The organism is Bradyrhizobium sp. IAR9, from assembly GCF_013408065.1.
Lineage (GTDB): Bacteria > Pseudomonadota > Alphaproteobacteria > Rhizobiales > Xanthobacteraceae > Bradyrhizobium.
The window spans coordinates 403303-460973 of record NZ_JACBZW010000004.1 but is presented as its reverse complement, the minus strand read 5'-3'; the positions used below and the strand labels follow the sequence as shown (position 1 = coordinate 460973).

50 protein-coding genes and 3 pseudogenes (1 of these 53 running past the window's edge) are annotated in these 57671 nt (G+C 57.9%); 25 read left to right on the top strand and 28 right to left on the bottom strand.

Annotation, left to right across the window (positions count from 1 at the left end; all coding sequences use genetic code 11):
• Positions 1–242: 242 nt before the first annotated feature.
• From GGD67_RS14310 to GGD67_RS40160, 4 genes are all read right to left on the bottom strand, one after another.
• Positions 243–452 carry a response regulator transcription factor gene (locus tag GGD67_RS14310; protein ID WP_179733629.1) on the bottom strand — a complete coding sequence of 70 codons (210 nt, stop codon included), beginning with the start codon at positions 450–452 and terminating at the stop codon, positions 243–245.
• A 1127-nt stretch (positions 453–1579) separates the two neighbouring features.
• Complete coding sequence (locus GGD67_RS14305; protein ID WP_179733627.1) at positions 1580–3667, bottom strand: prolyl oligopeptidase family protein; 2088 nt, start codon at positions 3665–3667, stop codon at positions 1580–1582.
• Positions 3668–4301: 634 nt separating this feature from the next.
• The gene (locus GGD67_RS14300; protein WP_179733624.1) at positions 4302–4835 is read right to left on the bottom strand and encodes a DUF2285 domain-containing protein; all 534 of its coding nucleotides are present in this window, start codon (positions 4833–4835) and stop codon (positions 4302–4304) included.
• A gap of 58 nt (positions 4836–4893) precedes the next feature.
• Complete coding sequence (locus tag GGD67_RS40160) at positions 4894–5085, bottom strand: transcriptional regulator domain-containing protein (RefSeq protein ID WP_409411356.1); 192 nt, start codon at positions 5083–5085, stop codon at positions 4894–4896.
• A gap of 26 nt (positions 5086–5111) precedes the next feature.
• On the opposite strand from GGD67_RS40160, the gene GGD67_RS14295 reads away from it, so the two are divergent.
• Positions 5112–5432, top strand: a complete 321-nt coding sequence (locus tag GGD67_RS14295; RefSeq protein WP_179733622.1) for a hypothetical protein — start codon at positions 5112–5114, stop codon at positions 5430–5432.
• Positions 5433–5553: 121 nt separating this feature from the next.
• Here GGD67_RS14295 and GGD67_RS14290 read toward each other — a convergent pair whose 3' ends face one another.
• A complete protein-coding gene (locus GGD67_RS14290) occupies positions 5554–6186 on the bottom strand; it encodes a type VI secretion system ImpA family N-terminal domain-containing protein (protein WP_179733620.1) in 633 nt (210 codons plus the stop codon).
• A gap of 613 nt (positions 6187–6799) precedes the next feature.
• Here GGD67_RS14290 and aepX point away from each other — a divergent pair.
• The 11 genes from aepX to GGD67_RS14230 all read left to right on the top strand — a co-directional run bounded on the left by aepX (position 6800) and on the right by GGD67_RS14230 (position 19508).
• Entirely contained in the window at positions 6800–7669 is an 870-nt protein-coding gene (aepX, locus tag GGD67_RS14285; RefSeq protein ID WP_246790813.1) for a phosphoenolpyruvate mutase, read from the top strand.
• A gap of 664 nt (positions 7670–8333) precedes the next feature.
• Positions 8334–9110 carry a phosphocholine cytidylyltransferase family protein gene (locus GGD67_RS14280; RefSeq protein WP_179733615.1) on the top strand — a complete coding sequence of 259 codons (777 nt, stop codon included), beginning with the start codon at positions 8334–8336 and terminating at the stop codon, positions 9108–9110.
• Positions 9111–9723: 613 nt separating this feature from the next.
• On the top strand, positions 9724–10581 hold the full coding sequence (locus GGD67_RS14275; protein ID WP_179733614.1) for a DMT family transporter: 858 nt from the start codon (positions 9724–9726) through the stop codon (positions 10579–10581).
• 1484 nt (positions 10582–12065) lie between these two features.
• Positions 12066–13274 (top strand): pyridoxal phosphate-dependent aminotransferase, encoded by a 1209-nt coding sequence (locus GGD67_RS14265; protein ID WP_179733610.1) that lies wholly within the window; start codon positions 12066–12068, stop codon positions 13272–13274.
• A 25-nt stretch (positions 13275–13299) separates the two neighbouring features.
• Positions 13300–14052 (top strand): phosphocholine cytidylyltransferase family protein, encoded by a 753-nt coding sequence (locus tag GGD67_RS14260; protein ID WP_179733608.1) that lies wholly within the window; start codon positions 13300–13302, stop codon positions 14050–14052.
• Positions 14053–14068: 16 nt separating this feature from the next.
• Complete coding sequence (locus GGD67_RS14255) at positions 14069–14701, top strand: CDP-alcohol phosphatidyltransferase family protein (protein ID WP_179733605.1); 633 nt, start codon at positions 14069–14071, stop codon at positions 14699–14701.
• A gap of 40 nt (positions 14702–14741) precedes the next feature.
• A complete protein-coding gene (locus GGD67_RS14250; protein ID WP_179733604.1) occupies positions 14742–15890 on the top strand; it encodes a PLP-dependent aminotransferase family protein in 1149 nt (382 codons plus the stop codon).
• A gap of 33 nt (positions 15891–15923) precedes the next feature.
• On the top strand, positions 15924–16460 hold the full coding sequence (locus GGD67_RS14245; protein WP_179733602.1) for a GNAT family N-acetyltransferase: 537 nt from the start codon (positions 15924–15926) through the stop codon (positions 16458–16460).
• A 78-nt stretch (positions 16461–16538) separates the two neighbouring features.
• A complete protein-coding gene (locus GGD67_RS14240) occupies positions 16539–17378 on the top strand; it encodes a class I SAM-dependent methyltransferase (RefSeq protein ID WP_179733600.1) in 840 nt (279 codons plus the stop codon).
• A gap of 107 nt (positions 17379–17485) precedes the next feature.
• Positions 17486–18502 carry a succinylglutamate desuccinylase/aspartoacylase family protein gene (locus tag GGD67_RS14235; RefSeq protein WP_179733597.1) on the top strand — a complete coding sequence of 339 codons (1017 nt, stop codon included), beginning with the start codon at positions 17486–17488 and terminating at the stop codon, positions 18500–18502.
• 184 nt (positions 18503–18686) lie between these two features.
• Positions 18687–19508: a class I SAM-dependent methyltransferase gene (locus GGD67_RS14230; RefSeq protein ID WP_179733595.1), complete on the top strand. Its 822-nt coding sequence runs from the start codon at positions 18687–18689 to the stop codon at positions 19506–19508.
• A gap of 117 nt (positions 19509–19625) precedes the next feature.
• Here the strand turns inward: GGD67_RS14230 and GGD67_RS14225 are convergent, their stop codons facing one another.
• The 10 genes from GGD67_RS14225 to GGD67_RS14180 form a co-directional block, all read right to left on the bottom strand.
• Positions 19626–20696 carry a hypothetical protein gene (locus GGD67_RS14225; protein WP_179733593.1) on the bottom strand — a complete coding sequence of 357 codons (1071 nt, stop codon included), beginning with the start codon at positions 20694–20696 and terminating at the stop codon, positions 19626–19628.
• A gap of 575 nt (positions 20697–21271) precedes the next feature.
• Positions 21272–22558 (bottom strand): extracellular solute-binding protein, encoded by a 1287-nt coding sequence (locus GGD67_RS14220; RefSeq protein WP_179733591.1) that lies wholly within the window; start codon positions 22556–22558, stop codon positions 21272–21274.
• A gap of 301 nt (positions 22559–22859) precedes the next feature.
• On the bottom strand, positions 22860–24038 hold the full coding sequence (locus GGD67_RS14215; RefSeq protein WP_179733589.1) for an ABC transporter ATP-binding protein: 1179 nt from the start codon (positions 24036–24038) through the stop codon (positions 22860–22862).
• A gap of 760 nt (positions 24039–24798) precedes the next feature.
• Positions 24799–25254, bottom strand: coding sequence for a Rid family hydrolase (locus tag GGD67_RS14210; protein WP_179733587.1), 456 nt, complete (start codon positions 25252–25254; stop codon positions 24799–24801).
• Between the two features lie 50 nt (positions 25255–25304).
• A complete protein-coding gene (locus GGD67_RS14205; protein WP_179733585.1) occupies positions 25305–26780 on the bottom strand; it encodes an alkaline phosphatase family protein in 1476 nt (491 codons plus the stop codon).
• A 37-nt stretch (positions 26781–26817) separates the two neighbouring features.
• Positions 26818–28140, bottom strand: coding sequence for an NAD(P)/FAD-dependent oxidoreductase (locus GGD67_RS14200; RefSeq protein ID WP_246790787.1), 1323 nt, complete (start codon positions 28138–28140; stop codon positions 26818–26820).
• Positions 28141–28203: 63 nt separating this feature from the next.
• The gene (eda, locus tag GGD67_RS14195) at positions 28204–28839 is read right to left on the bottom strand and encodes a bifunctional 4-hydroxy-2-oxoglutarate aldolase/2-dehydro-3-deoxy-phosphogluconate aldolase (RefSeq protein WP_179733582.1); all 636 of its coding nucleotides are present in this window, start codon (positions 28837–28839) and stop codon (positions 28204–28206) included.
• Complete coding sequence (locus GGD67_RS14190) at positions 28815–28982, bottom strand: hypothetical protein (protein WP_179733580.1); 168 nt, start codon at positions 28980–28982, stop codon at positions 28815–28817. Before GGD67_RS14190 ends, eda begins: the two co-directional genes overlap by 25 nt.
• Before the next feature lie 34 nt (positions 28983–29016).
• Positions 29017–29865 (bottom strand): carbohydrate ABC transporter permease, encoded by an 849-nt coding sequence (locus GGD67_RS14185; protein ID WP_179733579.1) that lies wholly within the window; start codon positions 29863–29865, stop codon positions 29017–29019.
• Complete coding sequence (locus tag GGD67_RS14180; protein WP_179733577.1) at positions 29862–30824, bottom strand: carbohydrate ABC transporter permease; 963 nt, start codon at positions 30822–30824, stop codon at positions 29862–29864. Before GGD67_RS14180 ends, GGD67_RS14185 begins: the two co-directional genes overlap by 4 nt.
• Before the next feature lie 769 nt (positions 30825–31593).
• Between GGD67_RS14180 and GGD67_RS14175 the strand changes: the two genes are divergently transcribed.
• Together GGD67_RS14175 and GGD67_RS14170 are read left to right on the top strand one after the other, a co-directional pair.
• Positions 31594–32739, top strand: a complete 1146-nt coding sequence (locus tag GGD67_RS14175; protein ID WP_179733575.1) for a pyridoxal phosphate-dependent aminotransferase — start codon at positions 31594–31596, stop codon at positions 32737–32739.
• A gap of 11 nt (positions 32740–32750) precedes the next feature.
• The gene (locus tag GGD67_RS14170) at positions 32751–33623 is read left to right on the top strand and encodes an isocitrate lyase/phosphoenolpyruvate mutase family protein (RefSeq protein WP_179733573.1); all 873 of its coding nucleotides are present in this window, start codon (positions 32751–32753) and stop codon (positions 33621–33623) included.
• A 104-nt stretch (positions 33624–33727) separates the two neighbouring features.
• Here the strand turns inward: GGD67_RS14170 and GGD67_RS40155 are convergent.
• Positions 33728–33913, bottom strand: a pseudogene (locus tag GGD67_RS40155) (hypothetical protein); the annotation flags it as partial.
• 621 nt (positions 33914–34534) lie between these two features.
• Complete coding sequence (locus GGD67_RS14160; RefSeq protein WP_179733571.1) at positions 34535–36064, bottom strand: porin; 1530 nt, start codon at positions 36062–36064, stop codon at positions 34535–34537.
• Between the two features lie 1025 nt (positions 36065–37089).
• Here GGD67_RS14160 and GGD67_RS14155 point away from each other — a divergent pair.
• The 3 genes and pseudogenes from GGD67_RS14155 to GGD67_RS14145 form a co-directional block, all read left to right on the top strand.
• Positions 37090–37488, top strand: a pseudogene (locus GGD67_RS14155) (transposase); the annotation flags it as partial.
• 274 nt (positions 37489–37762) lie between these two features.
• The gene (locus GGD67_RS14150; protein ID WP_179733569.1) at positions 37763–38140 is read left to right on the top strand and encodes a hypothetical protein; all 378 of its coding nucleotides are present in this window, start codon (positions 37763–37765) and stop codon (positions 38138–38140) included.
• Between the two features lie 363 nt (positions 38141–38503).
• Positions 38504–40015: a hypothetical protein gene (locus GGD67_RS14145; RefSeq protein WP_179733567.1), complete on the top strand. Its 1512-nt coding sequence runs from the start codon at positions 38504–38506 to the stop codon at positions 40013–40015.
• Positions 40016–40570: 555 nt separating this feature from the next.
• On the opposite strand, the gene GGD67_RS14140 is transcribed toward GGD67_RS14145, so the two are convergent.
• The 5 genes and pseudogenes from GGD67_RS14140 to GGD67_RS40150 form a co-directional block, all read right to left on the bottom strand.
• On the bottom strand, positions 40571–40708 hold the full coding sequence (locus GGD67_RS14140; RefSeq protein ID WP_179733565.1) for a hypothetical protein: 138 nt from the start codon (positions 40706–40708) through the stop codon (positions 40571–40573).
• Positions 40709–40752: 44 nt separating this feature from the next.
• Positions 40753–42278, bottom strand: a pseudogene (gene tnpC / locus GGD67_RS14135) (IS66 family transposase).
• Positions 42279–42347: 69 nt separating this feature from the next.
• A complete protein-coding gene (gene tnpB / locus GGD67_RS14130) occupies positions 42348–42704 on the bottom strand; it encodes an IS66 family insertion sequence element accessory protein TnpB (protein WP_007606730.1) in 357 nt (118 codons plus the stop codon).
• Positions 42701–43135, bottom strand: a complete 435-nt coding sequence (gene tnpA, locus GGD67_RS14125) for an IS66-like element accessory protein TnpA (protein ID WP_210286466.1) — start codon at positions 43133–43135, stop codon at positions 42701–42703. The genes tnpB and tnpA overlap by 4 nt, the downstream gene beginning before the upstream one ends.
• A 91-nt stretch (positions 43136–43226) precedes the next feature.
• A complete protein-coding gene (locus GGD67_RS40150) occupies positions 43227–43508 on the bottom strand; it encodes an IS3 family transposase (RefSeq protein WP_179733561.1) in 282 nt (93 codons plus the stop codon).
• Between the two features lie 959 nt (positions 43509–44467).
• On the opposite strand from GGD67_RS40150, the gene GGD67_RS14115 reads away from it, so the two are divergent.
• Together GGD67_RS14115 and GGD67_RS14110 are read left to right on the top strand one after the other, a co-directional pair.
• Entirely contained in the window at positions 44468–44647 is a 180-nt protein-coding gene (locus tag GGD67_RS14115) for a hypothetical protein (protein ID WP_179733559.1), read from the top strand.
• Positions 44648–45093: 446 nt separating this feature from the next.
• Positions 45094–46002, top strand: a complete 909-nt coding sequence (locus tag GGD67_RS14110; RefSeq protein WP_179733557.1) for a LysR family transcriptional regulator — start codon at positions 45094–45096, stop codon at positions 46000–46002.
• Between the two features lie 260 nt (positions 46003–46262).
• Here GGD67_RS14110 and GGD67_RS14105 read toward each other — a convergent pair whose 3' ends face one another.
• From GGD67_RS14105 to GGD67_RS14095, 4 genes are all read right to left on the bottom strand, one after another.
• A complete protein-coding gene (locus GGD67_RS14105; RefSeq protein ID WP_312013684.1) occupies positions 46263–46796 on the bottom strand; it encodes a DUF2285 domain-containing protein in 534 nt (177 codons plus the stop codon).
• A 58-nt stretch (positions 46797–46854) separates the two neighbouring features.
• Positions 46855–47046 (bottom strand): transcriptional regulator domain-containing protein, encoded by a 192-nt coding sequence (locus GGD67_RS40145; protein WP_409411355.1) that lies wholly within the window; start codon positions 47044–47046, stop codon positions 46855–46857.
• Between the two features lie 168 nt (positions 47047–47214).
• Complete coding sequence (locus GGD67_RS14100) at positions 47215–47493, bottom strand: DNA -binding domain-containing protein (protein WP_179733555.1); 279 nt, start codon at positions 47491–47493, stop codon at positions 47215–47217.
• A gap of 235 nt (positions 47494–47728) precedes the next feature.
• Positions 47729–48097: a hypothetical protein gene (locus tag GGD67_RS14095; protein ID WP_179733553.1), complete on the bottom strand. Its 369-nt coding sequence runs from the start codon at positions 48095–48097 to the stop codon at positions 47729–47731.
• Positions 48098–48271: 174 nt separating this feature from the next.
• On the opposite strand from GGD67_RS14095, the gene GGD67_RS14090 reads away from it, so the two are divergent.
• Positions 48272–48496, top strand: a complete 225-nt coding sequence (locus GGD67_RS14090; protein ID WP_179733551.1) for a helix-turn-helix domain-containing protein — start codon at positions 48272–48274, stop codon at positions 48494–48496.
• 207 nt (positions 48497–48703) lie between these two features.
• A complete protein-coding gene (locus tag GGD67_RS14085; protein ID WP_179733549.1) occupies positions 48704–48931 on the top strand; it encodes a helix-turn-helix domain-containing protein in 228 nt (75 codons plus the stop codon).
• A 242-nt stretch (positions 48932–49173) separates the two neighbouring features.
• On the opposite strand, the gene GGD67_RS14080 is transcribed toward GGD67_RS14085, so the two are convergent.
• Entirely contained in the window at positions 49174–49314 is a 141-nt protein-coding gene (locus GGD67_RS14080; protein WP_179733547.1) for a hypothetical protein, read from the bottom strand.
• A 770-nt stretch (positions 49315–50084) separates the two neighbouring features.
• On the opposite strand from GGD67_RS14080, the gene GGD67_RS14075 reads away from it, so the two are divergent.
• From GGD67_RS14075 to GGD67_RS39740, 4 genes are all read left to right on the top strand, one after another.
• Entirely contained in the window at positions 50085–51431 is a 1347-nt protein-coding gene (locus tag GGD67_RS14075) for an IS5 family transposase (protein WP_179733545.1), read from the top strand.
• 818 nt (positions 51432–52249) lie between these two features.
• Positions 52250–52549: a hypothetical protein gene (locus tag GGD67_RS14070; protein ID WP_246790786.1), complete on the top strand. Its 300-nt coding sequence runs from the start codon at positions 52250–52252 to the stop codon at positions 52547–52549.
• Positions 52546–54999 (top strand): AAA family ATPase, encoded by a 2454-nt coding sequence (locus tag GGD67_RS14065; RefSeq protein ID WP_179733543.1) that lies wholly within the window; start codon positions 52546–52548, stop codon positions 54997–54999. Before GGD67_RS14070 ends, GGD67_RS14065 begins: the two co-directional genes overlap by 4 nt.
• 2206 nt (positions 55000–57205) lie before the next feature.
• Positions 57206–57331: a hypothetical protein gene (locus tag GGD67_RS39740; RefSeq protein ID WP_283814115.1), complete on the top strand. Its 126-nt coding sequence runs from the start codon at positions 57206–57208 to the stop codon at positions 57329–57331.
• A gap of 89 nt (positions 57332–57420) precedes the next feature.
• On the opposite strand, the gene proB is transcribed toward GGD67_RS39740, so the two are convergent.
• A protein-coding gene (gene proB, locus GGD67_RS14060) for a glutamate 5-kinase (protein WP_409411366.1) crosses the window boundary here: on the bottom strand, positions 57421–57671 show its 3' end. 871 nt of this gene lie beyond the right edge of the window; only the last 251 of its 1122 coding nucleotides appear in the window; its start codon lies beyond the right edge, outside the window; its stop codon occupies positions 57421–57423.

Here is a 57671-nt window from a genome sequence, read left to right as displayed (position 1 = left end):
ACCTTACGTCGAGCTTTCAAGAGCGTTATGCACCCAGATCTAACCTCGCGTGGTGGTCCAGGGCGCCCCGTGACGATGGGCGACGAAAATAGAAGCGCGCCCTGTCCAAAGTAACAGAGCCTGCATTATGGTTCTACAGCCGCGGGCGCGTCATTCGCTTCGCATTCCGCCGGGCAACCCACAGCTAGCCCCTTACATTTCGCTAGATGTGCATTAGTGGCAACGAAACCGCCGTCGATACTTTAAATAAGACCCAAGCGCCGCGCCTTGACGACGCACTGCGTCCGGCTGGTCGTTTCCGACTTTCGCATCGCGTTCTTGACATGGAAGTTGACGGTGTTCTCGCTCACGTTCAGGATGACTCCGATTTCCCATGATGACTTCCCCTGCTCGATCCATCGCAAACACTGTCTTTCCCGTTCCGACAGCACAACCTCTTGCACATCCGCCATGATTTTCTCCTGGATTCGACAGAACAGGAGAGGCACCAGCAAATGCGATGCCACTCAGTGGCGCCAGCAAACATCGGCGAGGCAAGACACATTCTTCGGCGATTGCCGCGACATTCGCGCGAGGCCGCCATCCCACTGCAGTCCTGTTGATGGGCTTGCGACATGTGTCGCAAACACGACATCAGCATTACGACAATCGTGGCGTCGGTATTGTATCCAACTCTATGTAAGCCGGATTTCACCCTTTCACTAAGCACTCCTCCCCCCAAGGAGTGGGGAATTCTCCCTGGGGCCGTAGGACCAGGCTCGCGAACCCAGGTCATCCATTTGCAAGCAAGGCCCTTCTTTCCAGCCTTTAGGGACCCCAATCAACCCCATAGCGAAAGCTTTGCGTTCGGCGCCACTCCTACGCAATTATGCAAATCTGCGCGCCTCAAAAACACTACCAATGCTAGTCATTGATCGGCATTCCCCCCAAAAAATATGAACGGTGACGTTGGTGCCAATCGAGGATCGGCTTGCAGGGTTTAGGCATGCAGCACCAACCACAAGCCGTTCGGCTTGTTGGCAGGTCGCTTTAGGATCGCATGACGTTTTGACGCTCGCTTCACCCGTCGCGCTACCGGCTTACAGAAGAGTTGCAGAGCCTCGAACACGCCGCGCTCATCCACAGCCGAGTTAGAGCGAATGGGATTGATCGACGTTGAACAACAGGGCGGCCGTGAACTCTTTCGCGCATCTTGGAGCAGGATTATCAATCCGCGCCATGCCTGCATTGACGCTACGTGACATGTTTTCACAACCACCAAGACACTCGCAGGGCTGGCTTAGCTGTTCGCCTTTGGATGTCAGCCGCACGCCGCGGCACGTCGGACGAATAGGGATCTGTCGAGACAATCCTCAAGGAAGCGCATCTGGCAACTTACCACCCGCTCGCCATGTTGTGTTTGGGAACCTCGGAGCCCGCTCGCCACCGGCGGAGCCTGTTCAAACCGGTAACTTGCGCGTGTGACGAACTTCCTGGCTACGCCGGCGCCTCGTCAGCCTCTCGCCTTGGGCTCGATGAATTCAGCGGAGCAACGTGAAGACGTTGAGATAACCAATGGACTCGATTTTATCTGCTTCGATCAGCCCGTCCGCCCAACTTCCTCAGGACATAGCCGCCTCGATGCATAGGTGTATTCAAGGGCCAGCCGACGCGCATGTTCGATGAGATTGACCGCCGCGCTGTGTCCCCCATCGATGTTCTCGTAGTAGAAGTAAGGCTGGCCTAGCGCGGCGAGCTTTGCTGCAGCCTTGCGGCCGTGCGCTGGATGCACTCGGTCGTCCTTGGTGGAGGTCAGAATTAAGGGAGCGGGATAGGTCTTGCCCGCCACCAGCTTTTGGTAGGGCGAGTAGCCTTCGATCCACGCACGCTGCTTGGCGATAGCGGGATCACCATACTCTGCGATCCAGGAGGCGCCCGCGCCAAGGCTGGTGTATCGAAGCATGTCTAGCAGCGGCACCTGGATGATCGCCGCGTTGAAGAGCTCGGGATGTTGGGTGATTGCAGTGCCGACGAGCAGGCCACCCTGGCTGCCGCCTATTACTCCTAGCCGGCGCGGGCTCGTGATCTTGCGGCGGATTAGGTCCTCGGCAACGGCAATGAAATCATCCCATGTCTTCTGCTTCGTTGCCCCTTGGGCGGCTTGATGCCATTGCGGACCAAACTCGCCGCCCCCGCGCAGGTTCCCAACGACATAGGCATTGCCTTGTTCGAGCCAGAGCCGCCCCACCGGCCCCAGATAAGAGGGCAGAAGCGGGACCTGGAACCCGCCATAGCCATGGAGAAGCGTCGGGATCGTGCCGTCAAACCTTGCGTTCTTAGGCCGCACCAGAAAATAGGGAATGGACGTGCCATCACGCGAAGTGGCTTCGAACTGCTCCACAACATGATTGGATGCATCAAAGGCAGCAGGTGTCGTCGTCAATTCATCCAGGCTTTTGTTTTCGGCATCGAAATACCAGATTGACGTTGGCCTGAGGTAGTTCGAGACGGCGAACATCGCCTGGTCCGCTTCATCGGAGGCGGCTGACAGGCTGACATTCGCATGCTCCGGGAGCGGGATCGGCGTGGCCGACCAGGCTCCCTCATCGTACTTGTAGACGAACGCTTTGCTCTGAACGTTCTCGAGGATCGTCAGGATCAACGAGTTCCTCGTGCGAGTGAACCCGCTCAGTGCCTGCCGGGGCCGAGGCTGGAAGACGAGCGATGGTCTGGCGCGCAGCGGATCCTGCTTCCATTCGGCTAGGTCATACGAGATCATCGAGCCGGCCGCGAAGCTGACGTCCTCGAATGGCGTCCAGTCCTCGTCGAGTTTCACAAGCAGGCGGCTGCATGCGACTCCTGCGATCGTAGCCTTCTTCGGCAGATTGAGCTTGATGGGCCCGTCGGAGCAGAAGACCGCATACTCGTGCTCAAAGGAGCTGATCAGGCGGTTGGCACCGGCTGCATGGATATGACCTTCACTGTCACGAAGCACGAAGGGCAGCGCCTGAACATCGGTCGGTTCACCGCGAAAAATCTCACGCGCCTCGGTGAGCGGCTGAGCGCGTTTGAGTTCCTTCACCACGAACGGATAGCCGGCCTGCGTCAAGGTCCCTTCGCCCCAGTCCCGTGCAACAAGGAGTGTGTCACCGTCGACCCAACTGACGCTCTGCTTGCCCTCGGGAAGATGAAAGCCGTCCGGAATGAAGGACGTGGCGAGGCGATCGAACTCACGTATGGACGCGGCGTCCTTACCGCCATCGGAAAGAGAAAGCAGGCAGAGGCGTTCTTCAGGCGGAAGGCAGCGGCTACCTTTAAAGACCCAATTCCTGTTCTCGGCGACAGCCAGCGCATCGATATCGAGGATGATCTGCCATCGCGGGTCCTGGCTGCGATAGCTCTCAAGCGTGGTGCGCCGCCAGATGCCGCGCACATGGTGATCATCTTGCCAAAAATTTTCCAGTCCGTGCCGTCCCAACGAAACGTACGCGATCCGATCCTTGGCCTGCAGGATGCTGAGCGCCTGTTCGTAGAAGCGCCGATAGCGCGGGTCTGACTGGAGCACGCCAAGCGTCTTCTCATTCTCGGCGCGTGCCCAGGCCAGGGCACCCGGCCCTTCGATCTCCTCGAGCCAACGGAACGGGTCATCAGCCGCGGCCGCATTCGTCGGCGCCTGCGAAACGGTCATAGCGGTGAAAGAGGCAATCGAGAGCTATGCGGCAGAGAGCAGAATGTTTTCATGGGCTTGCTCCGGATGAGGTCGAATGTCCGCGTTCACAGGCTTCGCGCGTCAGGCGCAATCGGCGCAAAACAAGCAGCGATCGCGAAGTACAAAGATGGTTTGTGCCAGCTGGCGGCTCATTAGCTGCAAGCTGCGTGCCGGCTGAAGACTCGCGAATTTCAGTCGCTCGAGGCCGCACGGCCGTGTCGCCCCGCCGACATTGGTTGCGAAGCTGACATTGACTGCGTGCCGGCCGGACACCCAGTCAGACAGCCAGCAGTTTCGACATGAACGGGACGGCGATGCACCCGCCGGCCAGCGTAATACTTCCCTGCTGAGAGCTTGCTCGCCGCTGAGCGTTAGCGGTCAGACCTGTCGACCGGCGTCATCAGGACAAAGAACAGCGCGTTGATCAACAGCCAGATCGCGATCAGGCTCAGGGCGGTGTTTATCGCGACCTCCAGATCGTTCACTGCAAGCGTCTGCCGGGCCGGGCGAACTTCGTCGCGGTATTCGCACAGAGGTTCACCAGTGGATATAGTCGTTGCCTGCGGGCTGCTGGTTTGGGAGCACGGCATGCGGCTGGCCCTTCAGCGAGAGCTCAGATGGTGTCGTCACTGTCTTTGCCCTTATGGCGGAGCAGGTCACGATAGCCGCCTCGCATGAGGCGCAATCCCTTCTGGACGAGACGAATGGTCCGGCTGCGCAGATCGTGCGTCTTCCAGCCTCGATCGGGAATGCGCGACTTGCCAAAGAGGCCCTGCCCGATGTTGCGATAGCTGTTGCCTTCCAGCCACCCGTCCACCGCACGCAAAGCGAGGATGTGCCGATGACGGGCCCCGATCGACGGAGCAAGAGGCGGCCGTCCAACGGGACGCCGTTCGAGCGCCAGCCAAAATCGATGTGCAGCCTGCAAACGAGGGTCGAAATTCCGGTCGAGCGGCAAGTCGACTACAACCATTGATCCGCCCGGCGGCAATTCTCTCAGCCAAAGCCGATGCTTCGCTCCTCCGAGCGGCACGATGGCATGCCATCCATCCGGCGCTTCACGAAGCTCGCTGCCTGGCAGGTCGGCGAAATCAAACTCATACGGATTGGACGCCGTCGAGCCGATCGCAGTGCAGACGGTCAGCACGGTCGTGAGCGCCTCGGGCGACCAGAAAACCGCCTGTTTGTCGAACGTCTCGTTCGGATCAGCTGCGAAACGTCAGGCCCCACTTCCGTCGGAAGCGATCCGTTGCACCCGTCCGTTTGCTCCCTAGCAGTGCTCTGAAGTCTTTTTGATACTCGCGATCACGGCGCAGCCACTCCCAGGCTATGTCGGCCGGTTCTCCTTTCCTGACATTGTGGTATGAGCTCTCTGACCTCCAGTTGATACCTGACATCGCACTATTTTCCCCGCAAGCTCTGAATGCACACGCAAGGAAACGGCAGGGTTGTGGCGATTTATGGCTGCGCCTATTCGGATATTCAACATTTGATGCGCTTCCGCGATGGAATGATCAGCTTTTGCGATGACAAAGAACTTACGTCCGCTTTTGATACTGCCAATCTTTCCTTTCGCCGCTCCGGTGCGGGCGATCGGGTCTGCCCCGACGCGCTGACTGGCCAGATGACGCAGCCAACGGATCCGGGTGGCGCCTGGCGAAGAAATAAATTTTGGCACGCAGGCAACGAAGCGAGATCCCATGTGAAGATCGCGATGACGCGACCCCGATATATCGACTTGTAGAGACCAGACGGGCGATACCCGCACCTTTGCTGCACGGTATGAGCAAGCGGTCCATGAAGACAGGCCAATCGCCACCTGCGCTAGCCATAGCGGTAGGTTGGGTGCTGGCTGGTTGAGCCGCTCAGCCCGGAATGCAGGCGGAGCGATCGCCATTGCAACCGGACACGGGATTGAGGCGAGTCGTGGCTCCTTCGTAATACGATTGCAGCGCCCGGAACAACACGTCCAGAGTGACCCGCCCCTTGACCAGCTTCCCCCTGAGCTCGCGAGCGAGTCTCTCGAGCGCATCACAGGCGGCAATCACGGCTGAAGCGTCGGCTTCAGTCGGCTCATTCGCCGCCAGCGCCGGTCCGAGGTGCAGGAGCCAATCGATCGCGGCGACCCGCGCATCATCCCGCCCGATCGACGGAAATAACTCCTCCCAGTGCGCTTCCACCATGCCATGCAGGACGCCCAGGCCGACGGCAAGACCCTCATATCCCTCGACCCGAAACAAGCCATAGGTAGCCCAGGAGGCAACCAGAATGTCTTTTGACCGGTTCGACAGGATGTTGAGCGACAGAGCATTGACCTTGACCCAGTCAACCGCAGCCGGTCCGTCCAGGTCCATGAGCCGAACCTCGGCCTCGAGCCGTTTGAAGACGGCTGTCTGTCGAATATTGTTGCCGGCAGGTCGAGGGCCAGGCACAGGCGCAGCACCGTGGCGCGAGCGCATAGCAATGTTGTCGCGGACCACGATCCAATAATCGATCATGCGGAAAAAGCCACACACGCGTTGAGATGGGGCGCATCATTGCAAAAGTCGATTTCGTGCCAGCTCCAGACAATGAACTGAGAGCCGATGATGTTGTAAGCCACCACTGCCGCTCCTTGCACGGGCGCTGCTGTTGACGTGCCTCAATCAAGGCTCATGCCAATTCCGATAGCTTGATTGTAAACGCCATTTGCTTAATCGGACGTGTCATGGGCCCGACAGCATGTTGCACACCTGACATCAGAGACTGGGGGTCCTTAGGCCGGGGCAGTCATTGGCCCGCGGACCTTGGGCGCAGCTGAACCGCGTCCAGCGCTCCTCCCGATAGCAGGACGAGGTCGATGATTTTTCACCCCGAGCTAGGGTGCTTCGTCGGCGTCGGACCCGAGGCTCGAGGAGCGATCAGACATGATCCCTGCGCCGCGGTGCCGAGACTCACCAATTCTGTGGTTCGGTCAACTATCAACTCTCGTCATTGATCTAGATGACAGCGGCGTGTCACATCGACTGATGAACGTCGGCCGGTCAACAACAGGGAATCGGCATGCAAGATCATTCGCAATCTCTCCTCCCCAACGGCCCTGATCAATCCGCTGACTCCTCACTTGTTGAACTGCTGCGCGCTCAAATCCGTTCCAGCAGCGAACTTTCCTTCCTCATGGAAGCGCACGATGGACTCTCCGCCGCGATTGCTGAGCGCGCAGGCTTCAAGGGTCTCTGGGCGTCGGGCCTGTCGATTGCTTGCTCTCTTGGATACCGCGACGCCAACGAAGCGTCATGGAGTCACCTCGTCGAGGTGGTCGAGCGAATCGTGGACTCAAGCCAACTTCCTGTCCTGGTTGACGGCGACGGCGGCTTCGGAAATTTCAACAATGCTCGCCTGCTGGCGCGCAAGCTCCTGCAGCGTGGCGCTGCCGGGGTCGCACTGGAGGACAGTTGTTTTCCGAAGATGAACTCGTTTGTTGGCGATCGGCATCCCCTCGCCGATATCGACGAATTCTCCGGCCGCTTGCGTGCCGTAAAGGACGCGGTCGCGGACGACTTGGTCCTCGTGGCCAGGATCGAGGCGTTGATCGCCGGGCATGGAATGGACGACGCGATTTTGCGCGCTCACGCTTACGCCGACGCAGGAGCCGACGCGATCCTCATTCACTCGCGAAAAAGTACAGCGGACGAGATATTTTCGTTCGTGAGCGCCTGGCAGAATCGCTTGCCGATCGTGATCGTTCCAACCAAATACTATCGAACACCGGTCTCAGCGTACCGTAATGCCCGCATCTCCACGGTGATCTGGGCCAACCACTCCATGCGAGCTGCAATAGCGGCAATGCGGCAGGTCTGCGGTCGCATCATCGCTGAGGAGAACACTGCCAGCATTGAGCCCAATATTGCGAGGCTCGACGAGGTCTTTGAACTGTTGAGCTACGATGAACTTGCCCGTGCGGAAGCACGATATCTCCAGACTGCTGAATCCCGCCAATAGCTTGTCATTCAGACAACTTGATCCTCAAGGCATGCCGCCATGCAACCGTCCTTCTTTCCGTCAGCTGCACTGCGCTCTTCAACGAGGCGCTTGTTTGCCTTCCTTATACGGGACAGCGCGCTCAAGGCGCGCGACAGATCTCGCGCGGCCACCCTGTGCATTGCTGTCGTATCTCGGCCCGAACTCTTCAACTATCTCAATGGTCACCCAGCTACGAGCAAGAGCTAGAAATTGATTCCTCTTAACCGACGCGAACGATAGTTCGCGTCTTTGGAATTGGAGTCTCGTTTCCAAGGACTCCGCGAGCGCACCCCACACCAGCAACTACAAGCAACATTTTTGAGCGATAGAGAGTGCAAATGTTGGCGCAACGGGCAGTCTTGTTCAACTCGTCGGGCACCGCCGCGGCGACCACTACCGCCAAAGCGGCTTCCGCGAGTGGCAAGGGCATCACTTGGCCGCTGGAGAGATCCGCGGCGAACCAACTGTCTCCGTGGGATGGCGCAATGACTGAGTGAATCGCATCCAGCTGCGCGTTCGCCCGAGGATGCCTATCCTACGAAATTCTACCCGACAAGTTCGAGGCCGACCTGAGGCTACTCTTCCAAGCCTCCAACGCAAAGAAATAGCGGCGCGATATCCCCCGACGGCGAAAGGCGATGAAATGACTACCACCGGCCCAAAAAGAGCCGTCATTCTCGCCGCAGGCTTCGGCTCCCGCCTGCGGCCGCTAACCGACCTGCGCCCGAAGCCGCTGGTCGAAGTAAACGGCACTCCGATCCTTTACAACGCTCTGCGCAATCTGGAGTCCGTCGGCGTGGAAGAGGTAACCATCGTCGTCGGTTACCGGAAGGACGCCATCCAATATGCCTGCGGCAGCCGCTTTGGTGCGCTCAATATTAAATATGTGGAGTCAGCTGCCTTCGACCATACTGGCAGCGCCTATTCCCTGTGGCTGGCGCGTGACGCGCTTCTTTCCGCGGACTGCTTTCTGCTCGAGGGCGACGTTTTCTTCGAGGAGAATGCATTGCGCTACCTGATGATCGGAGAAGCAACCGATGTTGCTGCAGTAGCTCCCTTCGGTGAATTGATGGAAGGGTCGGCAGTTGTGTTATCAGATACCGGCTTTATCTCAGGTTTCCGCATTAAGCAGACCGCAGCGAACCTTATCGCGGATGGCCCAACACTTTTCAAGACGATGAACTTACTTCGGTTCTCGGCACCGACCCTGAAGGAAAAGATAGTTCCAGCGCTAGACGATATTGTCGGGTCCGGAGCTACTCGGGCCTACACGGAGGAGCTTCTTGCCTATCTCGTGGAAAGACGCGGTCTAAGGCTCGCTGCTGCGCGATGCGACAATCTCAGGTGGTACGAAATCGACAGCATCGAAGATCTGCGCATCGCGGAACGCATTTTCGCAGATCGAACGCCTTCAGCTTGATCCCACAGAGGATTTGCGAGCCCGTTCGCTTCTTGCTGCTCGCTATGACCCACAGCGCCTCCATTTCGTACGCCACCATCGAACAAGGCGACGTACGCGGCATCAGCATCTTCATCGGGACGTCGTGGCAGGATTCGCCGGCCGTCTCATTTGAGCAAGAAGTGGGTAAATTGGACAACGAAGATGAGGCCCCAAAGTCAAGTGTTAGCATCGAAATACAACGACCTAAACGAACCAATGTCGCGTTCCGAAACATGATCGCAGCCCACAGGAGCTTGCGCTTTTCGATATCCCTAGCACCGCAAGGTCGCCCGTGCCAGCCGTGCCGCAGCGAACTAGAATCGGGCCGCAGAAACAGGGCAGATCGACAAACCCCTCGCCCTCGCTCACAGCTCCTCTACCTCGTTCCGTTTGTATGTCGGTTCAATCTGGGTGCCGAAAAATGATCGTGCGATCCACGCGACCGTCATCATCCTTGCGGGTGGATTGTCCATTGTCCAAATACCGCCGAATTCATTGCCAGCAGCACTTGGCAACGAGCCGAAAACGGCCCCGCACTTGTAACTAACATGCTGCACCATGTTCTCCGCCGCCGCTTTCAAGAAAGGCACAGATGATCCCCGACGCAGAACTTCGAGGACTTGCCTACATTACCTGCTCCAGCTTGTTGATCGTTGTGATGTCTTCGATCATTAAGATCGTCACGCTCACAATCCCGCCTTTGGAGGTGTCCGTTCTGCGTAGCTTGCTATCCATTCCCTTCTTTCTGTTTGTTCTGCCGAGAAGCGAAACATTCAATCTTCGCTTCTTCTTGACCAAGGAGCATTTTCTCAGATCGCTGTTTGGATATTCGAGCTTTGTAACGCTTGTTCTTTGTATATCAACGCTTCCGCTGGCGGCGGTTTCCGCCATCTTTTATACGACCCCCATCTGGTCGTTTCTGTTATCCGTTTTCGTTCTGAAGGAACGGCAAGGCGTCACGCCAATTATCGGGCTGACCTTTGGCTTGCTGGGCATGCTTGCCATAATCCAACCGAGCGCCATCAACATGAGCATCTGGATTGTTATCGGCCTACTTGGCGCGGCCCTCGGCAGCTTGACCGTGATGATGATCAGGCGCATTTCTGGCACCGAGGCCCCTGAACGGATAGCGTTAAGTTTTATGCTCTGGAGCTCTGCGATGGGCCTGCCATTGGCAATTCCTCGATGGGTTTGGCCAACGTGGGACGTCTGGCCTTCGCTGTTCCTTATCGGGACTTTGGGGATGCTAGCGCAGGTGGCGCTAACAAGAGGCTACACTCTGGCGCGCTTGGTCGCTGGCGCTCCATTCGACTTCATTCGCCTGCCCGCAAGCTTGACAGTTGGTTGGATTTGCTTTGCCGAGTTTCCTACGCCGCTGATGTGGCTTGGTGTTGTTCTTGTTCTACTTGGTTCGTCGATTGCACTGGCTGAGAGGTATTTCGACAGTTGAGTATCAGCGCAATATCGAGCCCGCAAGAGGACCGCCCAAGACAACTTAAAGAACCGCAGCCTGATCGGCTACAATCAACCGGCTGAGGACTCCAAATGGACGAATGTGAAAGGCAGACGCAGTTCATCATCCTGGACACGAACTGGCTCACGCTGGCTTCCAATTCAGATCCAGATTTCAGCGGCGCCAAGGATGACATTGAAGGCGCAACGAGTTTTTAAGACGCGATAGGCATCGCTGAGAGCACTACGTAGGCGGAATCGATTGATCAAGCCGTGACGCTGCTCGTGCGGGCGGTCAGTATTCAATGCCCCGGCGCTCGATCGGACGCACTGTCCACCGTTCAGGAACGATATAAAGCCACTCCACTCGATGGATCGATTCCGCTTAGAACTTCGAGCGCCAACACTGGATACTCTTCATGGTCACCCATACGAATTTTGGCAGGCCACCGTTGACGGCGCAACGCCGCGATTCCGAATTCGACCCTAATCCCTCGCCGAAGGTTCATTGAACACGAGAGGTCTTAACGTCGCCCGCGCGCCAGCAACGCGCCGATCAACCACGCCCGATGCAGCCCGATGACCTCGACGGACGTATTTGACTAGGCGAGCGCGTGCGTCCCCAGGGACCCTCTGCTATCAACGAGCGAGCCCGATTGTGTGGGCGATAGCACTGCTGCCGCGTCGCATTCTATACCGCCACACACGTTTGCGGCGCGGTCAACCACCAATGTTGGTTATTGATCTAGATGACAGGTATATGCGAATTGTTGCTGTGATCACGAGCTGGTCAAAACGTCACCAGCAAGGAATTCGGCATGCAACGTCAACTGCAATCAGTTCTCGCTAAGAAGCCTGATCAATGTGCCGACACGCCACCCGCTCCAGTCTGCTCCAACCGGGACCTCTCCTTCCTAATGGGCTCGTATGATGCACTCTCCGGCACGGTCGCCGAGCACGCTCGGGGGAGTCTCCGGACATCGGGCCCGTCGCTTGCCTGCTCTTCGGGTTACCGCAATGCCAACGACGCTTCATGGAGAGAACTCGTCGACCCAGTCAAGCGCATCATGGACTCGACCGCACTGCCCGTGCTCGTCGTTGGCGATAGCAGCTTCGGAAGGCTGAACAATGCGCGCCGGGCACGCAAACTTAGTCGAGTAACGCTGTCAGCGTCGCGCTGGGCGACAACCGACTGCCACGGATTGCTTCGCTTGTTCGCGAGCATCATCACCTAGCCAACACCGATGAATTCTCCAGCCGGCTGCGGGCAGCCCGCGGCATCGATCTCAAACAGGGCCGCATTCAATCGGAACAAGGCATTATTGGCATTCAGGGAGGCGGCGCCAAATCTCGACGAACTCTTCAGCCTAATCGCTTACAACGAGTTTACCCAAGTCGAGCAGCCGAAGCAGATCGCGTAGCGTCGGGCCATACGGTTCGGGCCACCTCACAAACTCAACAATCAGCGCAGGAGAAGCGCACATGTTGGCGGAACGGATTTCTTTGCTTTCAGGTTCGGGCACTGCGGCGGCCCGTGAGGCGGTCAATGTCGCCGCCGCGAGCGGTCGTCGGATCATTGATCTGGCAGCCGGCGAAGTCATCATCAAGCCTCCATCATCGGTGCGCGAAGGAGCGATTGCCGCCATCAACGCCGGGACGAACCGCTATACTGATTCTATCGGCCTGCCGCCGCTTCGCAAGGCCATCGCCGAAAAGCTGTCGGTAGCAACAGGGATGGGCTGGGATACCGGTGACATCGTTATCACTGCGGGTGCAAAGCAAGGCCTGCTCGACGCCGCCTTTGCCGTGCTCAATCTGGGTGATGAGGTCATCGTCATTCGTCCTTGCTGGCCAACATTTCCGTCCCAGGTTCTTCTCGCCGGCGCGACGCCCGTGTTCGTCGATGCTCGCCCCCCGACATATATTCCCGACATCGACGCTATTCGCGCCGCTGTCACGCCGCGTACGAAGGCGATTATCATCAATTCGCCGAACAATCCTACCGGCGCGGTCTACGATCGATCGATTCTTCAAGCGATCGGCGATCTTGCAATCGATTATCAGCTCTGGATCGTTTCCGACGAGTGCTACGCTAGCTTCGTATTCACCGCTGCGCGCCATGAATCGATCGTCATGGCGCATCCAGACGTACGTTCCAGGACGATCCTAGTCAACGCCTTCTCCAAGGAGCTGGCGATCACTGGATGGCGCTTGGGGTATTTCGCAGCCCCGTCAGAGATCGTTTCCGCTGCAAAGAAGCTGCAGAGCCATACGACCTCGAATGCTAATGTGATCGCGCAGTACGCGATCCTACACCACCTTCAAGTCGACGACGGCACCTTTGAGCAGGAGATGCATCAGCGCCTGTCCCAGGCTCGCAACACTGGTCTTCTCATTCTGTCGGGTTTGCACGACGTGACCATCCCTGACGCAAAAGGCTCATTCTTCTTCTATCTTGATCTGAGTAGGCTTATCTCCGCTCTGCCGGCTGGAAGTCCCGTGCGATCCAACGACGATATCGCGCAATTGCTCCTGGAGAAAGCCGACGTAGGTTCCGTTACCGGCAGTATATTTGGCGACGCGAACGGCCTGCGTCTGTCCTTTGGTATTCCACCAGACTTGATGGCGACGGGATTGAGACGCGTCGTCGAGACCCTGAACAGCCTGAAAACCAAGCGAGCAGCGGCCTGAACCTGCCCAGAAGCGGATTTTCAAGATGCTCAATGCCACATTGGCCGCCAACCTTGCCGCGGAGAGTGACTTAAGGCGGCGCCTCTTCACTGAATTCGTTCCGTTTCCGCTGGTAGAGGCGAGCGGAATCCCGATGCTACACAATGCCCAGCATCAGCTCTGCCAGCCCGGGATATACGAAGCAACTGTCGTTGTTGGCACTCGCGAGGAAGCCATCGATCATTCCTGCGGTCAGCTGCCCGATGATGTCGACATCGAATATGTCCACAATCCATCTTTCGATCGCAACAGAAGTTTCCTGCGGGTTGCGCGAAATACGATTCCTTCCCGCGACGCCGTCTTTCTGGAACGTCATGTGTTCTTCGAGCGCGGGCCCCTCGACAGAACCCGTCGAACAATTTCTGCTACCGAGCACAGTGTGGCAGGTGTGGCGGCGTTCAACGCATCACTGAGCAGTTCGGCCAGCGAGTTGGTTGATCATGGTTCTGCCGCTATGGTCGTCATGAACCAACTACCCGCCGTGGTACACGCCAGAGGTCTCTTTGAAAAGATCGACCTAATACGCTTTCACACAGAGCCATTGCGTGAAGAGCTAGTGCCGACACTGCACCGGCGGCGTATCCTCGCGATGCTTGTCGCGCCTCGAGAGCTGCAGTTTTCAGCGGCGGATGGCAGCGATATCTGCTGGGGATCGATAGCGAAGATGATTTGGCGCTGGCGGTGGAGACTTTCGCACTGCCGATGGGCTGCGGAGGTTCCACGGCAGCCTCTACGCTAGCAGCAGGAGCAGGGCAATGATTGGGTATCTGCGCGACTATGCAAATGCCATCACGGCAGTCGGCTATCTGTTTGCTGTCGTTGGGCTGTTCCTGGCCTTCAATGGTCACATCGAGCTCGGCGTTGCAGCTATGCTCTGGACCTGGCTTCTGGACCATTGGGACGGACATGTGGCGCGCAAGACGAGCCACCTCCGTCGTCCGGGAGTTGCAGAGTTCGGAAAAAGCTTTGATGGCTTTGCCGATTTCATCCATGGTGTCGTTTTCCCCGCCGCGATCATCATTCTGCTCGGCCATGGCTCGGTGCTTTCCCTGGTCTCGAGTCTGCTTCTGGTGTTGGCAGGTGCGATCCGACTTAGCCATTTCGAGAATGTTGGCCTTACGGCTAACGTCCGGTTCGAGGGAATTCCGGTTTCCTATGACACGCCACTTGTCGCGATACTGATCCTCATACGCGCGTTTGTTCCCAACACAATATTTCCCGACCTAGTCGCGATCGCATTCATCCTATTGGCAGTGCTTCACCTGAACACTGCGATCAAGGTTCCACCAATTCGGGGAAGAGCGGTGCCGGTCGCGACAGGCTTTGCCATCATCGCCTCAATCGCCTTGGCCCTGCTCATCAAGCCCGCCCTACCGCGGCACGGATAGCAACTAAACTGCCACCAACATTTGCCTTGGGGAAGTTATTATGGATGAGATGGCGCTCTCAAACCTCGGCTCAAGAACAGCTGCAGATAGAGCGATCTCCGCTGACGGTGTAATCCGGCTCGCACTAAATCATCCGCCTCCGGTTCCAGATGTCTTCAATCCGATAGTCTCTGAGGCCATGAACCGCGTTTTGGCCACGACTCCACCGGCCGAACTGATGGCGACACATCGCTGGATGGGCACCGAAAAGGACAGGCAGCTAGGTGCGGTTTTCGTGGCCCGGCGCCTTGGCGATCGCCCAGATCCAGATAGAATAATCATTACTCACAGCACTCAAGCCGCAGTTCATATGCTTCTTCCAACTGTCGTTGGCGAGGTACGACCGCTTGCTGTCGAACAGATGAGCTATCCGCCAATTCGCTCATTCGCAGCCCGTTATGGCATTCGAGTCGTGGACGTCGCAATCGACGGGCACGGCCTCAACCCCAATGCATTCGAACAGGTTTGTCGAAGAGACAGACCGGCCGCACTGTATCTGCTGTCGACATTTCAGAATCCGACTACGGTCACCATGTCTGTCGGCAGGCGGAAAGAGATTGCTGCGATCGCACGCCGGCACCAAGTCCAAATTATCGAGGATGATATCTATAGCTTGCTGGCGGCGTCATCGCTTCCACCCATCTCAGCTTTCGTGCCGGAGCTTTCCTGGTATTTACTCGGGACGGCAAAGAGCTTTTCAGCGGGCCTAAAGCTGGCATTCGTTGTCGCGCCCAATGGAGCTGACGCCGCGCAAGCTTTTTGGCCCGGCATTCGGGCAACGTACTGGATGGCGTCCCCGGTGAGCGCAGCCCTCATGGCTGAACTGATTTCGAGTGGTGACGACCTGAAAATCCTTGACGCCGTCAAAATCGAACTTGCAGCGCGTCATCATCTGGTCGTAAACGGCCTCAGTGGGAAATGGCTCGCCAGTGACCCGGGCTGCCTTCACGTTTGGATACCGCTAAAAGGCGTATCGAGCAACCGAACCGCCGCTGCGCTTCTTAGAGACGGTGTTCAGGTCGCAGACAGTGCCTCCTATGCCCGCGACGGCTGGATACCACCAGAAGCAATAAGAATTGGCATCGGGAATCCCGAGTCTCGCTCAGTCCTCCGAGAAGCTATTTCGAGAATAAGACGCGCTCTCCCCTAGGGCGTTGACAGTTGGTGGCAAGGAGGAAAGAAAATGATGTTGGTACCAAAAGCCGGCGTCTTACGGGACAGAGTGGCGAATTTGAACGCAGAGGCTCGCCTCATTTCTTTGGAAGATGGCGAGCAATTGAGGCAAAGTGTGCTGCGGCCCGGAGAAAAGAACTGGCGCTTCCCGTTTTTCCCAAGATCTGATTTCTTTCACATGGGGGCCTTCTACGCCAACCGCCTCGTTTCGGTCGTGTCGTTCTTGGTAGAATCAACAGGCAACGCCTCGATAGGACGCGGTGAAAGCTGGCGGCTTCGCGGCATGGCTACCACACTCGAAATGCAGAACCACGGTGTTGGTGGGCAGTTGCTCGAACAAGGGCTCGCAGAAGTCGAGAGGAGGAACGGTGCCCTCGTCTGGTGCCATGGCAGAACGTCTGCCGGCCGGTTCTATCAGAATCACGGCCTCCAACGCGTTGGGGAGACCTTCGAGATACCGGGGACCGGTCTACATGCTCTTTACACCAAGCAGCTTGAACCAATCGATTTTGGCTACGAGTTTTGCCCCAAATCGCGGAGCGCATGAAAAACAAGTGCGCGTTAGTCCCGCTTCTTTCTTCGTTTCCGTACAATTGAGGCCAATAGCTGTGACGAGGTTCGAGAGATGGCTCACATTTCGACGGGAAGTAGTGAAGCGCCTGAAAATTGGACGATCTATACAGGCGCTGCCGCTCACTATCAGGCCACGAGACCGGACTATCCGAATGCCGCAGCGAATTGGATCTTGAACGCCCTTCCGCAATCGCAAGAATCCAAACTCGTCGTTGATGTCGGCTGCGGTACCGGCATATTCACCCGCCGCATCGCAGCTGCTCTTCAGCGATCCGATAGCATAATGGGGATCGAACCGAATGACGATATGCGGTTTCAAGCGATGCGCGCATCGGCACTGCATCCGAATATTGAATTCGTATGCGGCTGTTCTGAAGCTCTCCCAGTTAGCAATAACGCAGCTGTTCTGGTGACCGCTGCATCATCAGCTCATTGGTTTGACCTGCCAACGTTCTATGACGAAGTCGCGAGAGTACTCTTCTCGGACGGCGTCATTGCAATAGTGCAGAACAAACGGCGTTGGTGGGACAGTCAATTCCTCGATGCTTATGAAGCGTTTCACGAGAGGTTTGTACCAGGCTACCGTAGGGGCACGTTTCCTGATCGGTTTGGCGGCTTTGTGGAGGAAACATTTGCATCAGATCTGGCGCGACACAGCGATTTCCAGGGTGTTCGCCAGGCATCCTGGAAGTGGAACAGGACTCTCTCGAAATCAGACTTTGAATCTTTAAGCCTCTCTACCAGCCACACAAGGAGAGCCCTTGCGAACAGCGGTGAAGACGTGGTGATGAAGGCAATGCGCGATATTCTCGACCTCTTTGCCAGCACGGAGGCGCGGCTAGATGTCCCATATGTCACCGAGGTCACGTTAGCCAAGCGCTTGCCACATTGATCCATGCATGCGCCTTGGAGCCTGCACGTCGGCCGCTGGATGTTTAGCAAGAGCTTCGGTCTGGATCCCTGACGCGGAGCTCGGACTTGGGTCCGGAGAAATCATTGATGAGCCAGAAAAGTCGAATTGCCACGGATATTGACTTGAAGGATGATGGCATAGCGCACGGGTACCTCCGCGTGCCCCATTCGACGACAGAGTCTGCCTACGGCTGGATCCCCGTGCCCATTACTGTGATCAAGAATGGTGATGGCCCGAGCGTTCTTCTGGTGGCAGGCAACCACGGCGACGAATATGAGGGGCAAGTTTTGCTCATGAATTTTCTTCGCAACGTCTCTCCTCAACAGGTCCGTGGGCGCATCATTATTCTACCCGCCGTCAATACGCCCGCCGTCATAGCTGGTCAGAGGGTCTCGCCAATTGATGGAGGCAATCTGAACCGTCTCTTCCCCGGATATGCAGACGGTACACCGACGCAGATGATTGCTCACTACATAGATAGTGTTCTACTGCCGATGGTCCGTTACTGCTTTGACTTCCATTCGGGAGGTTATTCTTTGGAGTACGTTCCCACTGCCCACCTTGTCGCACCAGCTGAGCCAGCGCTCAGGAAAGAGGCTATCGGATTCCTTCAAGCATTCGCAATGCCGAGCAGCATTTTAATTGAGGGCCTTACAGGAGACGACCAGCTTTTGCTTGGATCATGTAGAAAGCATGGTGTGGGCCACATGTCGACGGAGTTAGGCGGCGCAGGGACTTTTTCGGTTGAGGCCTATAGAGCCGCTGAACGCGGTCTGCCCCGCTTGTTGCGCCACGTCGGCGTCCTCGCAGACGATAATAGCAGCGAGCGCCCACCATCAACGCAATTCTATCTTAGGCTACCTGCAAATGATTTGCTTTATGCGACGGCAGCCGGCGTTTTCGAAGCGTTTGCTAAGCTTGGTGACGTGGTAAAGGAAGGAGATATAGCAGGGCGCATTCACTTTCCCGATGTCCCCTGGCGAGGGCCTGAGACGATCATCTTCAAAAAGGGAGGCACAATTCTCGCCAGGCGCGCTCCGGCCAAAACAAAGATTGGTGATTGCGTCTTCGCGCTGGGCACACCCTTTCGAAGGAGTGACTGAGCCGTCTTAAACCCTCGCGGCCAATTTTGACGCTTAGGTCGGCTTTCCCGATGATGCGAACGCCAAGTGTCATCGTAGGTATCGTCGTCGGAGATATTCTTGCTCGATGGCTGCCCCATCTTAGTCGCGCTTTCAAACTCTCAGTGACTCGATCCATAGCCAATGTCCATGCCTGGAGAGCGAGATGAACCCAGATTACGCCACTCAAGCGCAATTGGCTTGGCGCGATTTCGACGGACTCGGACACTTTTATCAATTCCGTCCGGAATACCCGCCACGCATTGCAAGACAGCTCCGGAGTATGTTAGGCGACTCTGCCGGCGGACATATTATAGAAGTGGGAGCTGGAACAGGACATTTTACCCGAAGCCTGGCAGCTGTTTTCGGCCCTAGTTTCACGGTACTCGCACTTGAGCCTAACGAGGATATGCGACGGCACGCCGAGACTTCGACGCCTACTCGAATGTCGATCACTTATGCGGATGGCGTCGCCGAGAGACTTCCGGTCGAGAACGCCTCAGCCCAACTGATCGCAGCCGCAAGCGCTGCCCATCGATTTGATCGCCCTCTCTTTTTTCAAGAGGTTCGCCGCGTTCTGGAAAAGGACGGATTGCTCGCCTTCATTCAATATCAGCCATATGATAAGGGAGGCTCCTTCGCCGATCGTTTCCTTTCGATTATCGAGACAGCCCTTCCAGGCTATGACCGTCACTGGAGTTCGAAGCCTGAAGGGGGCTACTTCGAGTTTGACATTGTGGCTGAGTTACAGGCAGAGGCTGCTGTGAAGGATGTCCAGCGCGATACATTTCTGTTTAGTGAAATTTTCGATTGGGAACGGTTCAAGCAGCAAGCGCTCTCCTTCACGACCGTCCAAAGGGCAATTGGCAAGAAGGGTAATAAAGTAATAGTATCGGAGCTGAGCGAGCTCTTTGATCAACATCAAAGCTCTGATAAGCGCGTCGAGATGCCCTTCGAGGTTGAAATTATCACTGCGCGGAGGGTGTAGCCACTTCGACCGAGAGCACGCTGTCAGATATGGCGCAGACATTACTCGCAGGCTGAAGCGTATTGCCGGTGGGAGAACTACGAAAAGGATGGCTCACATCCTGCCCCCCAAGGACTCCTACAAGCTCGCTTTAACAATTCTAGTGCCGTCAACCAGCGAGCGAATTTTGCCAAAGGCGAATGCTCTTGGCAGGAACCACATACCACAGTCGGAAGAGGGGTGGAGCCGTTCAGGAGGGACAATCTCCAGAGCATCGCTGATCCGACGGGCGATGTGCTCTGGTGTTTCAATGTCTTTGCGAGCAAGATCCAATAGCCCGAGCACAACGTGCTTTTGGCCGCAATAGCGCAACAGCGCAGGATCGTGTTTCGGTTGCTCGTATTCCAGGCTTATCGCCGTGGTTGGGCACTCGGAAAGAATTTCCAGGACTTCAGGGTAAGTCGGGCTCTTGCTCTTCTCCTGGTGGACTAGCGCATAACCATAGCAGACGTGCGTCGTCACAGGAACAGAGATGCCTTCAACGAGCACCTCCAAAGCTTTCTTTCCATGCTTCCGAGCAGTACTTAGGCGAGCATGGAAATGAGGCTCGTCTACTTGAAGGAGGTCAGCTCCAGCGGCTTGCAGGGCTTTCATTTCTAGGTTGAGAGCTCGTGCAAATTCAAGCAACAAAGTTTCCTCATCGTTATAGAAATGATCGCTTACTTGATTTGCGAGCGTTAACGGCCCAACGACGGTAACCTTCACCGGTCGTATGGTGTGAAGTTTCGCAAAATGAAGCTCATCGACGGCGACCGAACCAGTCCACTTGATTTCTGAAATTACCCGGGGCTTGAGTCGAGAATATGAAAGGTATTCTTCGATCTCGGGCGAATCAGAACGTTTTGAAGAGATTTCGATTGACGAAGCTACCTTGAGCACAGGTGTTGTGGTGTCGATCCCACTTAACGAAGTGAGGAAATGTCGGTCGTAAGCAGCACGTTGTGCTTCCCCGTCGGTGATTAAATCCAATCCAGCTTTTTCTTGCTCATATATTGACAGCAGTGCAGCGTCACGCTTGGCCTCCGCCAGCACCTCTTGCTCAGGACGCCACCAGCTACCGTCCAAAGCCCGCATTCTCTGATGACGGGCTAGCCAGTGCGGTTTTGTGTAGCTGCCCACGATTTGCGTCGTTAGCGGATGAAGCGACATCGGTTTCCAAGCCTCTGTTAAACAGGCATACGACAGGCAAGAGTATCTATTAGGGCTTTCCGAGCCGCAGAGTGTGGCCTTCACGGCTCCTACGAAGTGTAAGGACTACAAGACCGGGATTTGCTACAGTCGGATGACACACATCGAATGGTTCGATGTCATCTCCCAGATTATGCGATGACGGTGACTCTCCGGATGAGATGAGTCTAATCCGAAGACGGAACTTCTTTCGATGCGGCGCGCGCCTTCTCAACGATCGCGGCGAACTGAGGTTGACGTTGGCGGCAGAGCATTCCGGTATTCACCCAAACCTAGTTCTGCCGCTATCGCGCTGCCCTACAGACTTGGCTAGAAGCTATCAAAGAATGCGTTCGCAACAGCGAACTGACCAGCCCCCTCGGTAGTTCCTCACCGAAGCGACGAGTCGGAGCCTACCGTCGTAAGCATCACATCATCGGCGCATCAGCGGTTCGCGGGGTTCCTGCGCGTCTCGTCCCGACAAGCGCCTGGATTGGTGAAGCAGACGTCCACGCCGCCTGCGACCACTGTCCGCATCAGACACTCCGGTCATGAATTTAGGGGAGCAGGTCTTTTACGTCATTCGACATTGCGGTGAGCGTCTTGTCGACATCTGTTTGTCGGATGGCCACATCGCGAAGATGGTTGCGAAGCACTTCGACAATCCGCACCGCGTTGTCGCCAGGGAACGTGCTCCAGCTGGTCACCAGTGGAAGCGCTTCAATGGCGGCGCGCTGGTTTGGTTTTTCCCGATAGAACGCGCCCAAATAAGCTGGGTCATGGATGGCGATCACATTGACCGGCGTGGCGCTGGTCATCTTCGCCAGCAAAGTTTGCATTGGCGGGCTGCCCAAGAATTTCATGTATTCCCAAGCGATCTTCTGCTTTTGCGGATCGCTGGTTAGCATCATCATGGCGCGTCCGCCAATGGGAATTCGTCCCTTCTCGGACAGTATGGGCCAACGCATGGTTTGTATTTCGAAATGCCCCTTGGTTGCTTCTTCGAATGGCCCGAGCTCGGTGTTCGCCTGGGTGATGATGCCGATTTGACCGGCGGTGAACGCCTGGAAGGCTTGGTTCTGGGTCATGTCGACCATGCCGGTCTGGCCGAAGCGGCGGATGATATCGAGCGCACGGCGGCCTTCTGATCCGTCAAAGGTGATCGCGCGGTCGTCCTGGCTCATCAGTCGGCCGCCCTGGCTGGTGATCAATGCCTGGAACGTCCAATTGCCGCTGGTGTTGTAATCGAAGAAGCCGCCAATGATCCTGTCGCCCAGGCCATGGATCTTGCTTGCAAGAGCGAGAATGCCATCCCAGTCATTTGGAAGATGATTGGGATCTCCGCCCGCGCGGCGGACCAAATCCTTGTTGAAGAAGAGCGTCGGCGTAGCACTCTCGAACGGCAGCGCGTACACCTTGTCTGCTATTTTGCCGACTTCCATAGAAGCAGCGGTCACTCCCAGGGAATTCCAGTCCTTTTCGCCGTCCATGAAACCGTTCAAAGGAATTGCCGCATTGCGGCGTACCAAGATGGCGATTTGATCGTAGCTCTGTAGCGAGACGTCTTGGATTTCACCGGTGACCCTGAGTCGAAGCGTGCGCGCCAAATGTTCGCCATGAGTCGCGACCGGAGCCATGTAAACTACGCTCACGCCGGGGTGATCCTGCTCGAAGCGCCGGCCAGCCTCTTCAAGAAATGCCTTGTAGGCGCTGTTTGAAAACGAGACCGTCAGGACCTTGGGATTGCCCGCGGCAGCGGGGACCGAGGTCAGGCCAAAACCGACGGCTAGGCTGGAAATGAACACGCTGGACATAACCAGCCAGGGTGTGATTCGATTTTTCATTGCTTGATACCTCTTATCTTGATCGTGACGCCTGACTGACGCTGCTACAGTTTCACAGATGTTTCGCCGTCCCTGGCGAGTGGTCTCCTTCACCAAGCCCTCATGGTGCGAGGCAAGGCGCGGCATCGCGATTTCTATCTCGCGATAGTGATTGTGCCCTCGACAACAGGCTTGGAGTTTTGAAGGCCATGATTTGAGGAGCATGCTAAAGGGCGGGCAAGGCAGCGGGAAATGAGAACGTTCGAGCCCTATGGGTCCCGTAGGAATCAATTGAGGTGACGGAAAGAGCAACGGTATGCGCTCATCGGACGATCTCCCGGATCGGCCTGACCGATGAGCGGCCGGATTCCACTTGCCGGCGCAGACGCTGCCCGTCACGGGTAAAAAGGAGCACGCGGTCCGGTCGGACCCCGACATGTAAGGTCTGGCCGGAGGCCATATGAGGTGCCCGTTCGGCCAGCAGCCGTGCAATCAGCGGATGTTCGACGCCCGCCAGATCAATATGGACGAAGAGATCGGACCCCATATGCTCGATCATGCGCACCGAACCGGTCAACGCGCCCTGCCCTCTGTGGTCGGCGAGATGAAAGGCCTCCGGGCGAATGCCGAGGGTGAGAGGCGTGCCGGGCAGTGCACCGGCCTCGATCGTCAGCGTCGATCCGGCCACATCGATCAGCCCGCGTTCATTCACGACGCCGTCGAGCATGTTGATCTTGGGCGACCCGATGAACTCTGCAACGCGCCGGTCGTCCGGATCGGCGTAGATATCCTGCGGCGGAGCGACCTGCAACAACTCGCCATCGCGCATCACCGCCACCCGATCCGACAGCGTCATGGCCTCAGCCTGATCGTGGGTAACATAGACGAAAGTGACCCCGAGCCGCTGGTGTAGTTCCTTGATCTCGGCGCGCATCTGTACGCGCAGCTTGGCGTCGAGGTTCGACAGCGGCTCGTCCATTAGAAAAACCGTCGGATGGCGCACCATCGCCCGGCCAACTGCCACGCGCTGACGCTGGCCGCCGGAGAGCTGCCCCGGTTTGCGCGACAACAGGTGGCCGATGCCGAGGGACTTGGCCGTACGGGTGACTTCCAGCTCGATCTCGGCAGCGATCCCCGCGGATCCTGGGAGGAGGCTACCCAGAACGGGAAGTCTCTGCAAGGCAGAGAGCCGGCGCATGCGCAAAGGCAATGCCATGTTCGATGCGACGGTCATATGCGGATATAGTGCGTAGGACTGGAACACCATGGCCACGTCGCGCTGCTTCGGCCGCAATCCATCCACGAGACGATCGCTGATCGCCACGCTGCCTGCGGTTTGCACTTCAAGCCCAGCGAGGATGCGCAACAAGGTTGACTTCCCACAACCTGAAGGCCCAAGCAGCGTCAGGAATTCGCCATCTGCAATCGACAGGGAGACACCATTCAACACAGTAGCTGCACCGAATGATTTACGGATATTTGTGAGGACAATCCCACTCATTCGACGGACCCCAGATTCCTCTCGTAAGCGACCGCCTCGAAAGAGGATCTCGTTCGACAAACCGCGGCGGGAGCGATCGCACGGCGCAAAATAATGGTCAGTCCTCTATCCTGTCGGCCGACGCGACCATCGATCGATGTATTGGCAATCCGACGAGGTCGAGCACTACGCGCCGTGAATCCAGCCCACAGAAATCTGCAACGATTTAACTCAAAGCTATGATTTGGGATTGTCATACCCGTTTTCCTTGAGCGGAGCTCGCTTGTTGCGACGAAGGATCGATATCCAGGCAGGACCCCGATGATCACGTCTCAGCGCAATATCGTGGGGAAGCAACAATCCGGTGACAAGCATCAAGTAATACGATGTACCATTATGATTTGGCGATGGATTGCCGTAACAATTTACGCAGGCCAGCTCTCTTCGACGTATCGCGACCTCGTCAGCGACCGCATCTTGAGCCGTAACAAAGCAAGCGCCAAAGCGATGGAAACCGACGGCGAAGATAGGACAAACGATAAGAGGACCGAGTCGATCTCAAGGTAAGTTGAACAAGTCTCCAAAGCACGGGCGCAGACCCTGGACACCTAAGAGGCTTAAGGCGCCATCCGTCATTGCCGCGACCGCCTGCCTATCATCTTCCAGGCTCGCCATTTCCGAAGATCGTTTACATCATGGACGTGCCGCGCAAGTTCGATGGCTGTACAGCGCCGAAAATTCCGGCGCCGATCACCCAACGATTTGAGGCAATCCTCCTTACTTACTCATCATTGCGATTGGCCCTGACCGCCACCAACATAATTTCGACGAGGGTATCGCCGACAAGTTGCGCGCCTACGCAGGTCCGCTGAGGCCAATGGCGTGAATCGTCGCCGATCCAGGTGCACCAAGCTTCGTCAAATGACAGCTTGTGGCTAAGATCTGCCAGATAGACCGCAGCGGACACTATTCGCTCCTTGTTGCTGTCTAGTTTTTCCAAAAGCTGATCAAGCTTTGAGAAGATGTCGGCGGCTTGCTCCGAAATGCTCGGGGGTTTTCGATCCGGAATAGTGGCCACCCAAACGAGGTCGCCATACGCCGTTCCCGCGTTCCTGCCGGTTGCCTTTCCACGAAGCCGTTTGATTCCTGATGTATGCTCAAACACGTTAGACCTCCTTCGTATACTATCCCCACCATCGCCGCTCCACTCGCGCGGAGCTTTGTTGATGTCGATCATCGGTTGAGATCACCGTCGACTTCGACGGTGTTGCCAGGTCGTGACCAGTGTCAGATGCCGGCCATTCCGCTTTCAACGTAGCTAGTGTTGCCTACCACCACCCGACGAAGAATCTGTTTGTAGCTGCCAAGTCGCGCTTCGAAGATTTCTCCGCGGGTATCCTCCGCGCGCGATTTTGACCGCAAAATCTCAGTCAGCACCCGTCCACCAACCGTCGTCGGTGCGTCAATCCCAAGCAGATGGAGGATCGTCGGCGCAAGGTCGCAAATTCCCGATGGCAAAGAAGATGCGGATCCAGTGTCCGAAAAAGCTGATCCTCCGACGATTCCGATTACTGCAAGTTCCTTCGGATGTAGTCCGCCGTGAAGGCCGAGGCCTGGTCCGCGATCATTGTCGTAGAACGTGCAGCCTACGAGGCCGAAGCGATCGATCCTGTCGTCAGCGCGGAAGGAAAAGGCGACGTCCGGCGCACGAACATGGTCAGCGAAGACGAGGCGATTCGAAAGGCTCCCAGGGGCGATGCCGTTGATCGAGTCCTTCGCCCGCGTGAACACATTCCCGCACCACGCCTCGGATGTGATAGCTGCGACCAACCGGGCAATCTTCGCCTCAGTCGGATCGGCGAGATAGAGGGCGCCGACTTGGCCGGGCACGACTGTCACATCCACATCCGGTGCTGGCGTGACGCCGGCGCTGAAGCCTGCGGTACGTACGGTGTCGGCAACCGACGCGCGAGTATGGCCGGTGATGTGACCATGGTCAGAGGTCGCGAATATCTGCACGCCCTCTCCCCTTCCCTCCGCCTCCCACCAGTCGAGCACGCGGCCAAACTGTCGGTCGCAATGGGCAATGATTGAGCGCGTCGCCTCCGCGCCCGTGCCGTGGAAATGCGAGGTGACGTCCGGCTCGCCATAGGAAAGGATCGTGACATCAGGCCGGTATCGCGGCCAAACAACGTCCAAGAAGGCAGAGGAAATCCAGTCCTGTCCATTCCGATCCGGCTCTGTGTTTGGCGGCGCCGGGCTCAGTGGACCGACTTGCGCCTCGATGGCAGCTAGCGCATCGTCCGGCGTGCATGCCTCGCGAAAATGACCGGACAACCGGACGTGGCCGAAATCTTCTGCCTTGTGGTGGAAGAGCCGAGTTGTGCCCGGAGTGTTGGTGGCGAGCACGGCGAGGCTGCGGCCGGCCGCCGCCATGATCTCGCCGAGGGACGGCGCCGAATAGAGCCGCCCTCCGCTTTCGAGGTCGAGTCGACGCAACAGCACCGAGTCGGAGGTGTCAATGTAGCGCGACGGGTTGACAGAGCGGTCGACGTATTTGTTGCCCACCATTCCGTGTCGATCCGTGGTTGCGCCGGTGACGAGGCTTGGAAAGGCCGAGCGCGTCTCGCTCGGATAGATCGTGCGATGGTTCGTGAGCGTCACCCCGGCGGCTTTTAATCGGCAGAGGTTGGGTGTCAGCGCGGGACCGACGAGGTCGGGGCGCAGTCCATCGAAGCTGACGATAAGGAAGCGGAAAGGCATTCGTCAAACTCTCTTCGAGCGGACGGTTATGGCTGATTTAGCGGGCAGCGATTGGCCGCAATCGGCCGAGAAGAGAGAAGCGTCGCGGCGAATAAGGTGCGAGTTCGAAGGGTGGTGGACGGTTTTCGATGATATCTGCGACCGCGCGAGCGGTGTTGGGCGACGACGCAACTCCGATGTGCCCATGACCGAACGCATGGATTACGTTTGAGAGCCGGCTGGCCCGCCCAATGACCGGCAGATAGTCAGGTGTTGATGGTCGCGCACCCATCCAGAAGCGGACTCGGTCGGGATTGTGAGTAAGCCTATAGGCCCCAACGGTGAATTTCTTCAGAACTTCCGCGTGTCGCCAGTCGGCCGGCTCGTTGAGATGGGAGAATTCGACGTGTCCGGTAATCCTCAGACCGAAGCGCGACGGCGTGTTGGCCATCGGACCATCCATCAGCAGCAGACGGTTGCGTGGCAGCGGATCCATGTCCGAGATCTCAACGTGGTAGCCCCGTTCAGCTTCGAGACTGACCCGATCCCCCGCCGCCGCCGCCAGTGCCTTGGAGTGGATGCCGGCCGAGATCACCACATCATCGCAGACTACATCGCCATCATCAGTTACGACCGCGGTGACGCGATCGCTCTCCGAGCGGAACCCGAGCGCCCGTGCTCGCTTGAGCTCGACACCGAGGCTTAGGGCGCGGCGCACCAGCGCGGCAACATAAAGACCCGGCTTGACGCAATTATAGCCGTCGAGAACAACGCCGAACGTATAGCGCGAATCAAGTGCCGGTTCGCGACGGCGGATCTCCTCGGCATTGAGTTCGGTCCAGGTGCAGCCTGTCAGGCGCCGCAGGTACCAAGTCATCCCCATCCCCTCGGCCTCAAAATCGGCACGGGTGCGATAGACCTGGAGCTGGCCTTTGCGTTCGATTAAGTCCGAGACGCCGGCCTCGGCTGCCAACTCGTCGTGGCGCAGATGACAATCGGCAACGAGGGGATGAAGCGCCAAGGCGGTTTTCTCAACCCTTCGGGCCGAAAAGCCGGCAAGAAGAAACCGGATGAGCCAGGGCGCGAGCCGCGGCAGATGACACCAGCGGATGGTAAGCGGACCGACCGGATCGAGCAGGTAGCGCGGAAGCTTGCGCCACAGTCCGGGCAGCGAAAGCGGGACGACCAGGCTTGGGCTGAGCCAGCCACCGTTGCCGTAACTTGCGGCGTGCTCGCCGCCGGGTTCGCCGGGCTCGATGATGGTAACCCTGTGGCCGCGACGTGCCAGTTCGAGCCCGGTGACTGCACCGACAATCCCTGCGCCAATGACGACGATGTGCTTGGTGTTTGCCATGTTTTGCTTGTGATGATCGATAGCCATGTTTGTCGCGGTCATTTCTCGTAAGCCGGCCTGCGATTGTTCCTGGCCCATAGTGAAAAGCAGTCAGCTGTTCAGCTTCGCTGCTTCGCGAGCCAAAGCCTCGATCTCTGTCCAATGTCCGGCTTTGATGGTCTCGGCAGGCGCGACCCAGTTCCCGCCGACACAAACAACGCGAGCCGCCGAAAAGTACTCCCGTGCATTTGCAGGCGTGATCCCCCCGGACGGGCAGAATGATATCCGCGGTAGCGCAGCGCTGATTGACCTGAGCGCGGGAACACCGCCGGAAGCTTCCGCCGGGAAGAATTTCAGCGTGTCGTAACCCTTCTCCAGCAACGCCATCACCTCGCTGGTCGTGGAAGCACCCGGAAGAAGCGGCAGCTCCTCAGCCTCGCAAGCCGCGATCAACTGGTCCGTCGTGCCAGGGGACACGCCGAAGACTGCACCCGCCGCTTTGGCCGCCCGTACATCCCGAGCGGTTACCAAAGTACCAGCCCCGATCAGGCAGCCAGGGATGTCGACCATTGCTCGAATAACGTCGAGGGCGGCCGGCGTACGAAGGGTTACTTCGATTGCGACCAGACCGCCCGCGACCAGAGCTTCTGCCAGCGGTCGAGCATGTCTCACATCTTCGACCACAAGCGCAGGAACGACTGGGGCCAATGCACAGATTTCGTTTATGCGCGCGGATTTGAATGGCATTTCGCACCTTTGTCGAAGTTTGCATTGGCGGCTGCAGGGCTGGGCACCGGCTGCATCGTGGCCTTTAGCGCCTCTTCCGCCCTGCCCCACGCCTGGGGAAAATGGGAAGCCTTCAGTAAATTGCGCCCGATGATCACATTCATGAAGAATTTCATGCCAGACAATTTCGGACCTTCTTCACTTGACTGCCCCACCCGTCAGCCCCTCGACGAACCATTTCTGTGCAACGATAAATGCGATGATGAGGGGCAAGACGACGAGTGTTGCCGCGGCCATGAGTGGGCCGTAGTCATTGCCGGCCTCTTCGTTCTTGAAGGCCATGATGCCGAGCGGGGGCGGCATCAGGTTCTCGGAGCGCACTGCGATCAGCGGCCAGAAGAGGTCGTTCCAGTGGCTGACTACGGAAAAGATCGAGAAGGCGATGATGGCCGGAAGTGCCATCGGCACCATAATCCTCCAGACGATCGCTAATTCCGAAAGGCCGTCGAGACGGGCAGCATGGACGACATCATCGGGAATGGTCTTGAAGAACTGACGAAACAGAAAGATACCGAATGGCGAGACTACGTAAGGAAAGACAAGCGCCGCATACGTGTCGAGGATACCGATCTGATAACCGAGAATGAAGAGCGGCATCGAGAGTACCTGGTACGGCAGGAGCAGGCTGATAAGCACCATGCCGAAAAGCAGATCGCGTCCGGGAAACCGCAGCTTGGCCAGAGCATACGCGCAGGGCGCGCAGACGATGATCTGTAGCGCCAGGACGAGAGCACAGACGATCAGACCGTTGCCCATGTAGCGCAGCAACGGTGCCGTCGTCAGTGCCTTCGTATAGTTCTCGACACCATAGAATTGCGCGGGCCAGAAGGAGAAGCTCGCCCGAAAGATCTCACCCGGGGTCTTGATCGATAGCGACAGCATCCAGACGAACGGGACGAGAATGAGCGCGCCGGTGACGAGCAGCACCGCATGGCGAAGAATCGCGGCCGGTGGCGACAAGCAATTGCTAGAGCTGGTTGGGCTCATTGGTAATGTACCTTGCTGTCCATGACGCACACCTGCACGAGTGTGAGCGTCACGACGATGGCGAGAAACACGACGGCAACGGCGGCGCCATATCCGGCGTGCAAGTACTCGAAGCTCTCACGATAGAGCGTGTAGAGCAGCACTTCGGAAGCATGGCCGGGGCCGCCCCCAGTTAGGATTTGGATCGTATCGAATGCTTGGAAAGCCCGCAGGGCCACCACAATCACGACAAACATCGAGACGGGCCCGAGCATGGGGAGGGTGACGATGCGCAGCCGGTCGAGCCAAAAGTCAGCACCATCTACATTGGCAGCATCGTAGAGATCTTGTGGGATGCTCTTGAGACCGGCGAGAAACAACACCATGGCATAACCGAGGTTTTGCCAGATACCGATGACAGCTAGCACCGGTAGAGCCGTATCCTCGTCGCGCAGCCAGTTGGCGGTCGGTAGGCCGACGGCAGCGAGAACTTGGTTGACGAGGCCGATCGTGGGATGCAGCAGCGCCTCCCAAGCGATGGCCATAGCCGTGAGTGTCGCCATGAATGGCAGAAAGTGGATGGCGCGGTAAAAGGAGCGGCAGGACTTTCCACGCTCGATCAGAAGCGCAATCAGAAGTCCGAGCGCGACGGTGCCCGGCACGACGATCAGAACGTACAGCACAGTGTTGATGAGCGAGGCTCTGAAGCCGGCGTCAGCGAAGATCGCGCGAAAGTTGGCAAGCCCGACGAAGGAGAGCGTCCCCGCGCCGAACTGCCAGTCCGTGAGCGCGATGACGAATACGCCAGTCACCGGTAGGAAAAATAGGACCAGCAGAAAGAATACCGCCGGCGCGGCCAGCGTCCAAGCTGCTAGCGTTTCCGTCAACGCACGCCCCGGTGAGATCGCGGAGGATGCTCGAAAGCCGCCGATCGGGAACGGTTTGTCGGAGGCGGCGGAAGGAGCAAGGGGCTCGCTCATCGGGCGATCTCCCGCATGGGCAGGATCGTTGCGCGGCCGGATTCCACTTCCCGGCGGAAGCGCTGGTGAGCCGGATGGCACATCATTGCTCAGGCGACCGCCACGCGCCGCAGCCCGGTAAAGTCGGCCGGTTCGCAAGAGGTCAGGCCGCATTTTCTTCGAAGACTGTCGATGAATACGAATGCCATAGCCGTCAATTCCAAATCTTCATGCAAGCGTTTCGGAGCACGGAACTGAGATCGCATATCCCGTTTGGACGTGTCCTGACGTGCGAGCCGTTAGAAAGCCGAACTGCTACAGTCGGATGACTATCATCGAATAATTAGATACAGACTTGCGTATATACGATGATGTTTTCCGCGCCGGGACAGATTTCGGAAACAAGAGCTCTCGGTGAATGCGGTGTCGCACCGTTGATGGGGGCGTTCTCGAACGTGACGCGGGTGGCAACAATCTCGGAGTCGCCCCCGGCCTCAGCTGCCGAAGATTCCAAAACGACGCTTACAACGGGCCTATTGCAGGCGATCACGACCGCGTTCGTCTGACCTGTGGTGGTCACCGCGCTGCAAGCGAGGCCAACTTCGGCGAAGCACACAAAGCATCGCAATTGTCGTACACTTCATTCAAGAATGCGATTAGCCGATTGGAGAGCCCGTTTGCGAATGAGTAGAAGTCGCCCCGCAAACTTTCCGTCGAACTTCGCAGGTGTTCTATTTTGTCTCTCGTTTCAGATCGGCTCAAAGCTATCCGTCCATCGGAAACTAAGGCCATGACCGCGCGAGCCGCTGAGCTACGCGATCAGGGTGGTGACGTGATCACGCTCAGTGCGGGCGAACCGGATTTCAACACGCCGGCCGCTATCTGCGAGGCCGGCATCCGGGCAATCCGCGACGGGCGGACGAAATACACCCCGGTCTCCGGCATCAAGCAACTGCGCGAGGCGATCCGAAAGAGCTTCGGCCGCGATCACGGTCTCGACTACGGGATCGACCAGATCACTGTCGCCTGCGGCGCCAAGCAGGTCGTCTTCAACGCACTCTTCGCCAGCCTCGACGCAGGTGACGAGGTGGTGATCCCGACGCCGTGCTGGGTCTCCTACCCCGATATGGTGGCCCTCGCCGGCGGCAAGCCGGTTCTCGTCGCCTGTGATGAATTCCATGGCTTCAAGCTACGCCCGGAGGCGTTGGAAGCAGCGATCACGCCTCGCACTAAGTGGCTGATGCTGAATTCGCCCTGCAATCCGACCGGAGCGGTTTACAGCCGAAGCGAGCTCCTGGCGCTCGCCGCGGTGCTCCGCCGCCATGCGCATGTCCACGTGCTGTCCGACGATATCTATGAAAAACTCACCTACAGCGCCGACTTCGCCACGATTGCCGCGATCGAGCCGGACCTCTACGACCGCACGCTGACGGTCAACGGTGTATCCAAGGCCGACGCAATGACCGGTTGGCGCGTCGGCTATGGCGCGGGGCCTTCGTCGCTGATCAAGGCCATGAATTTGATCCAGAGCCAGACCTCTTCGCACACCAGCTCGATTTCGCAATATGCTGCCATCGAGGCGCTCTCCGGCGGCAGAAAGCATATCGAGGAATTCGCGAGCGCTTTTCTGCAGCGCCGCGATTTGGTTGTCGCCAAGCTGAACCAGGCCGATGGACTTTCATGCCGGATGCCGGACGGTGCCTTCTACGTTTTCCCCTCCTGTGCAGGTGTTATCGGCAAGCGCACGCCGAAAGGCAAAATCATCGAAACGGACACGGATTTTGCGATGTATCTGCTCGACGAATTTGCCGTAGCAGTCGTACCCGGCAGCGGCTTCATGGCGTCGCCCTATATCCGCATTTCCTATGCCTGCTCGCTCGAGGATCTCAGTCGCGCCTCCGACCGCATCATCGCCGCCTGCACGGTCCTCACCTGAAGGAAATACCGATGTCCCCTGCCAAACGCCTCCGCGCCCGCATGGCCGAAACCGGCCTTGTCCACATCATGGCCGCCCATAGCCCGCTTTCGGCAATCCTCGCAGAAGAAGCCGGTTTCGATGGCTTGTGGGCCTCCGGATTCGAGTTGTCGGCACTTTACGGCGTTGCGGACATGAGCGTGATCTCAATGACACAACATCTCGACATGCTGCGAGCGATCGCCGGACGCACGACGCTGCCGATCGTTGCCGATATTGATACCGGCTATGGCAATGCTATCAATGTCATCCATGCGATCAGGGAATACGAGCGAGCCGGCGCCAGCGCCGTCGTCATCGAAGACAAGACCTTTCCAAAAGTAACGAGCCTTGTTGCCGGCGGACGCCAGCAATTGCTGCGCATTGAGGAATTCCGGGGCAAGATTGCGGCGGCCGTCGCGACACGGCAGGATCCGGATTTCCTCGTCATCGCTCGTACCGAAGCTCTGATCGCAGGTGTTGGAGAAGCGGAAGCTCTGCATCGGGCCAACGCCTATGTGGACGCTGGCGCCGACATGATCCTGATCCATTCGAAAGAGAAGAATCCCTTGGAGATCGAAAGCTTCTCGCGCGCTTGGAACGAGTTGGTGCCGTTGGTGATCGTGCCGAACGCTTACCCGGATCTCGACGCCGAGCGCGTCAAGGCACTCGGTAATATTCGCATGATGATCTACGGCAACTACGGTATCCGCGCTGCTGCAACTGCCATGCAGGAGACCTTCCGTCGGATCATGGCGGACGGCGGCGTTCAGAACGTGCACAAGGACATTCTCGCAGTTGAGGAGGTTTTCAGGCTTCAGAGGATGGACGAGATTAAGGCAGCTGAAGCTCGCTTCCTGCGCTGAAGGCGTTCTCCTCGAGAGGTAGCGTGTTTCGGCTGGAGAAGAGCGATAGCGCCGACCGTTCTCACGGCGCGCATAAGAAGCGTCTCTGGAAAACGCTACCGTTATCAATTCGACTCCTGAGTCCGATCGTACGGAGTACCAACTAGCGGGTTTTGTGAGCGAGATATTGTTGATATGCAGGAATCGCAGATTCCAGGGTCGATGGTTCGCGCGGCAGCCTTTCGGAGCAGATGTTTGAGCTTGGCGAAGGCCTGTTTGATCGGATTGAGGTCAGGGGAGTATGGCGGCAGGTTTCTTGAAAGTTGTGAGAAGATCAACCGGAGATTGTGGCGCACGGTCAACGAGACGGGATCGTGAAAACAGATCATGGATACGCGCCTTGAGCACGCGAGGTTGAATTAAACCCGCTCCGTGAACTCCCATACGGGCCAGCGGTATATGATGGCCGCAGCAAAAGGCCGGACACATTTCAGCACCCGACCACGCTCCGTGCTCCTCGAAAGTTTCTTCTTGCACCAACGGTGGCGTCCACACATGTCCATGACGACGATATCGCCGCGTCGAAGGGGCGGCAGAAGAACTTTCCCGAATAGATCCAAGAGCTGTCGCCATCGATTGGCCCCCCGATGAACCGTGGCGTATCGACCCGGTCACGGCGCGGAGCCGCCAGGATGGTCATGGTCTTCCTGCGGCCTTGGAGAACCTTGGCGGCAAGTGCCGAGATGAGCAACCATCGGCACGCCGATTGCCTGCTCGTGGGGCTCGCAACCTCAAGAGCCAAAAGGCTTCCGACTGGCATATCGGAGGCCTTCCTCGGACATCTAAAACAGATAGCCACCTACTCAGGCTGGCCGCTCCAGCTTTGCCAAGTTTTCCGAGAGATCCTTTCTCCTACCTTAGTTGAAAGGATCTCACCAATTTCGCTGCGCGCGCAGGAGAATGCTTACCGCGCTCTGGTCCTTCAGCTCAAACTTAGCACCCGGCTTGGCGACACCCGACTGGAGCGGCAGCGTCACAGTACTTCCGCCCACGTACTTCTGATCGAGCATGGCGTAGCCCAGCTCGGCCGTAAACGCCAGGTTCTTAATCGGCGTCCAGATTGTGCGTGTACCAACAACCCCGTAGTTGAAGTCGGGATTGCAACCGGCACCCCCGCTCGAAAGCGTCAGGCCTGTGACGAATGCACCGCAAATGTAGCCCTTGGCTGTGCTGTTATACCGGACAGCACCCCACCCTCCAAAGAGACTGGTGGCCCAGTGTGGATCCCAGTTGTGGTTGTACCCAGCGTTGACGCCATAGGTCGTGGTCAGCTCCTGACCGGCACCGGCGACGAAGACGGAGTCAGACACACCGCCAATTCCGAGACTTTGGTAAGCACCCGCCACGCCCGTACTACCGTACATCGCGTAGGTCGTCGACATATAGCTGTTGAAGGCATAGCGGCTTGCACCGTTAGCATACACGCCAGTCGCATTGAACGTGTCACCCGGACCAGTCGGGATGTTCTTGATCGATAGGGCCAACTGTCCGGCCCAGCCCCACTTGTCACCCGGATGATCGGTCGACTCGGTGCCGCCGTAATACGCGGCATGGTTGTCATGTGCAGCGACTGAGGCCTGAAAGAGGCCCCAAGCTTGGTCAACACGAAGCATAGCAATGAGATCTGGAGCTCGCGCGCCCCCGATGTCGTTGGCACCGTACGCACCGGTCGCTAGACCTGCCGGCGTCGCGGCGCTCACGTTCCAGATATTGGTTGTGTATCTGGCGACCTGATCCTGGGCCGAGAAGGAAGCTGTGATGCCCTGACCGAAGTCGGCTGTATACGTGAACTGATTCACGGCGTCCCCGCCGCCGCTGCCCGGCAGCTCGAAGAAGATGTTCGCCGGATACTCGAGCCAAGGCGTGTTGAATTGCGACTGCGCCTGACCGAAGGTGAAACCCGCGAACTGGATGAACGCGTAGTTCAGGAGGAGTGAACCGCCCGCGATGGAGTCGCCGGAGTACGTCGTGGCGCCGCCATTGAGACCGACGCCAGCGGCGGCGTAGCCCCCCGTAGTCCACTGGAGAAGCACGTCGAAATACGTCCGAACTACGCCGTACTCAGTCGCCGTGCGAGTATCGATGTTAAGGCCCTCACGAGAACGAGTGGTGTAATAGTTACCGAGACGGTTGTTAGCGCCGGTCACGCCGTTCACGCGGCCTGGCAAGAGGGTTGTCTCAGCGCGCAGGTACCCACCCAGTTTGATACAGGTATCGGTCCCCGGGATGTAGTAGAATCCGGCACCATACAGCGAGCAACCCTTCACGTACTCGTTCGCTTTGACTTTCGCGGGAAGGTCAGCCGCCTGTGCCCCCCCTAACGCGATCAAGCTTGCCGCTGAAGTTAGTGCAGCTCGTTTGATCGTTCCATGTGAGCCAAAGTTCATGTTTGCGAATGTCATTTGCCACCCTATTCGTCCCGAATTTGCGCGGCCGACGCAGTATCGTCGGAAGACAATCATTCGGTGACAAACATCAAATAATGCGATGAGACATTCTGATTTGGTGATGGATGTTTGCTGGGCATGATCGTCTAACTTCAAGCTGTTGCGTTTTGAGGGGCGGCGAGGCTCAAAGAGCTTGGCGGCTCGCTCAAACGGCAGTTCGGCCGCTCGGGAAGGGCGCTGCCCAAATCGCGCTGTAGCGAGCGAGCGGCCGGGCGCGATTTCAGCCGTATGCTCCTAGCTAGCCCACAAGCGAAGGCGGTTCGTCCTTCTCAGTCAGGGCAAACTGAATAGCCGTCGCAAAGCGCTCTTCTCAACGGCCAGGCCACCGTGCCCGATATTTTTGGGAACTCAGATCCTTTTCCAGACGAGCCTGATGCGCCCCACAAAGCCGGGGGTCCTTTACCAGCGTCTCTGGGGTTACGTTTTCGGTCGGGCTCAGAAGCCACGTTCTGCGGACCTTGACCCCTCGTGCCGCAAGAAGATGGTCCTCGGGACTGGACCAGAAACAGGCCGCTATTCACAAACTTATGGTCGTTTAGATCCACGAGAATCTCGCTCGACAAACCAACTAAAGGACCAAGATCGAGTTCTCGCCTACAAGAACTCCCCACCGAGCCGTGTCGATCTCGCCGGAGAACTGGCGCAACAGACATTTCGGAACAAAGTGCTGGTTTTTATAGTCGGCCATTTTGGCTAGTCATTTTTGATCCGTGAGACAACAAAGTGGCATGAAATCCAGAGATAATGCGGAGCAGCCTGTTGCGGCAGTGCTGCGCGATATATAGCGATCCCAAGAGAAACGAGAAGCAGATCGAAGTCTAGGCTTGCGCGGCGTCAGCGAGGGGGCGCACACTCTGCAGATCATCCCCATTGTCGAGAGTTGACGTTGAACGTTGTAGCCGCATGATCCAGCCTCGTAGACGAACTCGACGACACCATGTCGACGCGCCAGACTCCGCGCGAGTTTGCCGATTGCGACCTCCTCATCGGTCGCAAAGCCAATCGACTACATGCTGCGCCGCTGGGATCGGTTCACTCGATTCATCGATGAAGGGCGGATCTGCCTGACAAACATTGCGGCGGAGCGCGCGCTGCGCGGCTTTGCTCTCCGCCGCAAGTCCTGGCTGTTCGCCGGCTCGGAACGCGGCGCTGATCGCGCCGCCATCATGGCGACGCTGATCATGACCGCAAAGCTCAACGACATCGATCCGCAAGCCTGGCTGGCGGACGTCTTGGCCCGCATCGCCAGCACCCCGCAAGGTCGGCGCCAAAGTGCCCACTTGGCGAAGACCTTCGTCGGCTTCAAGCGTATTCCTCGCTCTGCCGTAGCACACCTTGAGCTGGCCGTAGCAAGAGACGGGTCGAATTCGCCAAGGTGAACAAACGCGTCGAACTCTGAGTTCCTGACGGCAACCATCAAACATCCAATATGGCCAGTTGTAGCAACTTCCGTGCCAATTTGTGGTGATGTGCAGTGGTCATTACGGTCAACTACCACCGTTAGTAATTGATCTAGGTGATCGTAGATGCGACCTATCGGTTAATGAACGCCAAGCTGCTCAAGCGCACCTGCAAGGAGTTCGGCATGCGATATCAACCACAGGATCCGGCGCGATCGCCGAGCATGACGCTTTAAAACCTTGCTGGGTCACCATGCTGTCGATTGGCTTTCCTGTCGGCTACGCTCGCGCCAACAACTCTTCACGGCGCCAACTCGTCAACGAGCTCGAACGCATCAAGTCTAGCTGTCTTCTGAACATGAGCTCGTCTGTTGGCGATCGGCAGCCCTTACCAATTTTGGTGAAGTGTCAGCCGGGGACCCGCCTCTCCTGCGGCATCGATCTATGCGGCCGTGTTCAATTAGAAGAAAGCGATGCCGGCAGTGATGAAGGGGGTGCCGGTCTCGATGAGCTCCTCGTCGACTACGAGCCTGCCCGAGCGGAGGATCGATCTCTGCCGAAACAGATCGCGTTGCGGCGCGCTACTTCGGATCACCTTCATATCGTGGGTGCAGGCATTCACGGTCGATGATTTGGAGGCGTTCGCATTCTTAACCGTCCAAGCTAACGCTTGCTGTTTACTGCTTACCGCGAAGGGCCTGTCAAATCTGCAGCGAGCCGCGCACCGATCCGACGATATGTTTGTGTGAGTAAGGGAATTAGCCTTCGCCGACAGCAACAACTTTGCGCGCGGCGAGGAGAAATTGCTGGTAAAGCGATGTTACTGTGCGATCACCAGATGCTTCAGGAGGGAGGCGCCTCCGAGAACGAGCCGCCGTCTAGACGATTTCCCACGCTGTTCGAGGCTGGCGATTGTCTAGCGGGGTGGAATTTAGCTTCCCTGTCGCATGGAGACAACGATGGGCTTATCGAAGCGAAAGCGAAGGAGAAAGCGTTGAGCGTCTTTGAACCCACGAATTTCGGTAGTGAGAAGCTAACCGCGACCTCAACTGATTGGGTCTATAGACGTATCGGTGTCGAACCGATCATCAATTGTACAGGCACTCGGACGAACTATGGCGGCAGCAACCCCAGCTCAAACGTCATGGATGCAATGTTGGCCGCTTCAAGACATTTTGTTGATCTCGATGAGCTTGCCGAAGGGGCCGGGGCCTATATCGCCAGGCTAACGGGCGCGCAGTGGGGGATGGTATCTGCAGGTAGTACGGCCGCTCTCGCGCTGGCGACGGCTGCTTGCATTGCAGGAAATGACCCCGAGGCGATGCTACGCTTGCCTGAGACAGGCGAGCTTTCCTCCGACGTCATCGTCATCAAATCACACAGATTTCCATATGATAATGCCATCCGCCACATGGGAGGAACTATCGTCGAAGTTACAGACCAGCGCGAGCTGGGAAATGCACTATCGAATAGGCCCGCGATGATATGCGTTCTCGGACGGGCAGAGGCCGCTGGATTTATCGGACTGGAGAATCTTCGCGGACAAGCTCCGAACATTCCCATAGTTGTCGATGCGGCGAGCCTGCCTCCCACAAGTCCGGACGTATGGCTCGCGCGGGGCGCCGACCTCGTTATCTACTCTGGCGGCAAATGCATTCGAGGCCCGCAATCCACCGGTTTTCTCATTGGACGGAAAGATTTGTGCCGCGCGGCTTGGCTAAATGGGCCCCCTCACCATGCCATTGGCCGAGGAATGAAAGTCGGAAAGGAGGAGATTGTCGGCGCACTTACGGCCCTGGAAGACTGGCTGTCAAACGGATCACGTGACACAGACAAGCATTATTTGATTCTAGAGGTACTCGTCGAGCAGTTGCACGATGTTCCTATAACCAGCAAAATCGACAAACCCAATGGAGCGGTCGCCCCCAGACTTTTCCTGTCGTGGAATAGTGAAATTACGATAACGGGAGAACACATTTGCCAATTTGCGTTTGATCGGCATCGCGTGAAGTTGCAAGACTTCTGGGCAACCGACTCGTCGTTGTTGATTGACCCCTTTAACATCCAATCAACGGCTGAAGCCAAGACAGTAGGCCTTTCTATTGCAGAAGCCTTTCGGATGGCATCATTGGGCGCCATTAATAGTCAAAAGATCCCAGAAGCTCATGCGAATTTATCCGGGAAATGGCAAGTAAATCTAAGCTTTTTGTCCGTGCAAGCACTACATACTTTCCAACTCACACAACTAAGCGACGGCGCAATCGAAGGATTTCATCACGGACGATTTGGATCCTCGTCAATCGTCGGACGCATATCAGGGGTGGATGTCACCCTTTCCTCGAGAAGCGAGGATGATCCAACGAATATATACTTCCAGTTTCATGGATTGATTGAAGGTAATTTACTTGTGGGAACAGTTTCCACGGGCGCCGCTCCCCGCGAATTTGCAGCTCGTAGCTTCTGCTCTCAATTTGGAACGGGCACCTGGACAGCCTTTCGTATTTGAACAACCTGCAATAGAGCGATTGATTGGCTAGAATTGAAAGTGACGTAGTCCAGGTGGATCAACCTTCGATCATCCAGCGTTGGAGCGCCGCATCGGACACACGATGACCACCGATTGAAATGGACCCGCATAGTGGGACCGCGTGAACCGGTTTCTGTTTGAAAGCCGACCGCTCCTTCTCCTACTATCATGTCGCACGGGCTGTCGTCTGCTGTTGTTGCCGCTGTGGGCATGTGGGCGCGGCGGCGTTGTCCATCATGTCCACAGGGGCGTTCCCTGTTGCCGCGCGCCAGACGGCGATCGGCGTGCGGAGCCGAGCGCCTGATGAAGGCGATGCTCGTTGTAGAAGGCGATCCAGCTGGCGATCCGCCCTTGGCCTCGCGGCCGTCGGCGTATCTCTTCAGGTAGATGCCCTCGTGCTTGAGCGATCGTAGACACGTTCGATGGAGACGTAGTCCATCCAGCGCCCACGTCCGTCCATTGGAGATTCGGACTCCGGCGCCCGGGGGGAGCGCGCCGGTGAACGCGGCGCTGATGAACTGGCTGTCCTGGTCCCTATTGTCGCGACGATGCTTCGCATCGCGCTGAGATTTCCGGCTTGCCGTGTGTGGCCAGGGCATCGCCGAGCGCCGCCACGCAGAACGAGACATCCATCGTGCTCGACAGTCGCCACACCAGGATGGTGCGGCTCATCCGGTCAATAATCGCCACCAGGTAGAGGAGGGTAAGCGATGTTCTCAGGCCACGCGCCAGTGTTCTCGGGTAGCGAGATAGGCCCAGGGTAGCAGTTCGTCGATCTGGCTGTTCGGGTGGCCGTTGACGATGCGGGTGATGACGTCGGCGAGATAGGCGTGGGGTTCGATGCCAATGAGCTTACAGGTTTCGATCAGTGAGGCGATGACGGCCCAGTGTTCGCCGCCGCCGTCCGAGCCAGCGAACAGAGCGTTCTTGCGGTTCAGCGCGATTGGGCGGATAGCGCGCTCGACGACGTTGGAATCAATCTCGATGCGACCGTCGGCAATGAAGCGCGTCAGCCCGTTCCAACGCGACAGCGCATATCGAATGGCCTCCGCGAGTTTGGTCTTCTGGCTGATCAGACCAAGCTTGGCGCGCAGCCAGGGTTCGAACTCGTCGACGATCGGCCGGCTCTTCTCTTGGCGGACGGCGCGACGCTCGTCGGCGGTGCGGCCACGGATCTCGGCTTCGATGACGTAGAGCCCAGCGATACGTTCAAGCGCCTCGCTGGCGATTGGTGCGGGGCCGGCTGCGGCGAGTTCGTAGAAGCGCCGGCGCACATGGGACCAGCAGAACGCCAGTTCAACGTCACCGCGCTCGGCCAGGACCCGATAGCCGGCATAGCCGTCGACCTGCAGGATGCCGGCAAAACCCGCGAGGTGGACGATCGGTCGTTCGGCCTTGCGATCGGGAGCGTAGACATAGGCGACGGCGGGCGGGTCCGTGCCGCCCCAGGGCCGGTCGTCGCGGGCATAGGCCCAGAGCTGGCCGGTCTTGGTGCGGCCGCGTCCAGGATCGAGCACCGGGGCGGTGGTCTCGTCGGCAAACAATTTTGACGACTGCTTCAGCCTCGCGAGCAGCCGCTCATGCACCGGCCGCAACAGGAAGGCTGCTCGCCCGACCCAATCGGCCAGGGTCGAGCGATCCAGGTCGAGGCCCTGGCGGGCGTAAATTTGAGCCTGCCGATACAGCGGCAGATGGTCGGCATATTTGGCGACGAGCACCTGCGCCACGGTGGCTTCGGTCGGTAGCCCGCCATCGATCAGCCGCGCCGGCGCCGGTGCCTGCGCCATGGTCTCGCAGGCCCGACAAGCATACTTCGGCCGCCTTACGACTAGGACCCGGAACTGGGCTGGGACGATATCCAGTCGTTCGCTCACATCCTCGCCGATCCGGTGCAGCGCCTGCTGACAGCACGGGCAGGCGTGATCGTCGAGGTCGATCAGCATCTCGACCCGCGGTAGATGCGCCGGCAGCGCTCCTCTGTTCCTGCGGCGCCGTGCGGCTCGGCTTGATCGCTCGGCCGCATTGGCTGCATCGGTCGCGGCGTCACTGCTCGCCTCGACCTGCTCGACCTCCTCCAGGCCGAGCAGCACTGGTCCTCCGGCAGCGCCTCGGCCCGGCGGCCGAAGCGATGACGCTGCAACTCCTTGATGATCTGCTCGAGCCGCGCGGCGCGCGCCCGTTCGACCAGCAGCATCGCCTTGAGCGTGCCGGGATCGTCCGGAAGCGTGTCGGCCGTCGTCATGATGCGATTACACCATGCGTCGCGGCACCCCGCGAGCGCGACATGCATACTGATTCACTGTGCCGCAGTTCAACTCGCCTGGATCGGCGACGGTGTCTCGCGCGCAGCGTGGACGCGCTTCCAGTCCAATCCTTCGAGCAAGGCCGACAGCTGCGCCGCGGTCAGGCGAATGACGCCGTCCTGCACGTTGGGCCAGCAGAACGAACCGGTCTCAAGCCGCTTGGCGAACAGGCACACACCCGTGCCGTCCCAATAGATCAGCTTCACCCGGTCGGCGCGCTTGGCGCGGAACACATACACGGCGCCAGAGAACGGATCGGCCTGGATGCTCTCACGCACCAGGGCCGCGAGCCCTTCAGCACCCTTGCGGAAGTCAACCGGCCTGGTCGCCACCATCACCCGCACCGCGCCCGTCGGACCGATCACGTGCAGGTCTTCAGCGCATGGATCACGGCCGCAACCGTCGCGGCCTCCGCGCCGCGGCCGACCCGGACGGCGACGCCGTTGATCTCGAGCTCGATGATGCCGCTGTTCTCGGCGCCCTCGGGCGTCTTCCGGAGGCGTCGGCGCTGCCGCGGTGAGCGCTCCGGCGGCGTGGACGATAGGGTAACGACAGCGGGCACGAACGCCTGCGGCGCGTGGGCCGCAGGGATCGCAACCGGCTGTCGCATTTGCCGGCGCCACGTAAACAGCTGTTGCGGCGACAATCCGTGCCGCCGCTCGACCTCCGATACCACGGCACCCGGGGCCAGCGTCTCCTCGACGAACCGTGCCTTGTCGTCGGCCGAGAACTGCCGGCGCCGACCGGTCTCCGTGATGACCTCGACCCGACGAACCGAGGTGCTAGGCTCAAGCATATGGTCAAGCTTAGACACAAGCCGATCTCCAATCAGAGATCGATCATTCCTCGCTCAACGCCTTCAATGGAAGGTGGGGCCGAAACAGCGCTTACAGAGGAGGAAGCCCTGTCCGACTTGGATGTAGGTGTTGTCTGGCCGTCCAGACGTGATTGAGGCAGTCGATTGTGAGTTTGCGCAGTAGATACGGATAGATCTCTTGGCCGGCAGCAGGCCTCATTGTGCGAGGCCGGAGCTCCGTAATCGCCATCTTGCGCATCGGCCGTTGCACGCGCTTGCGGTTGATCCGCAGGCCTCGGCCGCGCGGCATCGCCGTCATGCGGCGCGAGCCTAGAAACGGCCACGCCGTGAACAGCTCGTCGATCAGGCGCATCGGTGCGGCGTCGTTGTCAATGGCCGGCGGCCGCGGCCGGCAGATGCCGGAACGCGCAACGCGGACCAGGGCGCGTTGTCTTCTGATCGACACGTCCGATCGCCGCGCTCGAACATCGCTCGGCGGTCCGGCGCACTCATCTTCCGGACCTCTTGGCTAAAAATCTCGCTCCACCGTGAGCTGGCCGATCTTGGCATGCAGCTTCTCGACCTCTCGCTCGCGATCGCCTCGGCATCCCGGCCGACGCCGGCGTCGAAGGCCCGCCCTGCGTTCTCCAGCAGCTGCGTCTTCCTGGCGTAAATCTGGATGGGGTGGACCTCTTAGCGATGGGCCAGAGGCCAACGGTCGCCTGTTCCCGCACCGCCTCCAGGGCAATCTTCAAAGCGGTGTCAATCTTGCGTCTCGTCTTCGTCATGGTTCGCTCCGTTTGTCAAACGGAGCGGCCGATCTCCAACTTAGTCCCTGGTCCCAAAAACCGGGTCCATTTCACTCAGCGGGACCCCTGCTGCCCTATACGACTTCCGCAACTAAGATAGCTGCGGAAAAATCAAATGCGCATCTGCACGGCGGGCCCGTGTTCCTCGCTCAGGCTATGGTAATGCGATCAATGTCGTCCATGCCATCAGCGAATCGAGCGTGCCGGCACAAGCGCCGTTGTCGTCGAGGACAAGACTCTTGCATAAATGGTATGAGCCTTGCTGCTCATGGCGTCAGAGGAATTCGAGGGGAAGATCGAGGCACATCACGACAAGACCGCCCGGATTTTGTCGTTATCGCCCGCGCCGAAGCCTTGATCGCAGGTTGGGGAAGCGCAAGCCTACGTCGGGCACAAGCCTGCGTCGGGCACAAGCCTATGTAGAGGCTGGCGCGGACATGATTTGATCCATTAGTAAAAGAAGGATCATACCGAGATCGAGAGCTTTTCGTGCGCCTGGAGCGGATCGGTACCACTGGTCATTGTGCCGAACGCCTACCCGGATCTCGACGCCGAGCGCGTCAAGGCGCTCCGCAACTTCCGCAAGATGATCTACGGCAACTACGGCATTTGCGCTCCTGCTACGGCCATGCAGGAGACCTTCCGCCGAATTATTGCCGACGGCGGCGTCCAACACGTCCACCGCGACATTCTACCGGTTTAGGAAATCTTCAGACTTCAAAGGATGGGCGAGGTGAAAGCAGCCGAAGCTCGCTTCCTTCGCTGAACACGCCTTTGAGTGCCCTTCGATACCTAACAATAATGTTGGATCTACACCGGATACACAAAATTTCAGCTCAGGCGCTATCCTGAGGCCGTCAGGATAAACGGCTTTGTCCTTTACGTCGCGTGCCCCCGAGTGAGATATGAGTGATCGCGCCAAGCAAACTCACGACGCTCTTAAAGATTTCTCTGAAACAAGCCGCTGTCAGCAATTGAAGGTGCGCGCCATAGCGTACAAAACGTACAAATGACGCCAATTTTTGGCGCGAAGCAGCCTTGATACGCAGCAATCCGGCTGTACGCATCGAATAATGTGATTAAGCATCCATTTGTGGAATGGCCTGCCGTGGCAACTAGTGGATTTTCAAAATGCGACCGGAGCAGAAGATGGCTGCCGAAAACGATGAAGTGCCGCTCAACGCAATCCGGGTATTTGTGACCATTGCGCGAGAAGGAAGCGTAACGCGCGCGGCCAGCGCATTGGGGATAACCCAGAGCTCGGTCAGTCGTTACCTGGCTGTGCTCCAGGACTATTTCGGTACAGACCTCGTGGAACGGCGGGGTCGGCGGAGCGAATTGACGCAGTTCGGAAGACTTTTCGCCAGCACCGTTGCAGAGTCGCTTGATACGGTGTGCTTCACCGCCAAGCGGATGCGGCGGCGAAATCGATCGGGCGTTAACCGGATTGTGGTCCGTACATCGCTTTCCACGTTCGCTCACTCCTTTTTGATTCCGAATCTTCAGGCGTTCTCTGCCGAAATGGATGGCGTGGTCGTGGACGTGATCAGTTCATTGTCCCCGCCGACATCCTGCGACAATTTCGACATCTTGATTACGCGCGATCTTTCCGTCATTGAACCGGCCGACGATTGGGTAATCTACAATGAGGAGCTCGTATGCGTGGGCTCCCCACATCACGTAGCAGGAAAAACGCTCTCAATCGTTCGTTCAATGCCAATTCTGAACATCACATCCAGGCCAGACATACTGCCCACGTGGCTTAGGGCGATGAACCTGACCGCAAAAGACATAGAATCGGGAGCGCGATACGACCACAATTATCTTGCTCTACCGGCCGCCATAACAGGAAAATGCCTGCTGGTCGTACCTGAAATCATTGTCGCCGATCTCGTGCGCGGGGGCGCGCTGCATGTCATACCAGGATCGCGCGCGCCGAGTGGCATGCAATATCGGGCCTATTCGGTCGACCGCAGTGACAATCCCGAAATCGGGCGTGCCTTCTGCCGTTGGATCGCCAGGCTCTGTAAAAGGGCAGCAAGTGTGGAAGCAGCTTAACAACCTGGCCGGCGATACCGGACATTTCGACGGGATGGATCCAGACACAATAGCCAAACTCGAAGCGATTGTCCGTTCCCCGCGGCAAGACCAGTGGTGCAAGCGAGATCTGCGCCGTTACATTCGACTGTGCTTCGTCCGTCGCAAAGACCGAGCCCGAAGTTCTGCGTGAGCATGCCGCGCAAAGATGACATCGCTCGCTGACTTTCAAGAGTTATTGTCCAAGATCCCTGTCTGCAGCTAGCCGACCAGCCAAAAGCTCAGGAGGCGTCGTCCTTGTCTTCGCCCTTGTGACGGAGCAAGTCACGATAGCCACCTCGCATGAGGCGCAGCCCCAGCTGAACCAGGCGAATGGTCCGGCTGCGCAGATCGTGTGTTTTCCAGCCTCGATCGGGAATGCGAGACTTGCCAAACAAGCGTTGCGCGATTTTGCGATAGCTATTGCCTTCCAACCACCCATCCACTGCACGCAAAGCGAGGATGTGCCGATGCCGGCCCCCGATCGATTGAGCGAGAGGGGGCGGCCTAACGGGGCGCTGTTCGAGCGCCAACCAAAATCGATGTGCAGCTTGCAAACGGAGGTCGAAGTTGCGGTCGAATGGCAGCTCGACGGCAAGCGATGAACCGCTCGACGGAAGTTCTTCCAACCAAAGGCGATGCTTCGCTCCTCCGAGCGGCAGGATTGCATGCCATCCATCCGGCGCTTCACGAAGTTTGCTGCCTGCCAGGTCGGCAAAGTCAAGTTCGTACGGTTTGGACGCTATCGAGCGGATCGCCGTGCGGACGACAAGCACGGTCGACAGCGCTTCAGGCGCCCAGAAAATAGCTTGTTCGTCGAACGTCTTTTGCGGATCAGCCGGAAAACGTCAGTCCCCACTTTCGTCGGAAGTGATCCGTCGCGCTGGATTGTTTGCTCCTAAGCACGGTCCTGAAGTCTTGTTGATACTCGCGATCGCGGCGTAGCCACTCCCAAGCTATGTCGGCCGTTTCTGCTTTCTTGACATCGTGGTATGCGCTCTCTGATCTCCAGTCGGCACCCGGCATGGTACTACTTTTCCCCGTATGTTCTTGATGCACACACAAGGAATTGCAGCCCGACAATTGTGACGATTTCTAGCTGTGTTCGTGCAGTTCTTCGCTGCTGGTCCACTTACGAGATAGAACGATCCACTTTTGCGATTGGAAAGAAAGTCGCGTCCGTCTCAGATGCCGTCACTCTTCACTTTTCGGCCAAGCGCGGCGCAGGAGATCTCGATAACCGTGACGAGCCGCCCACTTTGCGCGAGTCAGATGACTTTCGAAAGCACTGCGCGCGCGATCTGGCTCAAGGGTCGGATCAATACCAAGCACAATGCGCGCGACTTCGCGCCAGTCAGCGTTATCGGCTTCCGCATCGAGGAGACGCATGTAGATGACGGCGTGCCGCTCGTCGTATGGCGTAAGGTCGGGCGCACTGGGCGCCAAATCTGCGATTTTGGGATCGAGCGACACTGCCTGGAACTCCTACCAAACTGAAAAACCTCACAGATTCTGAGCGATGGTAACCCCCCTCACGGCATCTTGGTACCGGCCCAATTGTCGCGGTCTGCGCAATGCATCCCGCGGATACCTCGAATGGAAGCCGCGATGCCTGATCCGCGGTTTATCTCGATTTTGCTCGCCCCGACCCTCGTCGGTGTTGTTTTGACTGCAGTCCATATCCCTCGGAGCGCGATCAGCGCATTTGCTACCGTGCAAGCGCCTGCTCCCTTGTTGCCTGCGCGAAGAAATGGACGCGTGCGCTTTGGCTGACAAACCCGTTGCCTCCTCGCTGGCCGATGGTTTGGCTTGCTCGGTTCAGTCCGCCGGCGAGAACGTTGTTCTCAATTTCGAACTCCACGTAACCAAATTTTCCATTTGGTCGCGCCGCCGAGAAGAAAGCGCCGGTAATCTCGGTCAGCCATCGATTTTGCGGCGGCCAAATGGCTGACGAACGTTTCGCCGGCGCGCACTGGCCGAGATCAGGATCGATATGTAGCACGGTCCGAACAACCTCTTTCCGGTCGGCGTCGGCGGCTTCAAGAAGTCGCCAGAAGGTCACGAGATGCCGCGCCACGGGCAAGAGCACTGAACTGTCCGAATGGGGATCAGCGAGGATTCAGTGGGAGGGTCCGGGTGATCTTCGCGCGCGCAGCAGATCGGCGCAGTTCCAGTTCACAACGAGCGTGAGACGTCATTTTGTCAAGTATATCGGGGTGTAGTATATTGAGCAAGCGGCATCCTCTCTCGCATGGACTTGCGGGAGACATTCGCCACCAATTTGCGCCGTCTGCGCAATGCGAGGGGATGGTCGCAGGACGAGCTTGCGTTCGAGGCAAAGATAAGCCGTGGCTATTTGAGTGAGCTTGAAACTGGCGAGTACTACGTCAGCATCAAAATCATAGGTCGTCTCGCCGACAAGCTCGATGTTGAGCCTGCTGAGTTCCTGAAACGGCCTTCAAAAAGAGGGCGCTAGCTATACCGATCCCAATACCGGTCTTGCTCTCAATCCATCTCTTCTGGCTACCGTAGCCGTTGAATGCCGGTCTAGGAGGTTATTTCCGCCGGATGATCTTGCGCACGTGCAGCAGGTTGAGCAGGTTCGGTTCTCAATGCGCATGAGACGACGTTATGTGAAGTATATCGAGGTGCAGTATGTCGAACAAACGGCTTCCTGTCCCGCATGGATTTGCGGGAGACATTCGCCACTAATTTGCGCCGTCTGCGCAATGCGAGGAGATGGTCCCAAGACGAACTTGCTTTCGAGGCCGATATTAGCAGGAGCTACTTGAGCAAGCTCGAAAAGGGTACGTACTACGTCAGCATCAAAATCATAGGTCGCCTTGCCGACACGCTCGACGTTGAGCCTGCTGAGTTCCTGAAGCGGCCCGCAAAGAGAGCCGTCAGGTAGGCTCATTCAAGACGCATCTTAATCCCAATCCCATTCTTCTCGATCTCGTCTGTAACCTTTAAATGCCGGTCCAGATGAGTTCCGGCGACCCGGTTATGGGTTTCACGCAGCTAATGGATTCGAGATGGGCGGACGCACAAGCGCGTCCATGTGATAGTTGGAATGGTTCCGCCGACCTGCGTAGCGATAACGGCTACACGAGCTCGGGACGGCACGCCCCTGGCAACTGCGGGGCCGTCATTTCATTTCATCGGCACGAGCTGATTTGAAGCAGGTGCAATGGAGCAAAGATCGAGGCGGCGAGCCGCCAGATCAGACATCTGAGAAACTTTGCCCAAGAGCTCGGCGATGGCTGGAAAGAGGGTGAGCAGCGGGAACTTCATCGGTGCCGCTATGTGCGCCGCAAGCCTGGCTCGCCCCCTACATCCCCATCATCGAGGAATGGATCCCCGCACGAAACGCGTTCCCCGACAATCTGATCTGCGCATCTGTTCAAGGAGCGAAGGTAGGTCACATCCTGCCTGATGCAGCCGCTGGAGAACGGCGAGCGAGCAAGGGCCGCTCGACAGCTCATTAGCAGCACAGAAATCACACTATCGGTTCACGATGCAAAGGCAGGGTCGAATGGCTAGACCGATACAAGCAGACCGTCACGCAGGTATGGTTGGGGCTTTTTGACCCGCGTTTTCAATAGCTTGACACTGTGCTTGCCGCGTGTCCGACAAGCTGATTATTAACACAACTTCGGCTCACGCTTCCAGGTCAATGAGATCCGAGACGCCCTGCCCGCGAGATACCCTGCATTAAAAGGCGACACGTCATCGGGCTGGTCACGGGCCGAAAACCGAGCGCGCCCCAGAACTTCACTACTGCCCCGCACCATCTGAGCCATCGCGAGTTTTATCAGAAGCATCGCGAGGCGAATTGGTGAAAAAATCGAGAGCGACGTGGAGATCGGCTTAGTGTTGCGCTCGAACTCGTATTCAGTCGCCCGTGAACAAGGCTCTAAGCGATTGAGCGGGAGTCTGTTTTTCGGATTTGAGACGGTTTGAGATTGCAGGGTTTGGGAGGTCGAGGCCGCCAAACCCTGCAAATTCGTTTGTGATTCCCTTTTGCGGCAGGCCATGATTCTGTGGGTGCATCGGAGGGGACGATGCGGCCGAAGAAGCACAAGACGACGGGATCGAATGACCTGTTCCGGGCGCGGCTGGACCAGATCATCAACATGAAGCACGAGTTGGTTCTGCTCGCCGGCAAGGTTGATTGGGACTGGATCGACGGCGAGATCGCACCGCTCTACAGCGAGAACGGCCGGCCTGGGATCGAGACCCGCTTCATGATCGGGCTGTTGTTGCTCAAGCACATTTACGGGTTGTCCGATGAGGGAGTGTGCGAACGCTGGGTCCACGACCCGTATTTCCAGTTCTTCACCGGCGAAGAGTTCTTCCAGCACGCCTTCCCGCACGAGCGCTCGGACCTGAGCCATTGGCGCAAGCGGCTCGGCGACAAGCTGGAGCTGCTGCTGGCCGAGAGCCTGCGGGTGGCGCACGAGGCCGGCGCGTTGCGCAGCCAGGACCTCAAGCGGGTCACGGTCGACACCACGGTGCAGCCGAAGGCCATCACCTTTCCGACCGATGCCAAGCTGCTGCATGCGGCCATCAAGGGGCTCAACCGCCTGGCGAGAAGACACGGCGTCAGGCTGCGGCAATCCTATTGTCGCGTGGCCAAGGCCGCGGCGATGATGGCAGGGCGCTATGCCCATGCCAAACAGTTCAATCGGCATCAGCGGCAGTTGCGCATCCTGCGCTCCCGGCTCGGCCGGATCATCCGAGACATCCGCCGCAAGATCGAGAGGCAGCCAGCGTTGGAGGAGGCGTTCGCCCTCCCGCTTGGCCAAGCCACCCAAATCCGCTCGCAACAGCAGCGCCAGCGCGGTTGGAAGCTCTATTCCTTTCATGCCCCGGAGGTGGAGTGCATCGGCAAAGGCAAGGCCGCCGCGCCTTACGAGTTCGGCGTGAAGGCCTCCATCGTCACCAACAACCGCGGGGCTCCCGGGGGCCTGTTCGTGCTGCACGCCAGGGCGCTACCCGATAACCCGTACGACGGTCACACCCTGCGGGACGTCATTGACCGCACCGAGACACTCACCGGCTGTCCGATCGAGCGGGCCTATGTCGACAAGGGATACCGCGGCCACGATGCACAAAATCCGCGTCGCGTCTTCATCTCAGGCCAAAAGCGCGGCGTCTTCGGTGCTATCAAGCGCGAGCTGCGCCGCCGCTCCGCTATCGAGCCCATCATCGGACACATGAAAGCCGAAGGTCACCTCGGCCGCTGCCACCTCAAGGGCCGCGCAGGAGACGCCGCCAATGTCGTCCTCTCAGCCGTGGGCCACAACTTCCGCCGCATCCTCGCTTGGCTCAGAGAACTCTTGTGCCTCATCCTGGTCCAGCTATGGCGCACGTTCGCACGCCCAGCCCAGCTCAATCCGGCTTCTTAACGGACGACTATTCACGAGGTAGATACTCGGAGCGTTTACGCCATCGTTCTTCAACTGGTGCCGCAGCTCGGCATGCGCGACGTCCGGCGTAGCCGCCACAGCTTCCAGAATTAATTGGCGCTTCGCCCCGATGCTCCACGAGTTGCATCTCTCCCTTGCTGTTTGGGAGACGATGTCGCCAGCGTCCTTCGGCCGCCCCCCGTGGGCGGATTGCGCTGATGCCGAAGCGCACCGCGGCCAGTCGACGCGAATAGACCGCCATAGAGCGGGGCCCGGCCATGCATGCCGGACCCGTTCGCCATAAAGCCCGCATCTGTTTTGAGCCCTGCCGGGAATCGCAGTCGATTCATTCAGATCGAACAATGGCCTGGCAGTTAGCAAACCCCAGACGCTAAAGGTGACAGTCGCGACCATACGGGCCTGAGCTCTGCATCAGAGGCCAAGCAGACAAATGGCAGCATCGAACCATTTCCAATCTATTTCAAAACCGCTGGCACTGGCGGAAGCGTCCGGAGATGAGGATGTAAGTTGGAAATCGGTACCTTTCGGACGAAATGAAGCGCAACGATTTAAGCGACGGCGTTGAGATATGTGCACGCTCCGTACATAACTTTTGGTTTCAACAGCAGCCTCTAACCGAAATTTGGTCGCGCGTTACTTGCGTGGCATGAGATTACGAACTTATGATCTCAGAGCGCTCGTTTGTGTGGGGCCGGGGTTACGAACGGAAGTTGCGACCGGACTTGTGAAGACTCAAAGAATATTCGGCGACAAACCATCATCAAGCCACTTAGCAAGTAATCGCCAGGCAACGAGCTATGATTGTCGGTGACGGGGTTCATCGCGAACAGCCGGCGAGTTATGGCGATCAGAATCATCGCGCCTGGTTGCGCAGCGGGGTAAACAGCTTGGACACCACGGAAGATAAAATCGAGGCGGCTGAGCCACCCGCGAAAGTTAAGTCCGTCGCCTCCACCATTCTTGGCGAGTTCTTCGATGTTCTGGAGAAGGAGGAAGGCCTCGGGCAGGTGGCGTCGGGGCTCCGCAAGGTTGTACTTGAGGAGGGCATGCTCCACGAACCCGCCATACGAGCCGCCCTATTTCCGGATGCGCCATGATCCGGATCGAGACGATACATATTACGGAATTTCGCGGCATTCGTGACCTGACCCTCGAGTTCAAGGGCCAGAACTTCGCTGCATGCGGACCGAATGGGACCGGCAAGAGCGGCATTGTCGACGCGATCGAGTTCGCTCTGACCGGCGACATTTCTCGCCTCGCCGGCGCCGGGACCGGAGGCCTCTCTGTCAAAGCGCACGGCCCGCACGTCGACAGTCGCAACAAGCCAGAGGCCGCAACAGTGACAGTCGACGTCACTATCCCCGGGCTCAGCAACAAGAAGGCCCGGATTCGGCGATCCGTCAAATCGGCAAGCGCGCCCGAAATTACGCCTGCCGACCAGGATGTCATCGCGGCGTTCGAGAGCGTCAATCTCCACCCTGAATTCGTGCTCTCACGCCGCGAACTGATCCGCTATGTCCTCTCCGAGCCAGGGCATCGAGCGAAGGAGGTTCAGTCGCTTCTGCGTCTCGATGAGGTCGAGAAGCTCCGCGCCGTCCTGCAGAAGATCGCCAACGCCTCTACCAAGGAGCTTGCTGGCCTCGAACGAGCAGAGAAGGACGCGATCACGAATCTTCTTGCAGCGCTCGACACTGCCCAGCTCACCAGGAAGTCGGTCCTCGATGCGGTCAATCCACATCGCGCACTTCTTGGGCTGGCCCCTCTGCCGGAGCTCGACGCCAACACGTCGCTGAAGGACGGGCTGACCGCGACCACCAGCACCGGGCCAGGGCGCGTGCCGAAGACACAAGCCGCTGCCGACCTTGCCACGCTGAGGGAAGCACTCCAGGCGCTCCAGGCCGATGCGTTCAAACAGACCTGCTCGACCGCCGATACCAATGCGGCCGAACTCGGCAAGGATGGCGACAGCGTCACCGGTCTGTCGCGCGAAGCGCTTCTAAAGTCGGCGCTGGACCTCTACGATGGAACGGCTTGCCCGGTCTGCGACACGCCATTCGAGCCCGATGTCTTCAGGGGTCATCTGGCCGCAAGCCTCGCCCACCTCGACGATGTGAGCAAGCGCCGGGCCGCGCTCGAAGCGGAGCTGAAGCCGATCCTTGACCGTCTTCATGCCGCCGGCACCGCGCTGAACATCATGATCGATTATGCGAGCCTGTTATCGCCTAGGATCGACGCCTCCGAACTGGCGAAATTCAGGACCGTTCTACGTGGCCGATACGAGCAGCTTCAAAAGCTTTTGCCGCTCGAAGACACGCGCGCAGTTCTCGCGGCCGTTCACATCGTCCCGGATCTGGAGCCCACGATGACCGCCCTCGATGCAACCATCGCGGCGATTCCAGAGCCGACCCGGCAGGATGCCGCGCGCGACTTCCTCGTGCTCGCGCAAGAGCGGCTCGAACACTATCGCACGGCGCGTTTGAAACTCGCGGCCGGCAACCTTCGCGCCGAGCGCGCCACAAAGGTGTCTAGCACCTATGGGACGGTGACTACCGCTGCGCTCGAAAGGATCTACAAGGAGGTTGAGGCGGCCTTCGCAAGTTATTACCGAAAAATCAACGAGGACGACGAAAGCACCTTCACGGCGAAGCTCATGCCCTCGATCGGCAAGCTCGGCTTCGACGTAGACTTCTACGGGCGCGGTCATTTCCCTCCGGGGGCATATCATAGCGAGGGCCATCAAGATGGGATGGGCCTCTGCCTCTATCTTGCGCTCATGAACCATCTGCTCGGGACGAATTTTACCTTTGCAGTCCTTGATGACGTGCTGATGTCCGTCGACGCTGGCCACCGACGTCAGGTGTGCACTCTCTTGAAAGACAGATTTCCCAACACCCAGTTCATCTTCACGACGCATGACGAGATCTGGCTGCGGCACATGAAAACGGAAGGCCTCATCAAGCACCGGAACTTTGCGCACTTCCGAACCTGGACGGTCGATTTCGGTCCAACCGAATGGGACGACCGCGATGTCTGGGCGGAACTGGGAGGTTATTCCGCGAAGAACGATGTGCGCGGCGCCGCTGCGCTGCTGCGCCACTACCTTGAGCATTTCGCCAAAGAAGCGTGCGATCGCCTGCGCGCCAGTGTGGAATTCCGTGGCGATGCCCAGTTCATGCTCGGCGACCTTCTTCCGAGGGCGACCAGCGCGCTCGGCGACTTGCTCAAGAAAGCAAAAGTAGCCGCCCACTCCTGGAACCAGAAGGACGTCGCTGAGCGCATCACCGCGATCGAAATGGCTTTCGGCGAAACCAAGACCAAGACCGGTTATGAGAACTGGCAGATCAACACCGCCGTACATTTCAATGAATGGGCCGACCTGAGGAACCAGGATTTTGCTCCGGTTGTGAAGGCATTCCGGAAGTTTACCGGCGCATTCGCCTGCGAGATCTGCAACGAGATGCTGTTCGTTGTTCCCGATCGAGGAAAAAAGGAAGCGCTGCGATGCGGATGCGGAGCGTTCAACTTCAACCTCCTGCAAAAAAGGTAGCTAGGCGGAGTTGCAGAAACCTGCAATCCTCTTCCGCGCCAAGCCATGAGCCTTCAGCACGGCACAATCCGCTGGGGTCTATAAGGCCTCAAGACAGAAGAGAACGGATATTCTTTATCTCGCTCGCATCGAGTTCTCTCGTGGAAATGCCTGGGCCTACAGCTCGCAACGGCGCGTTGCGACAATCTCAGGCGGGTACGAAATCGGCAAAGCCGATGATCTCGATGATCACGGACCGATCTTCGTAAGGAAGCGCGACGGCAGCAATTGTGATCCGGCTTAGCCCTGGATGGTGCAGAGACTTCGGCTTCGCTGCACAAGAAGGCCGCGTGGCTCGTAACGCCAGCTGCATATGCTTTTTTTGCGTCGAGCGCGATGCGTTGCAAACCAGTGATTAAGTTCCGATTCACCGACTCCTTCAGAGTGATTTCAGGAAATTCACCGAGAATCTTTGCGCGGGCGACTGCCTTTTGTTCGAGGTGTTTCGAATCAACGATCTCGTGAAGCAATTTGTGGTCGGTTGCCCACGAAATCGGAATGACCTCGCATCCGTAAATGAAATCAGCGCGAGCGCCACATCGCCGATCGTCCCAGAAACCTCTCGAGCATGTAAGCACCGATCGTACACGTAATGCCGTGCTTCAATTCGCCACATGGCCAGTCTGGTTCTCGGCGAGCCTACGGGCCAATCACAGCATAGCGCAACCTCAAAGCCGATGCCAATTGCGTACCCTCCACTGCGACGATTGTTGGTTTCGTTAGTTTGAGTATCGTGGAGTAGAGTTCAATTAACCGGTCAATAGCTCCCTCCGCTGCCGCCTTTCCGGAAAGCCGGGCTACCTCCTTGAATCCCCGCCAGCACAAAAGGATGGCTCATTCTCGCCTGTCAATACCAAAGCGCATATCGCAGGGTTGTCCTCTGTCTCCCGGCAACGGTGCAAATGGCGTTCTCAAGTTCCAAGTTCATCCGGTTATGAGCATTCGAGTGATTGAACCGCGCGATGAGAACCGCACCTCGAGTTTCCCGTTTGACGAATAGCCATGATCTATGTGTCCATACGATGTCAGGGGATCGGCTCTCCGTTTCGCCGCTTTTAAAAACGCGTTGCGAAATCAATTATCCCGGCAGTCGAAAGTAGAGCAACATCAAGCGGGCGGGGCCTCTCATTTCTGGTAGGAAGAGCACAATCACTTTTTCCCTGCCTTCCTGCGATCCTCCCTTGGAACCAAGTACACGCAATGGCCGAGTGTCCGTGTGCCGGCCGCTGCGAAGCGCCAAGAGATCCTTGGGGGTGGGTGCTTGTAGAGCCAGATATTATGAACAGCGTCGTAGGCTTGAGTGCATCGACGGCGGCTGGCTGCAGCGTTCACGTTGAGACCTTCATTGAAAGTGCACGTCCCGACCACGACGTGGACCTTGTACATGGTCGCAACTCTGGGGCCAGGATTAGCGGCCATTTACGCCTGTGTTCTAGCTGCCTCCCGACGTCTGTAGATGGAGCAAGGGCTAACGCGTTCGGATAATTGCATGCCAAACTCCACAAACACATTCATTCGCCCAGTTCTCCATTTGCGACCAGCGCCCGCGAATGTTTCACCGGCGTTCGAGACGCTCAAGCATCGGAAAGCTCGCCCGACGTGAGGCGGCGTACGACCTAGGCGGTTCGTTTTCCATGCTGAACGTCACGAGGGCTCAATGATTCCGAGGTGAGCGAATAAACATGTGGCCAGACGATTTGCAGTTCCTACCAGAAATGGGAGAGCACCCTGCCTCGTTTTGCTTTTATGATGATGATCAGTATTCGGTGTGACCCATGATACAGGAAAAGACGATGTAAAGTCGACCGGACCACGACACGTGGAGAACAGTGGTGTATTCAATAGTTCCGCTGACAAGTCGTGCGGGTCCGGAAGCGCCATCTCAAGCAGCGGAAAGCCAAATGGTGCAATCGGCGCCTCAAACATCGCAAGACACGAGCTGGAATCTTACGCATCTATGGAGCGAGGTTGCAAATGATATGTCAAACAGACCATTCGGACGTGTCACGGGCATTGCAGGACTCTCAACGACGAGAGCAGCTCCTCAGTATCCTTGACCTCCTTAGGTATGCCGAGGTTGAGATAGCAGAGCTGGATCTTGGAATATCGACCGTGCTGTTGGGAGCTGCGATAGCCGATGTAGCTGGCAATTTGAAGCAGTATGCAAATGGATCCGATTTTCATCATTGATGAACAGCGCACTCGGCCGGAGATGGGCCGTATGGCACGTGTTTGTTCGCAGCGCGATGCTTACCTCGCCTTTGAAGCGGCCCCGGCCGAACTGGCGATCTGAATCGCCGCTCGCTGCTTAACCAGTCAATGGAGCAGGCCCATATCAGCTGAAAGGACGGCCGACCGGTTGTGCTCGTGCTCGGGCATCACCTAGTCAGTAAACGCCAGATCGTCCCTGTCAACGACCCGGTTAAGCCCAGACGCGATCCGCGCTCCTTCCTTGTGCTGCCGAGTGACACAGCGCAGTTCCGCGCTCGACCAGATCGTAAGCCCTCTGGCAAACTCACTGCCGTGGACGTCTCGTATAATAACAGCATCGCCCCGAGAAAAGTCTCCATCGAACGATTGCACTCCTCCGACGCAAAGACTATTTCCTGATCGGACCTGCATCGCTGCCGCAG

Bases quoted from the DNA above. Each gene is read 5' to 3' on its own strand.
- GGD67_RS14205 (WP_179733585.1), bottom strand. From the start codon at position 26,780: ATGCCTTTCCGCTTCCTTATCGTCAGCTTCGATGGACTGCGCCCCGAC.
- GGD67_RS14255 (WP_179733605.1), top strand. From the start codon at position 14,069: ATGATTGGGTATCTGCGCGACTATGCAAATGCCATCACGGCAGTCGGC.
- GGD67_RS14220 (WP_179733591.1), bottom strand. From the start codon at position 22,558: ATGAAAAATCGAATCACACCCTGGCTGGTTATGTCCAGCGTGTTCATT.
- GGD67_RS14235 (WP_179733597.1), top strand. From the start codon at position 17,486: ATGAGCCAGAAAAGTCGAATTGCCACGGATATTGACTTGAAGGATGAT.
- GGD67_RS14245 (WP_179733602.1), top strand. From the start codon at position 15,924: ATGATGTTGGTACCAAAAGCCGGCGTCTTACGGGACAGAGTGGCGAAT.
- GGD67_RS14170 (WP_179733573.1), top strand. From the start codon at position 32,751: ATGTCCCCTGCCAAACGCCTCCGCGCCCGCATGGCCGAAACCGGCCTT.
- GGD67_RS14160 (WP_179733571.1), bottom strand. From the start codon at position 36,064: ATGACATTCGCAAACATGAACTTTGGCTCACATGGAACGATCAAACGA.
- GGD67_RS14185 (WP_179733579.1), bottom strand. From the start codon at position 29,865: ATGAGCCCAACCAGCTCTAGCAATTGCTTGTCGCCACCGGCCGCGATT.
- GGD67_RS14230 (WP_179733595.1), top strand. From the start codon at position 18,687: ATGAACCCAGATTACGCCACTCAAGCGCAATTGGCTTGGCGCGATTTC.
- GGD67_RS40150 (WP_179733561.1), bottom strand. From the start codon at position 43,508: ATGCGCCTGATCGACGAGCTGTTCACGGCGTGGCCGTTTCTAGGCTCG.
- GGD67_RS14265 (WP_179733610.1), top strand. From the start codon at position 12,066: ATGTTGGCGGAACGGATTTCTTTGCTTTCAGGTTCGGGCACTGCGGCG.
- GGD67_RS14215 (WP_179733589.1), bottom strand. From the start codon at position 24,038: ATGAGTGGGATTGTCCTCACAAATATCCGTAAATCATTCGGTGCAGCT.
- GGD67_RS14065 (WP_179733543.1), top strand. From the start codon at position 52,546: ATGATCCGGATCGAGACGATACATATTACGGAATTTCGCGGCATTCGT.
- GGD67_RS14210 (WP_179733587.1), bottom strand. From the start codon at position 25,254: ATGATCGACATCAACAAAGCTCCGCGCGAGTGGAGCGGCGATGGTGGG.
- GGD67_RS14180 (WP_179733577.1), bottom strand. From the start codon at position 30,824: ATGAGCGAGCCCCTTGCTCCTTCCGCCGCCTCCGACAAACCGTTCCCG.
- GGD67_RS14200 (WP_246790787.1), bottom strand. From the start codon at position 28,140: ATGGCTATCGATCATCACAAGCAAAACATGGCAAACACCAAGCACATC.
- GGD67_RS14275 (WP_179733614.1), top strand. From the start codon at position 9,724: ATGATCCCCGACGCAGAACTTCGAGGACTTGCCTACATTACCTGCTCC.
- GGD67_RS14250 (WP_179733604.1), top strand. From the start codon at position 14,742: ATGGATGAGATGGCGCTCTCAAACCTCGGCTCAAGAACAGCTGCAGAT.
- GGD67_RS14175 (WP_179733575.1), top strand. From the start codon at position 31,594: ATGACCGCGCGAGCCGCTGAGCTACGCGATCAGGGTGGTGACGTGATC.
- GGD67_RS14290 (WP_179733620.1), bottom strand. From the start codon at position 6,186: ATGATCGATTATTGGATCGTGGTCCGCGACAACATTGCTATGCGCTCG.
- GGD67_RS14075 (WP_179733545.1), top strand. From the start codon at position 50,085: ATGCGGCCGAAGAAGCACAAGACGACGGGATCGAATGACCTGTTCCGG.
- GGD67_RS14260 (WP_179733608.1), top strand. From the start codon at position 13,300: ATGCTCAATGCCACATTGGCCGCCAACCTTGCCGCGGAGAGTGACTTA.
- GGD67_RS39740 (WP_283814115.1), top strand. From the start codon at position 57,206: ATGGATCCGATTTTCATCATTGATGAACAGCGCACTCGGCCGGAGATG.
- GGD67_RS14080 (WP_179733547.1), bottom strand. From the start codon at position 49,314: ATGAAGTTCCCGCTGCTCACCCTCTTTCCAGCCATCGCCGAGCTCTTG.
- GGD67_RS14240 (WP_179733600.1), top strand. From the start codon at position 16,539: ATGGCTCACATTTCGACGGGAAGTAGTGAAGCGCCTGAAAATTGGACG.
- GGD67_RS40145 (WP_409411355.1), bottom strand. From the start codon at position 47,046: ATGCCGGGTGCCGACTGGAGATCAGAGAGCGCATACCACGATGTCAAG.
- GGD67_RS14140 (WP_179733565.1), bottom strand. From the start codon at position 40,708: ATGAGCCGCACCATCCTGGTGTGGCGACTGTCGAGCACGATGGATGTC.
- GGD67_RS14225 (WP_179733593.1), bottom strand. From the start codon at position 20,696: ATGTCGCTTCATCCGCTAACGACGCAAATCGTGGGCAGCTACACAAAA.
- GGD67_RS14280 (WP_179733615.1), top strand. From the start codon at position 8,334: ATGACTACCACCGGCCCAAAAAGAGCCGTCATTCTCGCCGCAGGCTTC.
- GGD67_RS14090 (WP_179733551.1), top strand. From the start codon at position 48,272: ATGGACTTGCGGGAGACATTCGCCACCAATTTGCGCCGTCTGCGCAAT.
- tnpA (WP_210286466.1), bottom strand. From the start codon at position 43,135: ATGCTTGAGCCTAGCACCTCGGTTCGTCGGGTCGAGGTCATCACGGAG.
- GGD67_RS14305 (WP_179733627.1), bottom strand. From the start codon at position 3,667: ATGACCGTTTCGCAGGCGCCGACGAATGCGGCCGCGGCTGATGACCCG.
- GGD67_RS40160 (WP_409411356.1), bottom strand. From the start codon at position 5,085: ATGTCAGGTATCAACTGGAGGTCAGAGAGCTCATACCACAATGTCAGG.
- GGD67_RS14190 (WP_179733580.1), bottom strand. From the start codon at position 28,982: ATGAATGTGATCATCGGGCGCAATTTACTGAAGGCTTCCCATTTTCCC.
- GGD67_RS14070 (WP_246790786.1), top strand. From the start codon at position 52,250: ATGATTGTCGGTGACGGGGTTCATCGCGAACAGCCGGCGAGTTATGGC.
- GGD67_RS14085 (WP_179733549.1), top strand. From the start codon at position 48,704: ATGGATTTGCGGGAGACATTCGCCACTAATTTGCGCCGTCTGCGCAAT.
- GGD67_RS14150 (WP_179733569.1), top strand. From the start codon at position 37,763: ATGCTGTCGATTGGCTTTCCTGTCGGCTACGCTCGCGCCAACAACTCT.
- GGD67_RS14110 (WP_179733557.1), top strand. From the start codon at position 45,094: ATGGCTGCCGAAAACGATGAAGTGCCGCTCAACGCAATCCGGGTATTT.
- eda (WP_179733582.1), bottom strand. From the start codon at position 28,839: ATGCCATTCAAATCCGCGCGCATAAACGAAATCTGTGCATTGGCCCCA.
- GGD67_RS14310 (WP_179733629.1), bottom strand. From the start codon at position 452: ATGGCGGATGTGCAAGAGGTTGTGCTGTCGGAACGGGAAAGACAGTGT.
- GGD67_RS14295 (WP_179733622.1), top strand. From the start codon at position 5,112: ATGCACACGCAAGGAAACGGCAGGGTTGTGGCGATTTATGGCTGCGCC.